Origin of the sequence: Caballeronia sp. GACF4 (assembly GCF_023631025.1) — a bacterium.
Taxonomy (GTDB): domain Bacteria; phylum Pseudomonadota; class Gammaproteobacteria; order Burkholderiales; family Burkholderiaceae; genus Caballeronia.
In genome coordinates this window covers 114,444-163,940 of the sequence record NZ_JALQDW010000015.1, presented here as the reverse complement: position 1 = coordinate 163,940, position 49,497 = coordinate 114,444, and the positions used below count along the sequence as shown (strand labels likewise).

Here is a 49,497-nt window from a genome sequence, read left to right as displayed (position 1 = left end):
GTCAGGCTCTGATCGAGCAGATAGAGAATGAACGGCAGCGACACGAAAAGCAGCAAGCCGCTGATGCGATGCAGGATGGACACCTTCCCGGCGAGCGGCAAACGATACTTCGCGAGTTGACCAAGCCCGATGTTCCGGAACTCGGGCCTTGGTTTTCTTACGGCTTCAGCCATGCTAGACCCCAACTTGTTATTACACCAATCCGCGATTTTAGCGCCTTTTTATTCCGCGCTGCAGCGAAAACCGGCCTAAAACACTCTTCTAAGGCGTGTAAGAAAAGAGTATCCCCTACGTGCTTGCGCGAAACTTACGCACTGCTTGCCACCCTGCATTTCCCGCCTGCTTTCGGCGCTCAACTCAAGTCGTTCTGATAGTAATACCCGGTCGTGACATACCAGCCGCGCCGCACTTCGACCGGCCGGTCGCCATACGTATAGGAGACGCGTTCGACCGACAGCAGCGGAAAGTCCGGTTTCACATCGAGCAGGCGCGCGACCGCTGGGTCAGCGGCGACGGCGCGGATCTTCTCTGTCGCACGAATCATGCGCGTACCGAACTCCGTCTCGAACATTGCGTAGAGCGGACCCTTGTAATCGGCGAGACGCTCGGCGGTCAGGCCGCGAAAGACCGCGCCGGGCAGCCAGATTTCGTCGAAAACGGTCGTCACGCCATCAAACTGCAACAGGCGCTTGATAAGAACAACGGGGTCGGCCGGTTTCAGATCGAGTTGACGCGCGATCTCGGCGGGCGCGCGCAGCCGCTTGCATTCGAGCAGGCGGCTGACGTGGGGATGAGCGTCGCCGTCGTCGGGCAACAAGCGCAGGAAGCGGAACTGGACGCGGTCTTCATTGTGCGTCGCAACAAACGTGCCCTTGCCTTGGCGGCGCACGAGCAGATTGTCGGCGGCGAGTTCGTCGATGGCCTTGCGGACAGTGCCCTGGCTGACTTTATAGCGCGCGGCGAGTTCGACCTCGCTCGGGATGATTTCGCCGGGCTTCCATTCACCCGTTTCGAGCCCCTGCGTGATGAGCGATTTGATTTGCTGATATAGCGGACTGAACGTAGGCGACGACGTACTCGCGGCAGCCTCAGCCGCGCTCGCGCTGCCGTTCGGGTTCGTCGTGCTCGCCGGGTTCGAATTCATGCCGCGCATTTCAACACAAAGCCGCGCCGTGCGTCCAGAGCTTTCCCTGAGAATCCTATGTCTTATATAAGACATAAGATAGTGTTGACTTTGCTTGTGACGAACCCTACACTCCTTGTCGAGCAAGGGTTTGCGGGTTGTCGTAACACCGGAAACCGAGCTGACCGGCGCGTTTGTCCTGGCGGTTTTCGCCAGATGCCGTCAGTTCTTCGGCCGCGCGACATACCGCCAGGCACGCCCTTTCGCTTTCGCCTTACGCCGATCGACCACTCGATTCGCGCGCCGCTGCCTGCCTATCGCCTCGCAACGTCAAGCGCCGTCTCGTATGGGCGCGTTGCCGTTGGACCCAAGCGAATTTCGCGTCCTTAAAGAAACCTCCCGCAAGCAACTCGCTCGAACGAGAGATTCATGGCATGACAGTCACGCCGCGCCCGTCGGTGCACCGCTCGCCTTGGCGCCCATACAGGCGCGAAGCCGCATCGGCAGGATATCGGCCGGGCGTTCCCACGCTTCGCGGGCGGCATGGCAGGCATGTCTTTCATCAACGCTTTGCGTAACGCGCATAAAATGGCGCTTTCCCTAGCGTTCCACGCACCGTCCAGGAGAGTTATCAATGGCTAAGTCCGCAAAGCGCGTTGCCGTCACCGGCGCCGCAGGTCAAATCGGCTACTCGCTGCTGTTCCGTATCGCCAATGGCGATCTGCTCGGCAAAGACCAGCCCGTGATTCTTCAGTTGCTCGATTTGCCGCAAGCGCAAGGCGCAGTCAAGGGCGTCGTGATGGAACTGGAAGACTGCGCGTTCCCGCTGCTCGCAGGCGTGGTCGTCACGGACGACCCCAAAGTCGCGTTCAAGGACGCCGACGTCGCGCTGCTGGTCGGTGCGCGTCCGCGCTCGAAAGGCATGGAGCGTAAGGACCTCTTGTCGGCCAACGCCGAAATCTTCACGGTTCAGGGCAAGGCGCTCAACGAAGTCGCAAGCCGCGACGTCAAGGTTCTCGTGGTCGGCAACCCGGCCAACACGAACGCCTATATCGCGATGAAGTCGGCGCCGGATCTGCCGAAGAAGAACTTCACCGCCATGCTGCGCCTGGACCACAACCGCGCGCTGTCGCAACTGGCGGCCAAGTCGGGCAAGCCGGTCGCATCGATCGAAAAACTGGCTGTGTGGGGCAACCACTCGCCGACCATGTACCCCGACTTCCGCTTCGCCACGGCCGCCGGCGACGACCTGACGAAGCTCATCAACGACGACGAATGGAACCGCAACACGTTCATCCCGACGGTCGGCAAGCGCGGTGCGGCGATCATCGAAGCGCGCGGTCTGTCGTCGGCGGCATCGGCGGCTAACGCTGCAATCGACCACGTGCGCGACTGGGTGCTCGGCACCAATGGCAAGTGGGTCACCATGGGCATTCCGTCGGACGGCTCGTACGGCATTCCGGAAGACATCATCTACGGCGTGCCGGTCACGTGCGAAAACGGCGAGTACAAACGCGTCGAAGGTCTGGAAATCGACGCGTTCTCGCGCGAAAAAATGAACGGCACGCTGAACGAACTGCTAGAAGAGCGCGACGGCGTGGCGCATTTGCTGGGCAAGTAATTTTAAGTATCGCGGGGAAGCCGGGAGGCTTCCCGCTGGCGCGAATGCATCCGATGCATCGCGCCTGATTCGAACGCGTTTGGAGCTTGCCGTGCTTTCACGGAAGCAGCCCGAGCGCGGCCGAATCAGAAGCATTGAGCAAGATCGACATCCTTTTCCCCCAATTGGACCCGACGCCGACGATGCGCGCTCTTACCCCCGCCGAAGTGCTGTTTGACGGCGACCCGCAGCCTGCTGTCCTGCCGCCCTGCGATCACTACGCAGGCAGCGAAAAGCTGATGAAGAAGTCGCTCGCGTTGCAGGCGCAACTCGGGCCGGTCTTCGACATCACGCTCGATTGCGAGGACGGTGCGGAAGTAGGCCGCGAGGCGGAGCATGCGGAACTCGTCGCGTCGTTCGTCGGCGGCGAGGAAGACCGCTTCGGGCGCGTGGGCGTGCGCATTCACGACTTCAATCACCGCGCGTGGCGCGACGACGTGCGCATCATCCTGCGTCACGCGAGGAAAGCGCCTGCCTTCGTCATGCTGCCGAAAATCCGCAGCGTCTTCGACGCCGCCGAGATGGTGGCTTTCGTCGAGGCATCGCGTTGCGAGTTCGGCATCGAGAAACCGGTGCCTTGTCATCTGCTGATCGAAACACATGGCGCGCTTCGCGAAGCCTTCGAGCTCGCGGCGCTGCCCGGCGTCGAATCGCTGAGCTTCGGTCTGATGGACTTCGTTTCGGCGCACAACGGCGCCATTCCAGATACCGCCATGCGCTCGCCCGGCCAGTTCGAACATCCGCTCGTGCGGCGCGCGAAGCTGGAAATCGCGGCGGCGTGTCACGCACACGGCAAGGTGCCTTCCCACAACGTATCGACGGAAGTGCGCGACATGGGCATCGTGGCGAACGACGCCGGGCGCGCGCGCAACGAGTTCGGCTATACGCGCATGTGGAGCATTCATCCGGAGCAAATACGGCCTGTCGTCGAAGCCTTCTCGCCACGTGCCGATGAAATCGCGCTCGCCGCCGAGATACTGCTTGGCGCACAACGCGCGCAGTGGGGCCCAACGCGTCACCGCGATACCTTGCACGATCGCGCGAGCTATCGCTATTACTGGTCGGTGCTGCGGCGCGCCGAGGCCACCGGCCAGGCAATGCCAAGCGATTACGCGTCGCTCTTCGCCACGCCGGCGCAAGGCGGCAACGCATGACAGAGCATTTGCAGCACGCGCGCGAGCGGTTACGCAGCGCGCGTTTCAAGAAGAAGTAACGCACGCCCTGAGCGTTGAAAGGAGACTTGAAGCAATGAGCGATACCGTATCGACCGACGCACCCGCCGCAGCGGGCGCATTCAAGCCAAAGAAATCCGTCGCGCTTTCGGGCGTGACCGCTGGCAACACCGCGTTGTGCACAGTCGGCAAGACCGGCAACGACCTGCACTATCGCGGCTACGACATTCTCGATGTCGCGACCACCAGCGAGTTCGAGGAGATCGCGTATCTGCTCGTGCATGGCAAGCTGCCGAACGTCGCCGAGTTGAAGGCGTACAAGACAAAACTCAAGGCTTTGCGCGGCTTGCCCGCAAACCTCAAGGCCGCGCTCGAATGGATTCCGGCGTCCGCGCACCCCATGGACGTCATGCGCACCGGCGTATCCATGCTCGGCACCATCCTGCCCGAAAAAGACGATCACAACGTTCCCGGCGCGAAGGATATCGCCGACAAACTGATGGCCTCGCTCGGTTCGATGCTGCTCTACTGGTATCACTACTCGCACAACGGCAAGCGCATCGAAGTCGAAACTGACGACGACTCCATCGGCGGACACTTTCTGCATTTGCTGCATGGCGTGGAGCCCTCGAAATCGTGGGTCGAAGCCATGCACGTATCGCTCAATCTTTACGCTGAACATGAGTTCAATGCATCCACGTTCACGACTCGCGTGATCGCGGGCACGGGCTCGGACATGTATTCGGCGATCGTGGGTGGCATTGGCGCATTGCGCGGCCCGAAACATGGCGGCGCCAATGAAGTCGCGTTCGAAATTCAATCGCGCTATCAGACGCCCGACGAAGCCGAGTCCGATATTCGCGCACGCGTCGAGAAGAAGGAAGTGGTGATCGGCTTCGGTCATCCGGTCTATACCATCTCCGATCCGCGTAACAAGGTCATCAAGGAAGTCGCGAAGAAGCTCTCGAAGGAAGCGGGCGACAACAAGCTCTTCAGCATCGCCGAACGGCTCGAATCCGTGATGGCCGACGCGAAGAAAATGTTCCCCAACCTCGACTGGTTCAGCGCGGTTTCGTATCACATGATGGGCGTGCCCACGGCCATGTTCACGCCGCTCTTCGTCATCTCGCGCACGGCGGGATGGAGCGCGCACATCATCGAGCAACGCATCGACAACAAAATCATCCGGCCGAGTGCGAACTACACGGGTCCCGATAATTTGAAGTTCACGCCACTAAATAAGCGAAAATAGCGGACTGCGCGATCGAATTTCGCGAGGACGAAATTCACTCCGCGCGGCAACCGTTACCAACCTCCATGTTTTGAAAGGTTTTTCGATGAATAAACTCCTGATCGCTGCAATCGTCGGCACACTGGCTACCACCAGCGTGTTCGTCAGTGCCGACGCCTTCGCCGCGACGACCACCACGGACTCGAAGGCGGCAAAGGCCAAACGCCCGGCTCCGGCACGTCGACTCATCAAGCGCTCACCCAAGGCCGAAGCGGCCGCGGCAGCGAAGACCGACCCGATTCCCGAAGGCGCCGTCAAGTGGACCTGTAAGGAAGGCGCGTCTTTCTATCTGAAAGGCGACATGAAGCGTGACACCATCGTCACCGTGAATTGGGCCAAGAAGGACTACAAGCTGCCCCGTCAGGACACCACGACCGGCGCCGATCGTTTCCACGATGCGGCAACGGGCATGGATCTCGTCGTGATCCCGTCGAAGGCAATGCTGTTCTCCGACAAAGATTCGTCGCGCCTGGCCGACGAGTGCATGACCGCCGAAATGGCTGCGGGCGCAACCGCTCCCACGCAGTCGGAAGCGTTGTTCAAGAAGGCCGAATAACAAAGTCTGCAATCAAACAGGAATCCTCGATGTCCGCACCGATCTCGAACGTCCGGCCAGAGCCGGATCAGGTACTCGTCGACATAGTCGACTACGTTCTCAACTATCGCGTCGAGAGCACGCTTGCGCTGGAAACCGCGCGCAACTGCCTGATCGACACCCTCGGCTGCGGACTCGAAGCCCTCTCGTACCCTGCCTGCACCAAGCTGATGGGACCGATCGTGCCCGGCACGATCGTCCCCAACGGCGCGAAGGTGCCTGGCACCCAGTTTCAGCTCGACCCGGTTCAGGCCGCCTTCAACATCGGCGCCATGATCCGCTGGCTCGACTTCAACGACACATGGCTCGCCGCCGAATGGGGCCATCCGTCGGACAACCTGGGCGGCATTCTCGCCAGCGCCGACTGGCTGTCGCGTAACGCAATCGCCACCGGCAAGAAGCCGCTCGCCATGAAAGACGTGCTGATCGCCATGGTCAAGGCGCACGAAATTCAAGGCTGTATCGCGCTGGAAAACTCGTTCAACAAGGTCGGGCTCGATCACGTGCTGCTGGTCAAGCTCGCGTCCACGGCGGTCGTCGGTCAGTTGATCGGCCTCTCGCGCGACGAACTCATCAACGCGGTGTCGCTCGCTTTCGTCGATGGTCATTCGCTGCGTACATATCGCCATGCGCCGAACACGGGTTCGCGCAAGTCGTGGGCCGCGGGCGACGCGACCTCGCGCGCCGTGCGTCTCGCGCTGATCGCGAAGACCGGCGAAATGGGCTATCCGTCGGTCTTGACCACGAAGACCTGGGGCTTCTACGACGTGCTCTTCAAGGGCAACGACTTCAAGTTCCAGCGCCCGTACGGCTCGTATGTCATGGAGAACGTGCTCTTTAAGATTTCGTTCCCGGCCGAATTCCATTCGCAAACCGCCGTCGAAGCCGCCATGACGCTGCACGGCAAGCTGAAGGAAGCGGGCAAGAGTGTCGAAGATATCGCGAAGATCACCATTCGCACGCACGAAGCGGCTATCCGCATCATCGACAAGAAGGGACCGCTCAACAATCCGGCCGACCGCGATCACTGCATTCAGTACATGATCGCCGTGCCGCTCATCCACGGCCGTCTCACCGCCGCCGATTACGAAGATTCGATCGCGCAGGACCCGCGCATCGACACCTTGCGCGCGAAGATGGAATGCGTGGAAGACCCGCAATACACAACCGATTACCACGACCCTGAGAAGCGCTCGATTGCGAACGCGCTCACCGTCGAGTTCACGGACGGTTCGAAGCTCGATGAAATCGCGGTGGAATATCCGATCGGTCACAAGCGCCGCCGCGAGGACGGCATTCCGCTGCTCGTCGAGAAGTTCAAGACCAATCTCGCGCGCCGGTTCCCGCAAAAACAGCAACAGGCGATCCTCGCGGTATCGCTCGATCAGGCAAAGCTCGAAGCCATGCCGGTCAATGAATACGTCGATTTGTATGTGATCTAGCGCCTGGAGCCGGTGCGCGCGTGCCGGCGCGTCAAACCAGGCACGACCCGGTTTCAGATTCAGGAAACGTTGCATCAAACCCAGATCAGCCCAAGGAAAATAACCATGGCCCACAATCTTCACAATACGCTCAAGGAATTCGACAGTGGTTCCGGCAAAGGCAAGTTCTACTCGCTGCCGCAACTCGGCGAAGCCCTGAAGGTCAAGATCGAACGTCTGCCGGTGTCTATCCGGCTGGTGCTCGAATCCGTGCTGCGCAATTACGACGGCAAGAAGATTTCCGAAGAGCACATCGAACAACTCGTGAACTGGAAACCGACTGCAGCCCGCGTCGATGAAATCCCGTTCGTCGTCGCGCGCGTCGTGCTGCAGGATTTCACCGGCGTGCCCCTGCTCGCCGACATCGCCGCCATGCGCGGTGTGGCCGAACGCGCGGGCAAGGACCCGAAGGCGATCGAGCCGCTCGTGCCGGTGGATCTCGTCGTCGATCACTCGGTGCAGATCGATCACTTCCGCGAGCCGAACGCGCTCGACCTGAACATGAAGCTGGAGTTTCAGCGCAATAACGAGCGCTACCAGTTCATGAAGTGGGGCATGCAGGCGTTCGACACGTTCAAGGTCGTGCCGCCGGGCGTGGGTATCGTCCACCAGGTGAATCTGGAGTATCTCGCACGCGGCGTGCACAAGAAGACCGAAGGCAACGACACGGTCTACTACCCGGACACGCTCGTCGGCACCGACAGCCACACGACGATGATCAACGGCATCGGCGTGGTGGGCTGGGGCGTGGGCGGCATCGAAGCGGAAGCGGGCATGCTCGGCCAGCCGGTGTATTTCCTCACGCCGGATGTCGTCGGCGTCGAGTTGAAGGGCAAGCTGCGCGAAGGCTGCACGGCAACCGACCTCGTCTTGACCATCACGGAAATGCTGCGCAAGGAGAAGGTCGTCGGCAAGTTCGTCGAGTTCTTCGGCGAAGGCACGGCTTCCATCGCGGTGCCGGACCGCGCGACCATCGGCAACATGGCGCCGGAATACGGCGCCACCATGGGCTTCTTCCCGGTCGATGAAAAAACCATCGACTACTTCAAGGGCACGGGCCGTACCGACGCCGAAATCTCCGCCTTCGAGAACTACTTCAGGGCGCAGAAGCTGTGGGGCGTGCCGAAGGCCGGCGACATCGACTTCACGAAGACGCTGACGCTAGATCTGTCCACCGTCGCGCCGTCGCTGGCGGGTCCGAAGCGCCCGCAAGACCGTATCGAAATCGGCAATGTGAAGAGCACGTTTACCGACCTCTTCTCGAAGCCGGTCGGCGAAAACGGCTTTGCCAAGAAGCCCGCCGATCTGACCGCCGACTACAAGACCGCCGATGGCGTCGACGTGAAGAACGGCGACGTGCTGATCGCCGCGATCACGTCGTGCACGAACACGTCGAACCCGAGCGTGCTGCTGGCCGCCGGTCTGCTGGCCAAGAAAGCGGTCGAGGCCGGTTTGACGGTGGCGCCGCATATCAAGACGTCGCTGGCACCGGGATCGCGTATCGTCACCGAATATCTGACGAAGACCGATCTCCTGCAGTATCTGGACAAGCTTGGCTTTACGCTCGCCGCTTACGGTTGCACGACGTGTATCGGCAATGCGGGCGACCTGACGCCGGAGCTGAACGACGCCATCGTGAAGAACGATATCGTCGCGGCCGCCGTCCTGTCGGGCAACCGCAACTTCGAAGCGCGTATTCACCCGAACATCCGCGCCAACTTCCTGGCTTCGCCGCCGCTGGTGGTCGCTTATGCCATCGCGGGCAACATCACGCGCGACCTCATGACCGAGCCGGTCGGCAAGGGCAAGGACGGGCACGACGTGTATCTCGGCGACATCTGGCCGACGAGCGAGGAAGTGCATTCGCTGCTCAAGTACGCGCTCAACGCCGAAGCCTTCCGCGAGAACTACTCGCAGCTTACGAAGGATGGCGACCTGTGGAGCAAGATCGCGGGCGAAACCGGTCAGGTCTATGACTGGCCGAAGTCGACGTATATCGCGGAGCCGCCGTTCTTCGGCCACGACTTCTCGATGACCCCGGCCGACTCGATTCCCGCCGTGAAGGGCGCACGCGCGCTTGGCATCTTCGGCGACTCGGTCACGACCGACCACATCAGCCCGGCAGGTTCCATCAAGGAAACGTCGCCGGCGGGCGTGTGGCTGAAGGCGAACGGCGTGCAGAAGGCCGACTTCAACAGCTACGGCTCGCGTCGCGGCAACCACGACGTGATGATGCGCGGCACTTTCGCCAACGTGCGTATCAAGAACCTGATGATTCCGCTGAAGGAAGATGGCACGCGCGTGGAAGGCGGCCTGACGATCCATCAACCGAGCGGCGAACAGTTGTCCATCTACGACGCCGCGATGAAGTACATCGGCGACAACACGCAGACCGTGATCTTCGCGGGCGAGGAATACGGCACGGGTTCGTCGCGCGACTGGGCGGCGAAAGGCACGCAACTGCTCGGCGTGAAGGCCGTGGTGGCGCGCAGCTTCGAGCGTATCCATCGTTCGAACCTGGTCGGCATGGGTGTGTTGCCGCTGCAGTTCAAGGGTACGGACAGCGTGCAGACGCTCGGCATCACGGGCGAAGAGACGTACGATATCGAAGGTCTGGGCGACGACTTTAAGCCGCAGCAAGAAGTGACGCTCGTGATCCATCGGAAGGACGGCAAGGAAGATCGCGTGCAGGTGCTGCTGCGTATCGACACGCCGATCGAAGTCGACTACTACAAGCACGGCGGCATTCTGCCGTTCGTGTTGCGCTCGCTGCTGGCGGCGTAAGCGAGTAGTCTGTAGCTTTGCAGGTGACCGCGCTCGAAAGAGCGCGGGAACATTGGACCCGGCCTCGGCCGGGTTTTTTTTCGACTATGCCTTCGAGATCGCCGCACCGGAAGGCGCCGTGCGGCGCGCGAGCCACGCGCGGGCTGCGTCGATCAAGCGCCTCGATGTGGTCGTCGGCGTGGAAACCGACGCCAGCGAAAAAGCGCTTTCGTCCCGCGCGCCGCTTACCCATATCGTCGAGAACGGCTGAAGTTCGACGCACTCGCCCGCATCAAGCCAGAAATCGCCGGCGTCGCCCTCGATGGTCAGCCAGATCTGGCCACGCGTAGCGCGCAGCGTTTGCGGCCGGTCGATAAACCAGCTAGTCGGCGCATCGCGCCCGTCGAGTTCAAAAGTCCTGATTTCACGCATGATGCCGCTCCCTGTCGCTCGATCGCCTGATCGCTTGATGGATGCTGCGAATGTAAAAGCGTGTCGCAGCCGTTAAGCGTATTATTCGGCCAGTGCCGAACATCTAGAATGAACACTTGCGTACAGTTACACAGGAACTGTATAGCCAGGAATACCGAACACTTCTAAGTGAATAATTTTGTCGGTATTCGCTCAGAACAGTTTGGATTGCCGTTTGGCCTAGTTGACGGCGATTTTCGGATGCGTTCGAATACTTCAAATCACTCCGCAAACACTTGATCGCAACTGTTCACTCTGTTAGACCGAACACTTAAAACGATGAACGCACTTCCGCTAAATATCGATGGCGCCACGGGCGTGCCGCTGACCGAGCAGATCGTCAGCCAGATCGAAACCATGATCCGGTCGCGCCGCGTGCTGGCGGGCGCGAAACTGCCGTCGATCCGGCAACTTGCGACCGAACAGAGCATCAGCCGCTTTCCGGTGATCGAAGCGTACGACCGTCTTGCGTCGCGCGGGCTGATTCAGGCGCGTCACGGTTCGGGCTTTTACGTGGCGAATCATGTGGACGAACACGCGCGCGACGCTGGCAATTGCGACCCGCGTCTCGCGGAAGAGGAGTCGAGCCAGATCCTCGCGCAGTTCAACTATCCCGGCGAGACGCTCAAGCTGTCGAGCGGCTTCATTCCCGAGGCATGGCGCGATGTCGATGGCCTCACGCAGGCGGTGCGGCAGGCGTCGCGCGCGGACATCGCAAGCGTGATCGATTACGCCATTCCGCACGGCGACACGAACCTGCGCCAGCAGATCCAGATGCGCCTCAACACGCTCGGCATCAACGCGGATTTGCCCAATGTGATGATCACGAGCGGCGCGAGTCAGGCGCTCGATCTCGTCGTGCGCTACATGCTCAAGCCCGGTGATACGGTATTCGTCGAAGATCCCGGCTACTACAATCTGTTTGGCTTGCTGAAGCTGCAAGGCGTGCGGCTCGTCGGCGTGCCGCGTCTGGCCAACGGGCCGGATGTCGAGATGGCCGAAGCGCTTCTGAAGCAGCACACGCCCAAATTGTTCTTCGTGAACACCGTGTTCCAGAACCCGACGGCGACCAACATCGCGCCGCAAATCGCTTTCAGGCTGCTGCAACTTGCGACGCAGCACGGCTTCACTATCGTGGAAGACGACATTTATGCGGATTTTCAAACCGTGCCGACGCAACGACTCGCATCGCTCGATCAGTTCGACCGCGTGATTTATGTGGGCGGCTTGTCGAAGACGCTGTCGTCGTCGCTGAGAATCGGCTATCTCGCGGCCAATCGCGAGCTCGTGAAGAATCTCGTCGATGTGAAAGTGCTGACGAGCCTCGGCGGCACGCGCTTCGCCGAGAGCGTTGCGGCAAGTCTGCTGGAACGCGGCACGTACAGGAAGTATCTCGAAAGGCTGCGCAAGCGCGTGCGCGATTCGCTTTCTAGCGCGGTGCAGCAGTTGGAGAGCTACGGCTGGGACGTATTCGATCAACCGAGCGGCGGCAATTTCGTCTGGGCGAAGGTGCCGGGTATCGAAGACTCGACGAAGCTCGTGAGTGAAGCGCTGAAGTTCGGCGTGACGCTGGCGCCGGGGAATTACTATCGGCCGAACGGCGAGGCGTGCGCGTGGGTGCGCATCAATTCGGCATACGCAGGCGACCGGCGCGCCGCACGCTTTTTCGAACACATGACGCAGACGGCCAGGGCTTAACGCTCGAAGAACTGCTTGAGCGCGTCGGTGGCGTCCTTGTCCTGGGCCAGGCGTTCGTAAAGACCGGCCGCGCCTTCATAGATGCGATGCTCGGCATGTTTGTCGCCGATAAAGCCCGCGATCTCTTCCATCTCCGCGACCCATCGATACGCCTTGGGCGGCATGCGCGGCACGCTATTCGCAAGCCATTTGGCCAGCTCGGGCTGACTCGCCGATAACTCTTCGAAGAGCGCATCGCCCGCGCCATTGCGAAGCGCGGCGAGCGACATGGCCGCGCCGATCGCGGTCAATCCCTTCGTGATTCCCGCATACGACATCTTGAGCGCCGAAGCCGCGCCGACAGGACCATCGAGCACGTGTACGTCGAGGCCCGCATCGGCGAGTGCGAGCGTACGGTGCGCTTGCGGTCCCGACACATAGAACTTTGGCGCGGATGGCAAACCGATGATCGCGCCATCGACGAACGGAACGTCGAGCGCTTCTGCCACGCGCTTGACCGTCGCCGGACTGACCGCGTTGCAATCGACGTAGAGAGGCTTACGGGCGGCCCGCGCAAGCACGGGCGCCAGACGGTGCGCCGATTCGACCGCCACCGCGGGCGGCACGATCGATAGAATGAAATCGCACTCGGCGAAGCGGTCGGGACTTGCGTCTTCGATCCCCGCCTCGCGCGCGCGAGCGATGCTGGCCTCGCTGCGCCCTTCGAGCGTCGTCAAGACACGCGCGCCCTTCTGCGTCAGCCTGTGGCCGACAGCCGCGCCCATGCTGCCCGTGCCGAGCAAACCCACGACCGTTCGCGTCACCTGCTTCTCCTGTCGATGCGCAAGCGTCGTGATAACGCCCGCGCGTTTCCATCAACGATGCTCGGTCACGAACTTGGTGACGAGATACGCTTCCATCGCCTCGCTGCCGCCTTCCGAACCGTAGCCCGAATCCTTCACACCGCCGAACGGCGTTTCAGGCAAGGCAAGCCCGTGATGGTTGATCGACAGCATGCCGCTTTCGATATCGTCCGATACCGCCGCCGCGGTCGCCGCCGAACTCGTGTACGCATAAGCGGCGAGACCGTAGGGCAAGCGATTCGCTTCGGCGATGACTTCGTCGTACGACTTGAACGAGGCGATAGGCGCAATCGGGCCGAACGGCTCTTCGGTCATGATGCGCGCGCTCATGGGCACGTCCACCAGCACGGTCGGCGCGAAGAAGTAACCTTCGCGGCCCACGCGTTCGCCACCCGTCAGCACCTTTGCGCCGTGCTCGCGGGCATCGGCGACGAGGCGTTCCATGGCTTCGAGACGGCGGCCGTTGGCGAGCGGGCCCATTTGCACGCCGTCGTCGAGACCGTTGCCGACCTTCACCGCGCTCGCCGTCGCGACGAAGTGATGCACGAACTCTTCATACGCCGCTTCTTCGACGAGAAAGCGCGTAGGCGAGATACACACCTGACCGGCGTTGCGGAACTTGGCCGATGCCAGCATCTTCGCCGCGCGCGGCACGTCCGCGTCCTTGAAGACGATAGCGGGCGCATGTCCGCCGAGCTCCATGGTCACGCGCTTCATATGCTCGCCCGCCAGCGATGCGAGCAGCTTGCCCACCGGTGTGGAACCCGTGAACGAAATCTTGCGGATGGCCGGATGCGCGATCAAATATTTCGATACATCCGCCGGCACGCCGAACACGAGATTCAGCACGCCCTTGGGCAAACCCGCATCGGCATAAGCCTGCACGAGCGCCGCGCAACTCGCGGGCGTTTCCTCCGGTCCCTTCAACACGACCGAGCAGCCCGAGGCCAGCGCCGCCGACACCTTGCGCACCGCCTGATTGATCGGGAAGTTCCACGGTGTGAAAGCGGCCACGGGACCGACGGGCTCGCGCGTCACGATCTGGCGCACCGCGTCCGAACGGGACGGAATCACGCGGCCATACGTGCGGCGCCCTTCTTCGGCAAACCATTCGATGATGTCCGCAGCCGACAGCGTCTCGATGCGAGCTTCCCCGAGCGGCTTGCCCTGCTCCATCGACATGATGGCGGCGATCTGCTCCGCGCGGTCGCGGATGTTCTGCGCGGCGCGACGCATCAGCTTGCTGCGCTCGTACGGCGAAACCTTGCGCCATTCCTTGAAGCCACGCGCGGCGGCATCGGCGGCAAGCGAGAGTTCGTCGATGCCCGCGAGCGCCAGACGGCCGATTTCCGCTTCGCTCGCGGGATTGATCACGGCGGTGTCGCGCAAGCCGGCGCGCCATTCGCCATCGATAAAAAGTTGTGTGTTCGGATATGACGGAAGGTCGGAACGCGTATTGCTCATGCATGTTCTCCTGACGAGTGGTTCGCGGCAAACGACGATGTTAACCCGAGCCCGTAAAATCTGCTGACCCGTTCGTCGACGACACGCGGATAGTTGCAGAGCAAATCAATTCGATTCAAAGGAAAGCCGCATGTTCGACCAATGCCTTTACTTCAACACCACGGCGCTTGCACGCACATTGGAGCGCGAGTGGACGAAAGCGTTCAAGCCGTTCGGCCTTACGCCGTCACAAGGCTTCATGCTGCGCGCGATCGTCGAGCATCCCGGCTTGCTGCAGGGCGAGCTTGCCGATGCGCTCGCCATTTCGCGACCCACGGCCACGCGCACGCTGGACGGCTTGCAAAAGCTCGGCTTGGTCGAACGCTGGTCGACCGACAGGGATGGACGCGAGGCATCGATTCATCCGACAGCCGCGGCGCCTGCGCTGATGAAGCGCATTGGCTCGATGAGCTCGGAGGTCACGAAGCGCATGAGGCGCAAACTCGGGTCCGCGCACTTCGACGAGACGGTGTCGAACGTGAGAGACGTGCGCGCGAGTCTGGAATGAAAACGCCCGCTCTGAAGCGGGCGCGGGTCTTACGTTACATCGAAGCTTACATCGGCGGAGCGACGCCGTCCTTTTCCACCACGATACGCTGCGCGGCAAAGTCGCCACCTGCCGGACTCGCCACGACGAACACCTTCTTGCCAGGCTTCAGGTCGTCATGCGAAGCGGGCGCGAAGGTCACGACCGGCACGTTCGGCGGCACGGTGACAGCGTTCGAGCCGCCCTTGTACGACAGCTTGAGATCGCGTCCGCTCGTGCCTTGCACGACCTGATCGACGTTCGCGTTGGTCATCGAGCTTTGCGGGCCGAGGTCCCACGCGTAGTGGCCTTCACCCGTGCCGCGTGCCGCTTCCGGAAACACCAGCACCTCGGTTGCGGTCATCTTGCCGTCGGTGCCCGTGGTCGCGGCCGTGCCGACGAACTGACCCGGCTTGATGTCTTCGAGCTTGATGTTCTTGAGCGCCGTGACCGGCGTGTCGGCCTTCACCGCGACCTTGACCGTGTCGCCGCTACGCCGATGCACCGTCATCGTGTCGCCGGACAGGGACACGATATCGCCGCGAATACGCGTGGGTTTGGCAGCGGGCGTCTGCGCGAAGGCCGCGCTCGTGAGTGCGAGCGCCGCGATGCTGACGCCGAGTTTCATGCGAATCGACATGGATTCTCCTTTGGTATCGATAAGGGTCAAGCGAAGAGACTTCTTCAGGAACCGCCGAACCAGTTATAGCCCTGGTTCTCCCAGTAGCCGCCGGGGTAATCGTTGGTCACGGTGATCGCGACGATATGCTTCGGATTCTTGTAGCCGAGCTTGGTCGGCATGCGCAGCTTCATCGGAAAACCGTATTTGGGCGGCAAGGTCTGACCGTCGTAGCTGAGCGTGAGCAAGGTTTGTGCATGCAGCGCGGTCGGCATGTCGATGCTGGTCGAGTAATTGTCCGCACAGTGAAAGGCCACGTATTTCGCGGTCGTATCCGCGCCTGCATGCAGCAGAAAATTCGCGAAGCGCACGCCGCCCCACTTGCCTATGGCGCTCCATCCTTCAATGCAAATGTGCCGTGTCACCTGGCTCTCTTGCGGCATGGCATGAAGCTCGTCGAGCGTCCAGACCCGCTTGCCTTTGACTAGGCCCCCGACCTGCAGCTTGTAGCTCGAAGCGTCCACTTCGGGCACTTCGTCGATGTCGTAGAACGCGTTGAAGGGAAACGGACGCGTAATCATCGAATCGGGATAAGTCGGCGCGAGTTGCTTGGGATCGAAGAGCAACGCCTGCATGTCGTCGTTGAAGGACGAGATCTTGCGCAGCATCGCGTTGACGGATTTGTCGTCGGTGATGTTGCAGCCGGACAGCATCGCGAGACCGCCGAGCGAAAGAATGCGCTTGCCGAATAAACGGCGCGCGGGGGCCTTTAATTCCTTCGCCGCATCTTTAACGATGAGTTCGGCGTCCGTTCGTGTTTTAAAAAGCTTGAGCGACATGAATCAACGTCCCTTGATCATCAACACGAGCGAACGCGGCACGAGCGCGACCATGGCGACATGCACGACGAAGAACGCCACCAGAAAGCTCATGCCGAGGAAATGCACGACGCGTGCGTTGTCGTAGCCGCCCATCAGCGCGCGTAAAAGCGGGAACTGCACCGACTTCCACACGACGAGGCCCGACAGAATGATGACGACGATATCCACCATGACCGCGAGATACGCGAATTTTTGCACGGCGTTGTAGCGCGTGAGATCGTCGTGACCGAGCTTGCCGCGCACGGCGGCAATGCCATCGGCAATGATGCTTTTGATGCTGAGCGGAAACATGCGCTCGCGCAGACGGCCCGTCGCAACGTTCATCCCGACATAGACGATGAAGTTCGCCACGAGCAGCCACATGGCCGCGAAATGCCATTGCAGCGCACCACCGAGCCAGCCGCCGAGCGTGATGGCCGGATAAAACGTGAACGCTTTGAAGATCGGCGATGCGTTGTAGATTTGCCAGCCGCTCGTCACCATGATGAGTATGGCGAAGGCGTTGACCCAATGTGTGATGCGAAGCCAAAGCGGCTGCACGGAATATCGCGAACTGTTCTGCACGTCTTTCTCACGGAGCAAACACAGGACCGATGGTAGCCAGCCCGCTCTGATCGATCCATGACGCATCGATGACTTTTTTGTCATTTTCGACGGACCGTTCAAGCGCACTGGCAAAATGACGGCAATACAAAGCAAGAATGCCGCGCATGACCATCCTCGTTATAGAAGACGATCGCAAGACCGGAGACTACCTGAAAAAAGGGCTGATCGAGTCCGGGTATCAGGTCGATCTCGTGCGCAACGGCACCGACGGTCTGCATCAGGCGCTGGCGAACTCTTACGAGCTGATCGTGCTCGACGTGATGCTGCCCGGCATCGACGGATGGCAGGTCATGTCGGCGTTGCGCGCGAAACGTGACTTGCCTGTCATCTTTCTCACGGCCCGCGACCACGTCACGGACCGTATCCACGGTCTCGAACTCGGCGCGGACGACTATCTCGTCAAGCCCTTTTCCTTCACCGAACTCGTGCTGCGTATTCGCACGCTCTTGCGTCGCGGCGTGATGCGCGAATCGGACATGTTCCAGATTGCCGATCTCCACGTCGATGTGCTGCGCCGCAAGGTGACGCGCAAGGGCATGGATATCGCGTTGACGAACAAGGAATTCGCGCTGCTGCATCTCTTTTGCAAGCATCAGGGCGAGGCGTTGTCGCGCACGCAGATTGCCTCGGAAGTGTGGGACATGAATTTCGATAGCGACACCAACGTGGTCGATGTCGCCATCAAGCGTCTGCGCGCGAAGATCGACAATCCGTTCGAGCCGAAGCTGATTCATACGGTGCGCAGTATTGGCTATTCGTTTGGGGAAGAGCCTTGAACGACGCCGTCTTGCGCTGGCTGCCGCCGCAGCCGTCGCGCTCGCTTGCCGTAGGTATTGCCGTGTCGTTCGTGCTGATCGTGTGCGTGGTGGTCGGCATGGTCGGCGCATCGCTCTATCACGCGACCAACTCCGCCCTCTCCACGCGTGCGGATTATCAGTTGATCGCCCGTGTCGAACACTATCGCGCGCTGCTGCACGACCTCTACACGATCAAGGAAATCGAAGCGCGGCCGCGGCTTTTCGAAACCATGCTCGGCGACCGGCAGGACGTGATCATCTTCCGGCGTGCGGGCGCGGCGCCGTTCATCGCCGTCAATCCCGAGAACATGCCGCTGCCGCCGCTGCAGACCGTGCCCGTGACACGCGCAGTCGCGCTCGACGATCTCTTCGAAGGCACGCGCGCCGATGGCGTGCGCATGCGCTGGCTCGGCGCGCAGGCGCGTATCGGCGAAAGCGGTGAAGTGGTTGAGATCATGGCCGCGCACGTGATGACGCAGGAAGCGCACGTGTTGTCGGCGTATCTCGTGCGCGTGTGGATCACCATGATCGCCGCCGTGCTCGTTACGATGCTGCTCGCTTACTGGGTCACGAGCCGCGGCCTGATGCCGCTCAGGCTCATGGCGGACAAAGCCGCCGAGATCGCGCCGGACAGCATGTCGGCGAGACTCGACGTCGCGCACGCGCCGCAGGAACTCCAAAGCCTCGCGGCTTCGTTCAACGCCATGCTCGACCGGCTCGAACACGGCTATGCGCGCCTCGTGCAGTTTTCCGCCGATCTCGCGCACGAACTGCGTACGCCGATTGGCGTGTTGATCGGCGAGACGCAGGTAACGCTCGCGCATGAACGCAGCGTGGCGGAGTATCGCACCGTGCTCGAATCGCATCTGGAGGAACTGGAGCGAATCGCGCGCATTGCGCAGAACATTCTGTTTCTGGCGCAGGCGGATCACGAAACGCAACGCATCGAATGCGAGAAGCTCGATATCCGCGACGAACTCGACAACCTCGCCGCTTACTTCGAAGGCATCGCGGAAGAACGGCACATCAGCTTCGATATCGAGGCAAGCGGCCAGATAGTTGCAAACGCAATCATGTGCCGCCGCGCGGTCGGCAACGTGGTCGTCAATGCGGTGCGTTACGCGAGCGCAGGCACGGTCGTGCGCCTGTCAGGTCACGCGGATGCGGACGGCGCATGCATCGTCGTGGGCAATCGCGGCGCGCGTATAGAAGACGCCGAACTGGCGCGTCTCTTCGACCGCTTCTATCGTGGCGATGCGGCTCGTAGCGAGTTCACGGAGTCCAGCGGGCTCGGCCTTTCCATCGTCCAGGCAATCATGCGCATGCATGGCGGCAGCGCGTCGGCGCGTTGCACGCAGAACGGCTGGATCGAATTCGAACTGCGCTTTCCTGCCTCATCCTTGCTCAAGCTATAAAAATTCTTATAGCAAGTATTGTGGAAGAAAGGCTACAGCTTCCCCTCGAAGCGTTTACCGCTAGCTGACATTTCGCTATATTCCACGCGACATAACGATGGTGTTCATCGCGCAACGGTATGTCCGACGAAACCCTTCGGCGTGAACACAACAGCCGCACAAGCGGCGCCGCTTCGCGTGGCAAATCGTCACTCGCGAACAGCAAATAACAAGGAAAGATCGATGAAGCAGAAAATCCTGGCGCTCGCCATCCTCGGGACCTTCGGCATGGCCGCGCATGCGCAAAGCAGCGTCACGCTTTACGGCCTGATCGACGCCGGTATCACCTATGCGAACAAGGTTTCGACCGGACCGAACAGCCACGACAGCCTCGTGAAATACGGCGACGGCGTTGCATCAGGCAGCCGCTGGGGTTTGCGCGGACAGGAAGACCTGGGCGGCGGGCTCAAGGCCATCTTCGTCCTGGAAAGCGGCTTCAATAGCGGCGATGGCACGCTCGGCCAAGGCGGCGCGGAATTCGGCCGGCAAGCCTTCGTCGGTCTGTCGAAGAACGATATCGGCGCGCTGACCTTCGGTCGCCAGTATTCGTTCTCCACCGATGTCATCGGCGGCAATTACACGATGGGTAGCCAAACGCCCGCCGGCAACTATGCGTACCACATCAACGATCTGGATCAGTTGACTTCGAGCCGTATCAACAACTCGGTGAAGTTCAACAGCGCGAGCTTCTATGGCGTAACCTTCGGCGCCATGTACGGCTTCTCCAATTCAACGCAATTCGCAGGCACGCCGACCACCACGGGCGCGGGCGCGACGCAAGGTTCGTCGAGCACGTACAGCTTCGGTTTGAACTACAACCAGGGACCGTTCGGCATCGGCGCGGCGTACACCAACATCCGCTTCCCGAATGGCGCGACGCCTGCATTCAGCACGAACATCGCGAACATCGCCACGGGCGGCCTGCGCGATCTCGAAACCTATGGCGTCGGCGCGCGCTACACGTTCTCCGCGGCCACGGTCTGGGCGAACTGGACGCATACGACGTTCGAACCGCTGGTCGCGGCATCGTCGAAGTTGAACAACTACGAAATCGGCGGCAAGTACAACATCACGCCGGCGTTCAGCGCGGGTCTCGGCTATACGTTCTCAAAGCTCGACGACAACTTCGAAGGCAAATGGCATCAGATCAACGGCGCGGTGGATTACGCGTTGTCCAAGCGCACCGATGTGTATTTGCTCGGCATCTATCAGAAGGCGTCGGGCAGCAACACGGTTGCCGGCCGCAATGTGCCGGTGCAAGCGGAAATCGGCTCGTCGACGGCCTTTATCGGCCAGAGTGCCGGAGCGAACACGCAGTTCGTCACGCGCGTCGGCTTGCGGCATCGGTTCTGACCGGCTTTCGAGCCTGCCTCAAACGAAAAGCCCCGCAAATGCGGGGCTTTTTTATCAAGCAACCGGTGCAGGCACCGCCTGTCGCCGGGCGAGCAAGCCGTGTATCTGCGCGACGACCGCCGCACCCTCGCCGACCGCGGCCGCCACGCGCTTGGTCGAACTCGAGCGGACATCGCCGATGGCGAAAACGCCCTGCACGCTCGTCTCCAGCATCATCACGCCTTGCGTGCGGCCCTCGTGCGCTTCCGGCCCGGTCAGCACGAAACCCTTTTCGTCCGTGTTGACGTTGCAATTGGTCAGCCAGTCCGTGTTCGGGTCCGCGCCCGTGAAGAGAAACAGATGCCGCGATTCGAGCCGCAACGGCCCCTCCGGCGTCTTGCAGACGACGGCGCTCAACATGCGATCGTCGCCTTCGAGCGAGGTAATCTCCGTATGCGTGCGCACCGTCACGTTCGGCAAGGACGCAATGCGCTCGACCAGATAATGCGACATGCTGGCCGCGAGCCCCGCGCCGCGAATCAGCACATCCACGTGCTTTGCGTGCGAAGCGAGATACACGGCCGCCTGTCCCGCCGAGTTACCGCCGCCGACCAGCACCACTTCCGAGTTCTTGCACAGCTTGGCCTCGACCGGCGACGCCCAGTAATACGTGCCATGCCCTTCGTACTTTTCGAGCCCGGCGATGGCCGGCCGCCGATATGCCGCGCCCGATGCAATCACCACCGTCTGCGTCGCCACGCACGTGCCGTTCTCGAGTTCGATCCGAATGGGCGTCGCACCGCAATGCAGCGCCTTGATGCGTGTGGGAATGGCGATATGCGCGCCGAACTTCTGCGCCTGCACGAACGCGCGTCCGGCAAGCGCTTGCCCTGAAATACCGGTCGGAAAACCGAGATAGTTTTCGATACGCGAACTCGCGCCCGCTTGTCCGCCCGGCGCGCGACAGTCGAACACGGCAACCGATAATCCCTCCGACGCCGCATACACCGCCGTGGCGAGCCCGGCCGGTCCCGCGCCGACGATCGCGACATCGTAGACATGGCTCGGATCGAATTCCGGCAGCCAGCCGAGTTGCGTCGCCACCTGGTTCTCGGTCGGCGCGCGCAATACGGTGCCGTCCGGACAGATCACCAGCGGAAAGTCGGCTTTCGAAGCCGAGATGCGTTCGAGAAGCGCGATGGCATCGGGATCGGTACACGCGTCGATTACCGTGTGCGGATGGCCGTTGCGCCGCAAGAAACCTTGCAGCGAAACCAGACGCCCATCGTCGGACTGGCCGAGCAGCACCGGTCCGCTGCCTTTTTCGATCAAGCCGACGCGCCGCAGAATCAGCGCCCGCATGATGCGCTCGCCCAGTTCCGCTTCCGCGACGAGCAGCGCGCGCAGACGCTCGGGCGGGATCACCACGCCTTCGACATCCTCGGCGGCCATGCCATCGACGAGACACGGCTTGCCCGAAAGCTGCGCCACTTCCGCCAGAAAATTGCCCGGACCATGCTCGACAACCAGATGCACGCGGTCGAGCGCATCGCGCCGCGTCACGCGCACCGAACCGCTCAGCACGATCACCATGCCGCGCCCGAGATCGCCCGTGCGAAAGAGCCACTCGCCCTTGCGCCAGCGCGCCGCGCTGCCGAAGCGGCTCATGCGTTCGATCTCGTTCGCCGTGAGGATGGGGAACATCTGATGCATGCGCGAATTCAGCGGCGAATATGGCGCGTTTTCATCCGCTGCCGCAGGCTCGACGACGGTCGTCGACGGAACGACGTTCGGATCTTCCGACGACGGCACGCGCGCGCTCCATGCCACGACATTGAGCATATCCGCGCCGTGCTCGTTGTTCGGGGTTGTACTCATGCGCGATCTCCGTGTGGAAAACCAGCTTTATGCAAGGATGCGGAGCCCGTGGATGCCGCCGTCGCGGAAGACGCCGCAGCCGATGCGCCCGACGCCTGTTTCACGGGCCACGGGCACATTGCCGCCATCTCGGCGACTTCTTCCGGCGTGGCCGCGACGATCTGGCCGAACTCGGTCAGCTTCGCGACATCGAAGCCGGCGAGACGCCAGGCATCGAGCCCGCCCGTGAGCGGCACGACATCGTTGAAGCCCGCGTTGCGCATGGTCTTCGCCATCCACGCAGCGGACACTTCATTCGGGCACGAACAGTAGATGACGATCTTGCGCGACTTGTCGTAGTTTTCAATGATCTTCGCCAGCTCGCGTTCATCGGCGAACACGGAGCCGGGAATCGTGAACGGATCGAGCATGCGCTTTTCCGGCGAGCGGATATCGAAGATCACCGGCACGGGTTCGTCGCGCATCATCGTGTAAAGCGTGTCCACGCTGATGCGCGCTTTTTCCAGCGTCGCCATGAGCGCGCGGCGACGCCACCAGCGATACGCCACATACACCGCGAGCAGCACCGCGACGACCATGATGGCCTGCCGGCCGAGCTGCGAAATCATGGCGAAGACCATTTCCAGTTCGGCCGCGAACAGCACGCCGACCGTAAGGCCAACCGTGCCCCACAGCGCAATGCCAAGACCGTCCCAGGTAATGAAGCTGCGCAGCTTCACGCCCATGGCGCCCGCGAGCGGCACGGACACGAGCGACAAACCGGGAATGAACTTCGCCACGAGCAGAATGCGCACGCCCCACCGGCCGAAGAAGCGCTCGGTTTTCTTGACGCAGGTATCGCGCGACAGCGAGAGCTTGCAGATGGTCTTGAGCGTGCGGTCGCCGTATTTGCGGCCGCCTTGGAACCAGACGAGATCGCCGATCACGCCGCCCGCGACCGCCACGCACAGAACACCGATAAGCGGTGGCCAGAACGCCGCGCCATTCACCGCCATTAGCGCGATGGACGCGCCGACGACGATCATCGTTGGCATGGCGGGCACGGGCAGCCCGAGCGCCGCGCCCATCACATTGACGAATACGATCAACGGGCCGAATCGATCGACGAGCTGGTGAAGCAACATGGGATTCTCCGCGCAAGGGGCAGCCTGACGAGACGACGGGTTTTGCGCGTGGCGGCAGCGCGGATCGGCGCTGGAATGAGAAACGAGCAGGCTACCGCTCGTGGTTCACTGCGGTGCACGCGGCGCCGGACCGGCGTTCGTCACATTTAAGGGAGGAGTGTAGCGCGGAAAGGGGATACAAGCTTGCATCGTGCAACCTTTGAGGCGGTTGCCGGGTGCGCTGCGGGTTGGCTCGCGCGGACGCCGTGAAAACACGGCGTCCTGCCTCATTTAACCGCGTTGATCGGCGATATACGCGCGAATCACATCGGCGAAAGACTTGTCGCCCGTGAGCCCGAGTTCTTCAGCGCGCGCTGGATTCCACGCGCCCGGCCAGCTTCCCACGATCTTCTCGATGCGCGGCTCCGGCTCGAAGTCGATGCGCGCCACGACTTCATCGCCCGCGACTTCACGCAGCGCCGCGACCATCTCGTTCACGCTCACCGAAAGCCCCGGCAGATTGATCACCGGCCGAAGACCCAGCTTCGCGCGCTCGATCTCGCATCCGGCGATGAGCGCGTCCACCGCGCTTTTCGGCGAGAGCAGCCAGACGCGCGTGTCGCCATCGACGGGACATACCGAGCGCTCGCCATTGAGCGGCTCGCGGATGATGCCGCTCGCAAACGACGACGCCGCCGCGTTCGGTTTGCCCGGCCGCACGCTGATGGTCGGCAGGCGCAGCACGCGGCCATCGACGAAGCCGCGCCGTGAGAAATCGGACAGCAGCAATTCCGCGATGGCCTTCTGCGTTCCATACGACGATTGCGGGTTGAGCGCGGTGTCGTCCTGCACGACCTCCGGCAGCGTTCCGCCATACACCGCGACCGAACTCGTGAACACGACGCGTGGCACGTGACCCCGCGCGCGGCACACTTCGAGCAGCGCGCGCGAGGCATCGAGATTGATCTTCATGCCGAGGTCGAAGTCGGCTTCCGCCTGGCCGCTCACGATGGCCGCGAGATGAAAGATGGCTTCCGTCTTCGTATCGATGTAGCGCTCGAGCGTGGCCTTGTCCGAGATGTCGCCGGTTTCGGCTTTGACGCGGTTGTCGTCGAGAAGCGCGGCATCGCTCGGGCGCGCGACATCGAGCAATACGAGCTCGGTGACCGGCTTGCCGTCGAGTTCGCCTTTTTCCAGCAGACGTTTGGCGAGCTTTTGCCCGAGGAAGCCTGCGCCTCCCGTGATCAGAACCTTCATGTCGTCTCCTTTTTTATAGGTAAGGCTTGAGCCAGCCGAGGCCCGCGGACGTACCCGCTTTCGGGCGATACTCGCAGCCAATGTAGCCTTCGTAGCCCAGCGAATCGATGAGATCGAACAGATACGGGTAGTTGAGTTCGCCCAGATCCGGCTCGTGTCGATCCGGCACGCCCGCAATCTGAATATGGCCGATGCCCGCGTTCCCGCGTTTCATGTCGCGCTTGAGTTTGACCGCGACATCGCCTTCCACGATCTGACAGTGATAGATGTCGAATTGCACTTGCAGATTCGGCGCGCCGATTTCATCGCAGATAGCCTGTGCTTCGTCCTGACGATTGAGGAAGAAGCCGGGAATGTCGCGCGTGTTGATCGGCTCGATCACGACATCCACGTTCGCCGATTCCGCCTGCTTCGCCGCATACGCGAGATTTTTCAGGTAGATCGCCTTGCGCTCCTCGCGCGACTCGCCGGGCTTGATGAGTCCCGCCATGAAGTGCAGTTTCTTGTTGCCGAGCGCGGCGGTGTATTCGAGCGCCTTGTCCACGCTCTTCTTGAATTCGTCCTCGCGGCCCGGCAAGGACGCGATGCCGCGTTCGCCCGCGGCCCAGTCGCCCGGCGGCGCGTTGAAAAGCGCTTGCGTGAGGTTGTTGTCCTGCAATCGGGCTTTGATGTCCGATGCCGAAAAGTCATAGGGAAACAGGAATTCGGCCGCCTTGAAGCCGTCTTTCGCGGCTGCGCCGAAGCGGTCGAGGAACTCGTGTTCCGGGTACATCATCGTGAGGTTGGCTGCAAAGCGGGGCATTGCGGTTGTCTCCTTTTCAATGCGTTCGATTCCGGGTCTTGACCACTAAAGTCAGCGCGTTACTTGCTCTTGGTTGCGGTCGCCGAGTGCCGCTGCGGCGTCGTTACCGCGCGCGGCCTTCGCAACGTCGCACGGCTCTCACCAACGCGCGCCGAACGTCGTGCGCAAATCCTCGAGCGCGCTGTCGGGCAACGGCGCAGGCCTCGGCATCGTCGATAAGTAAAGCTGCGCCGTCTCCTCCAGTTCCTCCAGCGCATACGACGCATGCGCCACCGACTTTTCCCACACCACCGGTCCGAGCCGCTCAAGCAAGACCGCGCGCACCGTCGATGCCAGCGCCGCCACTTCTTCCGCCACGGCCGGATCGCCCGGACGTCGATAGCGAATCAGCGGCACATGGCCGACTTTCATGACGTAGTACGGCGTGATCGGCGGCAACACGTCCTCGTTTTTCCAGACGCCCGCGAGCGTCAGCGCGACGAGATGCGTCGAATGCGTATGCACGACGCCGTGCGCATCCGCATTGTTCTCGTAGATGCGCCGATGCAGCGCCAGCGTCTTGGATGGCCGTCCGCCCGACACATGTTTGCCTTCCAGATCCACCTTCGCGATATCCGCCGGATCGAGCCGGCCGAGGCACGCGTCGGTCGGCGTGATGAGCCAGCCATCGTCGAGACGCGCGCTGATATTGCCCGCGCTGCCCACGGTATAGCGACGTTCGTACAGGCTCGCGCCCGTCACGCAGATTTCCTCGCGGATACGGTTTTCGTTCGACGACATCACGCCACCCCGTCCAGCGCCTTCAAGGCCTTCGCGAAGAAATCCGGCGTGCCGAAGTTGCCCGACTTGAGCGCAAGCGCGAGCGGCGCATCGTCTGCATTGGCGCCGATGGATTGCGTCGCGGGCACACCCGGATCGATCTGCGGCCCGATACGCAACGAACGCACGTCGAGCGCCTGCACGACCGCGCCCGATGTCTCGCCGCCCGCGACCACGAACTTGCGCACGCCTGCGTCGCGCAGTTGCCGCGCAATCGCGGCGAGCGCGTCTTCAACCAGCTGTCCCGCCTTCTCCACGCCCAGTTCCTTCTGCACGGCCTTTACGTCATCCGGCGAAGACGTTGCGTAGATGAGCACGGTTTCATCGCCATGACTGCGCGCGAATTCCAGCGCCTGATCGACGACCGCTTCGCCGCGCGACAGCGCCAGCGGATCGACGCGAAAACTCGGCTTCGACGCGCGCCACTCCGCGACCTGCGCATTCGTGGCCTTCGACGCGCTGCCCGCGAGCACCACCGACCTGCCTTCGATCTTCGGCAGCTCGCCCGCATCTTCCGCATGAGCAAGCAGATTCGCCGCGCGATAATTTTCCGGCAGTCCAAGCGCGATACCCGAGCCGCCCGTGATGAGCTTGAGGTCACCGAGGGCGTCGCCGAGTACGAAGAGATCGGCGTCGGAAATGGCATCCGCGATAGCCAGGCGCACGCCATCCTTCTTCAGTTCGGCGATGCGCGCGCGTACCGCATCCGCGCCCTTCATGACCGTGTCGTAGCGAATCAGGCCGACCTTCGACTTCGTTTGCCGTTGCAGCACGCGCACGAGGTTGGGATCGGTCATTGGCGTGAGCGGATGGTTCTCCATGCCCGATTCATTCAGCAGCACGTCGCCGACGAAGAGGTTGCCGCGAAAGATCGTGCGGCCGTTCTCGGGAAACGCGGGGCAGGCAATGGTGAAGTCGTCGTTCAGCGCTTCGAGCAAGGCGTCCGCGACCGGGCCGATATTGCCCTTGTCGGTGGAATCGAAGGTCGAGCAATACTTGAAGATGAACTGGCGGCAGCCTTGCGCGCGCAGCCATTCGAGCGCTTCGAGCGACTGACGCACGGCGTCCTCGGCGGGAATCGTGCGCGATTTCAGCGCGACGATCAACGCGTCGGCTTCGATCTTCGTCCCGGCTGCCGGAACGCCGATGCTTTGCACCGTGCGCATGCCGCCGCGCACGAGCATGTTGGCGAGATCGGTCGCGCCGGTGAAATCGTCTGCGATGCAGCCAAGCAAGGCCTGCGCCATTATTTCGCTCCCTTCGGGACTTCGATGCCCGGAAAAATTTTGATGACTGCGGAATCGTCCTCGCCGCCGTGTCCGGCAGTCGAGGCCATCATGAACATCTGATGCGCGGCCGCCGAAAGCGGCAGCGGAAACTTCGACGTGCGGGCCGTATCGAGCACGAGGCCCAGGTCCTTCACGAAGATATCGACGGCGGATAGCGGCGTGTAGTCGCCCGAGAGAATGTGCGGCACGCGGTTCTCGAACATCCACGAATTGCCCGCGCTGTGCGTGATGACGTCGTAGAGCGCGTCCGGGTCCACGCCTTCGCGCAGGCCGAGCGCCATGGCTTCGGCGGCGGCGGCGATATGCACGCCCGCCAGCAACTGGTTGATGATCTTTACCTTCGAGCCCGCGCCGTGCTCCTCCGACAGCCGATACACCTTGCCCGCGATGGCATCGAGCACGTCTTCGCAGGCGGCGTAGGCATCGGCGGGGCCGGAGGTCATCATCGTCATTTCGCCGGATGCCGCCTTGGCGGCGCCGCCCGATACCGGCGAGTCCAGCATCAGCACGCCGGTTGCCGCGACGCGCTTGCCGAGCTCCACCGTGAAACCCGGCGCAACCGTCGCGCAGGCGAGCACGACGCTGCCCGGTTTCATCGCCGGGACCGCGCCGTTATCGCCGAATAGAACGGCTTCGGTTTGCGCGGCGTTCACGACCAGCGTGACGACGACCTCGCACTTGCCGCCCATTTCGGCCGGCGACGCGCATGCAATGCCGCCTTCGGCCGCGAACGAATCGAGCGCTTGCTGGCGGACATCGCATGCATGCACGGCGAAGCCCGCGCGCAATAGCGAGCGCGCGACGCCCAGACCCATTGCACCCAGCCCGATGACTCCCACGTTTCTTGACATAGCGTTCTCTTGATTTTCGATGAAGCGGTTAGCAAAGGCCCGCTTCCGCCAGTCGGCGCGCGGCGTTGTAGAGATGTGTCTGAGCGGCGTTGCGCGCGGCCATGGGGTCGCCGGCGCGAATGGCCTCGGCGATGGCGGCGTGTTCCTCGCGCACTTGGCGCGAGAAGTCTTCGCGCAGCGCTTCGTTGCCGCGCGTGACGATGGTTCCGGCTTCGAGGTACTGGCTCAGGAAAGCGAGCGTCTTGAGGAAATAAGGATTGCCCGTGGCGGTCGCGATTTCGCGATGGAACGCCACGTCTTCCGCCACGCCGTTCTGGCCGGCGCGCACGGCTTCGTCGATACGAACGAGCGCGGCGTCGATGGCGGCCATTTGCTCGTCGGTGCGGCGCATCGCGGCTTCGGACGCGACTTCGGCTTCGATCGCCCGGCGCAGCGCGAGGATATGCAGCACGGAGCCCGGCTCGACGGCCTGCGCGTAGTCGATCCGCAACGGCCGAATGCCCGCGCGCTCGACGATGAAGACGCCACTGCCTTGCCGAGGTTCGACCATGCCTTCGTTCTTCAGCCGCGAAATGGCCTCGCGAATCACCGTGCGGCTCACGCCGAACTCCTGCGCGAGCACGGCTTCGGTCGGCAGCTTGCCGGTGGCGGTGAAACTGCCCTTCTCGATCAGCTTTTGCAATTGCTGCGCGACCGTATCGCTCAGGGCGCGGGACGGGATCTTTTCGAACATGCGGATGGACGGCTCTTGTACGGTCATCGGGTCATCATACAAGTTTGCATGGCCGAGATCGTATCAGCTTTAACCCCTAGCCGGGAAGCGGCTACTGCTCCAAAGGATCGTCGATCAGCGCCAGCGCATCGCGTATTTCGGACGCGTCGCCGGGACGGACCAGCCGCGCGACTTCCTTGCCGCCTGTCATGAAAATGAGCGTCGGCCAAAGCTTGACGCGAAACGAGCGGCCGAGCGGTCGGCCGCTGCCGTCCTCGATCTTCATGTGACGGATATCGCGATGATCCTGGAACGCCTGCGCGATCAGCGGCTGCGCGGCGCGGCAGAAACCGCACCAGTCGGTGCCGAATTCGATGACGACGGGCGCCGTCGATGCATCGAGTTCAGCGCGTTCCGGCGCGGTTTTCGCGTATTCGGTGGTCATGGTCATGGCTTCGTCCTGGCTGTCTTGTCCGGTTCGATTTCAGCAGAAAGTGCGCCCGCGTGCTTGAGCCGGCCTTTGCGGAACCGCACTTCTAGCCCGGTTCACTGCCCGATTCCCGTCAGCCCGATCAGCGCTCCGCCCGCCAGCAACCACAGCGGATGCAGTTTCGTCTTGTACGACACGACCGCCACGACAGCGGTGATCGCGACCAGCATCCACGTCTGATCGGATGCCTCGGCGATCAGCAGCGCGCTCGCCGCCACGAGGCCCGCCGTGATCGGCACGAGACCGAGTTGCACATAGCGCCGCCACGGTCGGTCCTTGAACCGCTCCCACGCGTGCAGCGCGGCAATCGTCACGAGCGATGACGGCCCGAACTTCGCGATCGACGTGACTAGCACGCCCGGCCAGCCCGCGACATGCCAGCCGATCAGCGTGACGACCATCATGTTCGGCCCGGGCGCCGCCTGCGCCAGTGCAAAGAGCGCGGAAAAGTCGGCCTTCGTCATCCAGTCGTGTACTTGCACGACCTGCCGCTGCATCTCGGGAAGAATGGTGTTGCCGCCGCCGAACGCGAGCAGCGAGAGCTGGCTGAAGATGGCGGCGAGCGAAAGCAGATTCGCGATCATCGGCGCACCTTCCACGCAATGAGGACCGAGATCGGCGTGAGCACGAGCATCGACGGAAGCAAGGGCGTGCGCAGGAACGCGATGGCCGCGAGCATGACGAGCGCGATGACTGCCGCCTCGGGCTTCTTGCGCAGCGGCCACATGATCTTGATCGCCATCGCGATCAGCAGCCCGGCCGCCGCCGCCGCAAGTCCCGCGAACAGATGCGCGATACGAGGGTCCTGATGCGTGCGCTGATAGATCACGCCCAGCGCGATCACGATCAGCGACGGCCCGCCGATCAGCCCGAGCAGGCCCGCGAACGCGCCGGCCAGGCCACGAAAGCGCATGCCGATAGCCACCGACAGGTTGATCACGTTGCCGCCCGGCAGGAACTGGCAGAGGCCGAGCAGATCGGTGAACTCGTCGGCAGTCAGCCATTTACGGCGCTCGACGATCTCGCGCCGCGCGAGTGGCAACGCGCCGCCGAACGCGGTGAGGCCGAGTGTGAGAAAGCCGGTGAAGATCTGCGAGACGGTGGGCGGCGCGGCGGTGCGGCCGGTGAGAGCGGGATCGGATGACATGAGGCGCGGGCGTGAACGTTCATCGGGAAAGCCGAAAGGGTACAGCGTCCCGATGTGCGCCAGAAGAGGTGTTTATCGTTGTGGGTTGATTGAAAGCGATGCGGTACGCATGGCGGTTCGCCGCTCCGAAGGCGAAGGCGAACGCGGCGGCATCGCCGTCCTCAGCCAGCCAGCCGCGCCCGCCGCGCTTCGTAAGCCTTCAGATTCGCAAACGCGATTGCCAGCACGGAAGCGCCATCCACCGACGTCTTGCGCCGCGCCAGCAAGTCGCCGACGATATGATCCGCTTCGATCCGCGCGCCGTTTTCCAGATCGCGCAGCATCGACGCCGTCATCAGCGAACTGCGGTCCGTGAAGTAACCGCGTGCACGCGTGACGAGCGCCTCGCCCGGCGAATGACCGTTATCGGCCGCGATCCCGCTGCATTCGTCGAAGAGACGACGCAACACATCATCGCCACCCGGCGCGCTCACGATGTCGCCAACGGGCGCGCGCATCAGGCACGTTCCCGTGGCGAGCGTCGCCAGGAAGACCCACTTCTCCCACATCGCCTGCAGAATGTCCTCGCTCACCTGCAGATCGAACCGCGCGTCGCTCAATTGCGCGGCGATTGTGTCGATGCGCGCCGAACGCCCGCCCGCGCGCTCGCCGATGGTCATCGACTGCATCTCGTTCAGATGGAGCACTTCGCCTTCAGTGCCGAGCGTCGCGCCGATCACGCACTGCCCGCCGAGCACTTTTGCCGCGCCGAAGCGCGCATCGAGCACGTCGAGATGGCCCATGCCGTTCAGAAGCGGCAGGATGGCGGTGTCCGGTCCGACCGCGGGCGCGAACGAATCGATGGCGTTGGCCAGGTCATAAGCCTTGCAGCTCAGGATGACGAGATCGAACGGCTTATCGATGTCCTTTGCCAGCACGAGCGGCGGCGCGTCGAAATGGAGATCGCCGGCCGGACTTTTCACCACGAGGCCACTCTCGTGCAGCTTCTGCGCGCGGCGTTCGCGCACCAGAAAGGTCACGTCCCTGCCTGCTTCGAGTAACCGCGCGCCGAAGTATCCGCCGATGGCGCCCGCGCCCACTACCAGAATCCGCATGTCACGCTCCGTGTCGTTGATGGTGCTCGTGTTCGTGATCGGTCTTCACGCCTGCCAGACGCCATAACCCGCTTCGCGCAAGCCGATTGCAAGTTCCACTTCCATGTCGCGTGCGCCCTCGTAGGGCATCGGGTTGTACATCTCATACAGTTGCGGCAAGAGCCGCAAGCCGAAATCGCGCACGAAGCGGTTCGACTGAATGCCCGCCTTGTGCTTGTCGAAGCGCACGTCGGGATCGATTCCCGTCATGCCGACATAGACGAACGGCTTGCCCAACACGTAATCCGGATTCGCACGACGAAAGCGCGCCTCGTTCCAGACTGCGTCCGCCAGCTCGACGACGTAGACCGAATAATGATGCGCTCGCGCGCGCCGGGCCTGCGCCATGAATGAATTGCCTCGCGGCTTGCTCGTTGGGCTGGTCATTCTATGACGGCGCCGCGTGCGCTGCCCGAACGCCCTGCCGAGAGCGCGCTTTCCCTGCCGGATGGCGCTCAAAGTGGTAAATTCGGGTCGGTCTGCGTTCGCGTCAGCGGCCGCGCCGCCGGTAGAATTCCGGCCGCGCCGCAGCGCGTCGCACCGGGCCTTCAGCCGGCCCCGGCGCGAACCGCGCGTGAAGACGATCTCTTCATCCTGCGAACGCCGCATTTATCGATACGTTTCATCCCCGAAGCCTTGCGCCACGAGCCGCGGGCTTCGGCCATCCGGAGATCAAGCAATGAGCAAGCAAGCTATCGGCGTAGTGGGCCTCGCCGTCATGGGCCGCAACCTGGCCTTGAATATCGAGAGCCGCGGCCACGCCGTTTCGGTCTACAACCGCAGCCGCGAAAAAACCGATGAACTGATTGCCGAACATCCCGACAAGAAGCTCGTGCCCGCGTACACGCTCGAAGAGTTCGTGCAGTCGCTCGAAACTCCGCGCCGCATTCTGTTGATGGTCAAGGCCGGTGCCGGCACGGATGCCACCATTGACGCGCTGCGTCCGCTGCTGGACAAGGGCGACATTCTCATCGACGGCGGCAATACGCATTTCACCGATACCATTCGCCGCAATCAGGACCTCGCGAAGTCGGGGCTGCATTTCATCGGCACGGGCGTGTCGGGCGGTGAGGAAGGCGCGCTCAAGGGCCCGTCGATCATGCCGGGCGGCCAGAAGGAAGCCTACGAACTCGTCGCACCGATCCTCACCGAGATCGCCGCGAAGGCGCCGGACGGCGAACCGTGCGTCGCGTACATGGGCCCGGACGGCGCGGGTCACTTCGTGAAGATGGTGCACAACGGCATCGAGTATGGCGACATGCAATTGATCGCCGAAAGCTACGACGTGCTGAAGCGCGTGGCGGGTCTGTCGAACGAAGAACTCGGCAAGGTGTATGTCGAGTGGAATCAGGGCGAGCTGGACAGCTACCTGATCGAAATCACGTCGAAGATTTTCTCGAAGAAAGACGACGAAACCGGCAAGGATCTCGTCGATGTCATTCTGGATCGCGCGGCGCAGAAAGGCACGGGCAAGTGGACGAGCCAGAACGCGCTCGATCTCGGCGCACCGTTGCCGCTGATTACCGAAGCGGTGTTCGCGCGTGTTTTGTCGTCGCTGAAGGATCAGCGCGTGAAGGCGAGCAAGGTCCTCACCGGTCCGTCGCCGAAGTTCGACGGCGACCGTGAAGCATTTATCGAATCGGTCCGGCGTGCGCTGTATCTGAGCAAGATCGTTTCCTACGCGCAGGGCTTTGCGCAGTTGCGCGCGGCATCGGACGAATACGACTGGAACCTGCAGTACGGCACCATCGCCAAGATTTTCCGGGCGGGTTGCATTATCCGCGCGCGCTTCCTGCAGAAGATCACGGACGCATATGAGAAGGACGCGGGGCTAGCCAATTTGCTGCTCGATCCGTATTTCAGCGATATCGCCGCGAAGTACCAGGACGCATTGCGCGATGTTGTCGTGGCGGCGGTGAAGGCGGGCGTGCCGGTGCCGGCGTTTTCATCGGCGGTGGCGTATTTCGACAGCTACCGGTCGGAAACACTGCCGGCGAATCTCGTGCAGGCGCAGCGGGACTTTTTCGGTGCGCATACGTTCGAGCGCACGGATAAACCGGGCAGCTTTCACGCTAACTGGGCTTGAGGGTGCTGGTTTGAGTTGAAGCGGGGCGGCTCTTTTGGAGCCGCTTTTTTTTTGCGCAACGGATTCAATCGAGCCCCACCCAAGCCCCATCCCTCCCACTACTCCTCAACACCGCCTCCACGAACCTCAACCCCGCGACGCCATCCTCGACCGTGGTCAACCAGTCATCCCCCTGCGTCGTCCCGCTAGCGATACACGCCGCCGCATCCGTATAAAGCTGCGCGAAAGCCTCCAGATAGCCTTCCGGATGCCCCGCCGGAACCCGCGTCGCGTGCAGCGCCTCGGCGCTTTGCACGCGTCCGCGCGTGATTCGCTGCGACGCGCCGCCCACCGGCGTGAACCACAATTCGTTCGGCTCCTGCTGATCGAACATCAAACCGGCCTTCGTGCCATAAACGCGCAGGCGCAACGCGTTCTCTTCGCCCGCCGCGACCTGGCTCGCCCACAACATGCCGCGCGCGCCGTTCGCGTAGCGCAGCATCGCTTGCACGTGATCGTCGATACGCCGCCCCGGCACGAACGTCGTCACTTCCGCCGCCAACTCCGACGGCCGCATCCCCGTCACATAGTCGGCAAGCTGATACGCGTGCGTGCCGATATCGCCGAGGCATCCCGCCGGCCCCGCGAGCGCGGGATCGGTGCGCCACACGGCCTGACGGTTCGCCTGCGTTTCCACCGGCAACGAAAGCCAGTCCTGCGCATATTCGACCTGCACCACGCGGATATCGCCGAGCAATCCCTGCCGCACCATGCCGCGCGCATGCCGCACGAGCGGATAGCCCGTGTACGTGTATGTCACCGCGAACACCAGCCCCTTGTCGCGCGCGAGCTTTTGCAGCGCCTCGCCTTCGGCCAGCGATACCGCGAGCGGCTTGTCGCAGATCACGTGGATGCCGGCTTCGAGAAACGCCGTGGCAATGGGCGCATGCAGATGATTCGGCGTGACGATAGCCACCGCTTCCACGCCGTCCGAACGCCCCGCCTCGACTCGCGCCATTTCGCGATAATCGCCATAGCTGCGCGGCAAACCGATTGCCGATGCGCTCGCCGCCGCGCGCTGCGGGTCCGATGACAACGCGCCCGCCACCAACTCATAACGGTCGTCGAGCCGCGCCGCGATCCGGTGCACCGCGCCGATGAACGCGCCCTCGCCGCCGCCTACCATGCCCAGCCGCACGCGCTTCATCGCGTTTCTCCCATGCCGAGCACGCCGCGCAACTGCTCGCGATTCGCGCCGCTGCCCGCGAAGTCGTCGAAGGCGCGTTCGGCCACGCGGATGATGTGATCGCGGATAAACACCGCGCCTTCGCGCGCGCCGTCTTCCGGATGCTTCAACGCGCATTCCCATTCAAGCACGGCCCAGCCTGGGAAATCGTATTGCGCCATCTTCGAGAAGATCGCCTTGAAGTCGATCTGCCCGTCGCCTAACGAGCGAAAGCGCCCGGCGCGCTCGACCCATCCCGAATATCCGCCGTACACGCCTTGGCGGCCATTCGGCCGGAACTCCGCGTCCTTCACATGAAACGCCTTGATGCGCGCGTGATAGATGTCGATGAACGCCAGATAATCGAGTTGCTGCAAAACGAAGTGACTCGGATCGAACAGGATATTCGCGCGCGGATGGTCATCCACCGCCGCGAGAAAGCGCTCGAAGGTCACGCCATCGTGCAGGTCTTCGCCGGGGTGCAGTTCGTAACACACGTCGACGCCCGCGTGCTCGAACTCATCGAGAATCGGTCGCCAGCGCGCGGCAAGTTCCTCGAATGCGGCTTCGACGAGACCCGCCGGACGCTGCGGCCACGGATAGAAATACGGCCACGCGAGCGCGCCCGAAAAGGTCACATGCGCAGCAAGCCCGAGCCGTTTCGATGCCGCCGCCGCGTACTTCAATTGCCCGGTCGCCCATTCGGTGCGCGCGGCCGGATTGCCTCGCACATGGGGCGCGGCGAAGCCATCGAACAAGGTGTCGTAGGCCGGATGCACCGCGACCAGTTGCCCTTGCAGATGCGTCGACAGTTCGGTGATCGCGACGCCCGCATCCTCGACGGTGCGGCGAATGTCGTCGCAATACGCATCGCTGGATGCGGCCTTCTCCAGATCGATGAGACGCGGGTCCGCCGGCACCTGAATGCCCGCGTAGCCGAGTCCTTTCGCCCACGACGCGAGATGCGCGAGCGAGTCGAACGGCACGTCGTCGCCCATGAATTGCGCGAGAAAGATCGCGGGGCCCTTGATGGTCTTCATCTTTCGCCTCGATATTTGAACAACGCGAAGGGCCGGTCGAAACCGGCCCGCCACTCAGAACGGCGAGTTCGGGTAATAGAACTGCTTGGCGTTCTCCTTCGTGATGAGCACCGAGGGAATGATCGTGGTCGGCGGCAGCTTGTCGCCCTTCAGGCGCGCTTCGGCGGTGAGCTTGATCGCGTCGTAGATGAACTTCGGCGAGTACGAGACGTCGGCCTTTACGAGCTTGTCGCCATCCATGATGCGCTTGACCGCTTCCTTCGATCCCGCGCCGCCGAACACTTCCTTGATATCGGTGCGCTTTGCCTGCTCGATCGCCTTCAGTACGCCGATCATCATGTCGTCGTCGGCGGCCCACACGGCGTCGATGTGCTTGAAGCGCGTGAGATAGTCCTGCATAGTCTTGAAGGCGTCGTCGCGATTCCAGTTGGCGTATTTCGCATCGAGAATCTTCATGTCCGGATGCTGCTTGATCACGCCTTCGAACGCGGCCCAGCGTTCGTTGTCGAGGGTCGTCGGAATGCCGCGCAACGCGACGATATCGCCCTTGTTGTCCAGCGTCTTCGCGAGATACTCGGCAGGTAGCTTGCCGAACGCGGTGTTGTCGCCGGCGACGTACGCGTCCTGCGCGCTGGTGTCGGTCAAGCCGCGATCCACGACCGTCACGTATACGCCTTTCTTCTTCACCTGCGCGACCGGCTGCGTGAGCGACGCCGATTCGAACGGGAAAATCACGAGCGCATTGATCTTGTTGACCGTCACGAGATCCTGCAACTGGTTGGCCTGTTCGGGCGCGCCGGCCGCCGTCTTCACGATCACTTTGAGGTCGGGATGCGCCTTCTCCAGTTCCTTCTTCGCTTCGTTGGCCCACCAGACGATACCGCCCGTGAAGCCGTGCGTCGCGGTCGGAATGGCGACGCCGAGCACGACTTTATCGGCAGCGGATACGGACGTGGAAACGGCGAACGCGCTCGCCGTCAAGGTAAGCGCGGCGAGCGCGCGAAGCACGAGTTTCATGACGATGTCTCCTGTGTTTTAGATACTTCTATCGACGTCCACGCTGCAGGAAGGCCACGAAAATGATCACGGCGCCCTGCACCGCCGCATTCAGATACACGCTGATGATGCTCGTCAGGTTCAAGATGTTGTTGATGACCGAAAGCAGAATCGCGCCGATGACCGTGCCGATCACGCGCCCTTCGCCGCCTCTGAGCGCGGTGCCGCCCACCACCACGGCCGCGATGGCTTCGAGCTCCCATAAGAGGCCGGTGGTCGGCGTGGCCGAACCGAGCCGCGGCACGTAGAGCACGGTCGCGACCGCGACGCACAGTCCAAGCAGCACGTAGGTCGCGATCTTCACCTGATCCACGCGAATGGCCGCATAACGCGCAACCTGTTCGTTCGAGCCGATAGCCTGCACGTGACGCCCGAACACCGTGCGATTGAGCACGATAGCGCCGCCCGCCGCGACGATCAGGAACACCCAGATCGGCACGGGCACGCCGAAGAGACTCGCGTAATAGACCGGGCCGTAGAGATCGACGAGCGAATTGTCGAGCGTGAGCGCGCCGCCATCCGCGAGCCATGTCAGAAGCGCGCGAAACACGCCGAGCGTTCCCAGCGTGACGATGAACGGCTCGATGCGCCCCTTGGTCACGAGCAAGCCATGCGCGAGCCCGAACAACGCACCGAGCACGAGCGCCAGCACGATGCCGAGCGCGAGAATCGCGAGCGGCGGCACGGCATGTCCGCGCACGCCCTGCAGCAGCCCGTTCATCATGTAGATCATGCTGCCCGCGATGAGCGCGGCCATTGACCCGACCGACAGATCGATCCCGCCCGAGATGATGACGAAGGTCATCCCCACCGCGATGATGCCGATGAACGATGTGCGCGTGAGCACGTTCATGGCGTTGTCGAAAGTGGCGAAGTCGCCGTTGAGCATGGTTCCGCCGACGCAAAGCGCGATCAGCCCGATCAGCGGCCCGACGCCGAACAGTATGCGTGAGTAGGCGGCGAGGCGGCTTTCCTGCGCGGTGTCTTCAGTGTGTGCCGGTCGCATGCGCGATCAACCTCTCTTCGGTCAGGAGTTCCATGCCGAGCGTCGCGACGAGCTCGCCCGCGCGCATCACCGCGACGCGATGACAAAGCCCGATGAGTTCGATCAGCTCGGAAGAGATCACGATCACCGCGCGGCCTTCGGCGGCCAGGCGATGGATCAGGAAATAGATGTCGCGTTTGGCGCCGACATCGACGCCGCGCGTCGGTTCGTCGAGCACGATCACGCGCGGATCGGGATGCAGGAACTTGGCGAGCGCGAGCTTCTGCTGATTGCCGCCCGAGAGCATGCGCGCGCGGCTCTTCGCATTGCCCGTGCGTATGCCGAAGTCCTTCACGGCGACATCGAGCGCCACGCGTTCCGCGTGCATGTCGACGAGGGGATGCGCGTAGCGTTCCAGCGTCATCATCGTGAGATTGTCTTTCAACGCCATGTCGACATGCAGGCCGCGTCCCTTGCGGTCTTCGCTCAAGTAAGTGATGCCGTGACGCATGGCGTCGCGCGGGCTTTTGAGCTTCACGGTGCCATTTTCAATCGCGATGGTTCCCGCGCTCAGCGGCCGCAAACCCACGAGCGCTTCGAAGAGTTCCGTGCGTCCCGCGCCGACGAGACCCGCGAAGCCGAACACTTCGCCCGCGCGCACCGAGAAGCTCACGCCTTCCGCCCAGCCCGGCACCGACGCTTGATCGACCTTGAAGGCGACGGGCGCATCGGCGGCGAGCGGCGGCTTGTCCGGGAACATGTCAGAGACTTCGCGGCCGACCATCAGGTTCGCCATTTGATGACGCGTGATTTCATCGGTCGGCGAGCGCGCGACGAAGCGGCCATCGCGCATGACGATCACTTCGTCGGTCACGCGCTCCACTTCGTCGAGCTTGTGCGAGATATAGACGATGGTCACGCCCGCTTCCTTCAGCCGTGCCATCAGCGCAAAAAGACGCTGCGTTTCCGAAGGCGTGAGCGTCGCGGTGGGCTCGTCCATGATGAGCAGGCGCGCATTGCGCAGCATCGCCTTGGCAATCTCGACCAACTGCTTTTCCGCGACGATCAAGTCGCGCACGCGCGTGTCCGGATTCTTGTGCAGGCCGACTTCGGTGAGCGCGTCGCGGGCGGCATCGCGCATGGCCGGTTCATCGAGAAAGAAGCCGCGCCGCAACTCGTGCCCGAGAAACATGTTCTGCGTGATGCTGAGATGATCCGCGAGGTTCAGTTCCTGGTGGATCAGCACGATGCCGGCATGTTCCGCTTCACGCGAACTTCTGAAGTCGGCTCGTCTTCCGTCGATCACCATCTCGCCTGCGTTGGCGCGCTCGTAGCCAGCGAGGATTTTCATGAGCGTGGACTTGCCCGCGCCGTTTTCGCCAAGCAAGCCGTGGATGCGTCCCGGCTTCAGATCGAAGCTCACGCCGTGCAGCACGCGCACCGGCCCGAACTGTTTTTCGATTCCCTCGAAGCGCACGGCGAGGCTCATTTTCACGCGCTCCTTCGTTGAATGAGTCGATGCGGCAGCAGCACGCCCGGCACGTCCGCGCGTGGATCGCGCAGGCGCTTGAGCAGCAGTTCCGCCGCCGTTTCACCGAGCGCCTGCATGGGCTGCGAGACAGTGGTAAGCGGCGGATAGACATGTGCGGCCACCGCGATATCGTCGAAGCCCACTACCGCGACATCTTCCGGTACGCGCAAGCCGACGCCGCGCAAACCGTTCATCACGCCGATGGCGAGCGTGTCAGAAACGGCGAAGATCGCGGTCGGTCTTGTGCGCTCGCCAAGCGAGGCAAGCTGCGTGGCCGCGCGTTCGCCGGCGTCGTAATCGAGGCTTTCGAGTTCGACCTGCCACGCCGGATTGGCTTCGATACCCGCGTCCCGAAGCGCATCGCGATAACCGGCCAGCCGCTGGCGTCCGTACAGATAGCCGTGTCCCGAGTTGATGAGCGCGATGCGTTCGTGTCCCTTGCCAAGCAGATACCGCACGACATCGCCCGCTGCAAGATGATTGTCGATGCCCACGTAAGGCACGCCCGCGCCCGGATCGAATTCGCAGCACGCAACCCACGGCAAGGTCGAGGCCTCTTCGGCAAGCGCCTTTTGCACGGCGGCGGGGTCGAGACAGATTGCACCATCGGCACGGCGTCCGCGTAACAGGTCGAAGTAACTGCGTTCGCGCAAGGGGTCGGCGCCGGTATCGCACATCAGCATGAAATAGCCGTTTTGTCGCGCCACGCTGTCGATGCCACGTACGATAGCCGCATAAAACGGATTGCCGAAGTCCGGCACCATGGTGAGCAGCAGACGGCTTTCCGCCGTGCGCAGATTGCGCGCAAGTTCGTTGATGCGATAACCGCTCGCAGCCACGGCCACGCGCACTTTTTCGCGCGTCGTCTCGCGCACGTTCGCATGGCCGTTGAGCACGCGCGATACCGTCGCCACCGACACGCCCGCGCGCTCGGCGACATCCGCTATCGATACTTCCTCGCGTGTACGAACCGTATCCGACATGCTGCGCGCCACCGCGGCGAACGAGATGTAATGGATTACATTATTCGGCGCGAGACGCGCTTAAAGCAACCGGAATCGGCTAGGGATAAACGCTTAAAGCGCGCGTCTGTCGATTTGCTTGCGGCTGGCTCGTCGTAGGGTGTGAGCGGGGAAAGGCCACGCTTGCAACTTATCGAGGAGCATTCCATGCGTTTCATGATGCTGATGATCCCGCGCGGCTACGAAAGCGCGCAACCGGGCACGCTGCCCTCCGCCGAAGCCGTCGCCTCAATGATGAAGTACAACGAAGAACTGCAGAAGGCAGGCGTGTTGCTCGCGCTCGACGGACTGCATCCCCCTTCGATGGGCGCGCGCGTTTCGTTCGAAGGCGGCAAGCCGCGCGTCGTCGACGGCCCTTTCGCCGAAGCCAAGGAAGTGCTGGGCGGTTACTGGATGCTGCAGGTCAAATCGCGCGAAGAGGCCATCGAATGGGCGAAGCGTTGTCCCGCGTCGGACAACGAGGTGATCGAAGTGCGGCAAGTCATGGAGTTCGGCGACTTTCCGCCCGACGTGCAGGAAGCGGCGGCGGGCTTCGATGAAGCGCACAACAAGCCGCGCTCTTGAGCCAGACGCGGAGCATTCGTGCTTTCGCCTCAAGCCGACGCGGTCAGTTCGAATAGCGATTGACGCAAGGCCTTCGCGCGCTTCTCTCCGAACTTCGCTTCGAACTCGGCCTGCGCGATGCGCCATTGCTCGACCGCTTTCTTGAGCGTCTCCTTGCCTTGCGACGTCAGCCGCAGCCCGACTGCACGCGAACTCGCCGCCTGCTGCTCCGCTTCGACGATGCCATCGCGTTGCAAAGGCTTGAGCGCGCGAACGAGCGTGGTGCGGTCCATGACCATGGCGTCGGCGAGATCCGCCATCGACACATCGGGCCGGCGCGCGATAGCCAACATGAGCGTGTATTGCGCGGCCGTGATGCCGGCCACGTTCAGATGCCGCTCGTACAACTGCGAGACATAGCGCGCGGCCTGGCGGATTGCAAAGCAGTTGCAATCGAAGAGAGAAGAGTTCGGATTCGTAGCCATGCCGTTTAGCATATTTGTGCATATGCACTCTGTCAAGGGCCGCGTTTTCATCGACGCGACAGGAGGCTCTCGGGACGCGGCGCGAATCGTCGTGGCGCGACTTGCTTCAAATCCCGCAGTGCCGCATCCCGCTTGGGGATTCGGTCCGCCGACGCTATGCCGAAATCCGCATCCGTCACGCGACTTAACAACAAGACGCGGCGAATTTGGCTCCCTAAATTGCGCATGTCCCGCCTCGTTCACCGTGCGCCGGATGCGCGCGAGGGGAAAGCCCTTCTTGCCGGCGCACTTGTGGCGATGTCCCATTCGATAGTCGAAACAGTCAGTCAGACCAACAAGGAGAGGAAACCATGCGTATCCACACGAGCCTCAAGCTAGTCTGCGCCGCCGTCGCGCTTGCCGCGCTGCCGTTCGCCGCGGCCGCCGAGGACATGACGGTGAAAGTCGGCTTTGCCGCGCCGCTCACCGGCGCAAACGCGGGCTACGGCAAAGATCTCCAGAACGGCGTGCAGCTCGCGCTCGATGAAGCGAACGCCAAAAAGATCAGCATCGGCGGCAAGACGGCGAAGTTCGAAATCGCGGCGGAAGACGATCAGGCCGACCCGCGCATCGGCGTGCAGGCCGCGCAGAAGCTCGTGGATGACGGCGTGGCCGTGGTCGTCGGACACTTCAACTCGGGCACGACGCTGCCTGCATCGCCGATCTACAACACCGCCGGCATTCCGCTGATCGACCCCGCGGCGACTAACCCGACCATTACCACGCGTGGCCTGGAAAACGTCTTCACGGTCATTTCGAGCGATGCGCAGAACGCGGGCAACGCCGGCGCCTACGCGGTGACGACGACGAAGGCGAAGAAGATCGGCATCATCGACGACCGCACGGCCTTCGGTCAGGGCGAAGCCGACGAGTTCGAGAAAGCGGTGAAAGCGAAAGGCGGCACGATCGTCGCGCGCGAATTCAGCGACAACCAGACGGTCGACTTCAGCGCGCAGCTCACGCGTCTGAAGGCGGCCAACGCCGATCTGATTTTCTTCGGCGGACTGGATCGGCAAGCGGCAGCCGTGGTCAAGCGCATGAAGCAGCTCGGCATGACCGCGCAGTTCGTGGGCGGCGGCGGCGTGATGGATGCCGACTTCCTCAAGCTCGCCGGCGACGCGGCCGAAGGCGCGCAGGCGTGGGAATACGGCAGCCCGCTCGACAAGCTGCCGCAAGGCAAGGCGTTCAGCGACAAGTTCCAGAAACGCTTCGGGGTGGCGATTCTCTCGTATGCGCCGTTCGGCTACGACGCCGCTTGGGCCGCGATCAACGCAATGGAGAAGGCCGGTTCCGCCGATCCCAAGGTGTATCGGCCGGCGTTGAAGAAGATTTCCTTCGATGGCATCACCGGCCCGATCGCATTCGATGACAACGGCGCGTTGAAGAACGCGTCATCGACGCTCTATCAGGTGAAGAACGGCCAGTGGGACACCGTGGTGACGAAGCACGGCATGTAAGCGTTGCACGTGCTCAGGCTTGCACGGCGTTCGTGTAAGCCTGGAGCGTCTCACGCGTCTGTGCCGCCTCCCCTTCCAGCCATTTCGCGAACTGCTGCAAGGTCGGCGACGGCGCGGGCCGCTCGGGGTAGACGAGGTAGTACGCCGCGCCGCTCGGCACACACAGCGAAAACGGCGCGATCACCCGTTTCGCGCGCAAGTCGTCCTCGATCAGCGACAAGTCGCCGATGGTTACGCCGAGACCCTGCATCGCCGATGTGATGGCGAGATCGAGCGTGTCGAAATGCTGCGCCTTCATCGAAGGAAGGCCGGCGTAACCATAAGCGCCGAGCCACAAGAGCCAGTCGCGCCGGTCGCGTGTGGGATGCAAAAGCGTCTTGCCGGCCAGATCGTCGGGCGTCGGCGCGCGGTCCCGCCGAACCTTGAACTGCTCGGGCGCACAGACGGGCGTCAACACTTCATCGAACAGATAGTGCGAGCTGACACCCTTCTGCGCTGGCGCCGGCGCGCCAAACACGATGGCTGCATCGAACTGTTCAGCGTTGAACTCGACACTGTGCGACACGGCTGCTGTCACTTCGATCACCAGTTCCGGACGCTCGTTCTGCAGACGAATGACACGCGGCAAGACCCAGCGCATGGCGCAGGTCGGACACTTCAGACGCAGTGTTCCGGACTGTGCGCCACCTTTCGCGAGCGCATCGGCGATCTGTTCGAAAGCCTGCTGCAACGGCGCAATGAGCAACGCGCCATGATGCGTGAGCGCGAGGCCGCGCGCCTGCCGCACGAAGAGCGCATAGCCGAGATGCGCCTCCAGTCCGGCAATCTGGCGGCTCACCGCGCCTTGCGTCACGTTCAACACATCGGCGGCGCGCGTGAAATTGAGCTTGCGCGCGACCACGAGGAAGGTCTTCAGCACGTCCAGGGATGGCAAGGGTTTCATGTGGTCGTTCGCGGGTTTGTCTACGTAGCCATGAATTCGAAGCATGGCTAGTATGACAAAGTTTCGATTGTTCCGGCTTTATTGCCGCGGTTCAATCGACGAACTGCAATACCGGAGACATTTGCCGTGCAAAGCGCCTGCATCCCCGAGTCGAAGCTGCCGAGCGTCGGCACGACTATTTTCACCGTGATCGGCCAGCTTGCCGACGAACATCACGCGCTCAATCTTTCTCAAGGCGCGCCGAACTTCGCATGCGATCCGCGCCTGATCGAAGGCGTCGAGCGAGCCATGCGAGCAGGACATAACCAGTATTCGCCGATGTCGGGCGTGCTGGCGCTGCGTGAAGCCATCGCCGACAAGACGCACAAGCTGTATGGCGCGCAGTACGATCCGGGCACGGAAGTGACGGTTGTGGCGAGCGCGAGCGAGGGGCTTTACGCGACCATCAGCGCGCTCGTGCATCCCGGCGACGAGGTAATTTACTTCGAGCCGTCGTTCGACAGTTACGCGCCGATCGTGCAGCTTCAGGGTGCGACGCCTATCGCCATCCAGCTATCGGCGGAGAATTTTCAGATCGACTGGGACGAAGTCGCGGCGGCCATCACGCCGAAAACGCGCATGATCCTCGTCAACACGCCGCACAATCCGACCGGCAGCGCCTTCGCCGATGAAGACATCGCGCGTCTCACGGCGCTCACGCGCGACACGAAGATCATCGTGCTGTCGGACGAAGTCTACGAGCACGTAGTGTTCGACGGCGCGCCGCATCATGGCATGGCGCGCTACCCGGAACTGGCCGAGCGCAGCGTGATCGTGTCGTCGTTCGGCAAGTCGTATCACGTGACGGGCTGGCGCGTCGGCTACTGTCTCGCGCCCGCCGCGTTGACTGCCGAGATCCGCAAGATTCACCAGTTCATGACGTTTTCCGCCGATACGCCGATGCAAATGGCTTTCGCCGAAGCGCTCGCCGACGAATCGAGCTATCTCAACCTCGGACCGTTCTATCAGCACAAGCGCGATTTGCTGGCGACATCGCTCGCGGGATCGCGCTTCGAGTTGCTGCCGAGCGCGGGCAGTTTCTTCATGCTCGCACGCTACAGCGCGATTTCGGATGAAAGCGACAGCGACTTCGTGCTGCGCCTCATTCGCGAGGCGCGCGTGGCGACCATTCCGTTGTCCGCGTTTTATACCGACGGCACCGACAACCGCGTGATCCGGCTTTCGTTCGCGAAGGACGACGACACGCTGATCGAAGGCGCGCGCCGCCTTTGCTCCATCTAAAAACATTCGAGACACGACACGATGAAGATCAAATACGCCGCCACCGCCCTATTCCTTGCCTGCTCGTTCGCGAGCGGCGCGGCGTTCGCCGCCGATACCTTGCGTTTCGGGCTCGAAGCGCAGTACCCGCCGTTCGAGTCGAAGGCGTCGACGGGCGAACTGCAAGGACTCGATATCGATGTCGGCAACGCCGTGTGCGTGGCGGCGCAGATGAGCTGCAAGTGGGTCGAGACCTCTTTCGACGGGTTGATTCCCGCGCTGCAGGGCCGCAAGTTCGACGCCATCAATTCGGCGATGAACGCGACCGACCAGCGCCGTCAGGCCATCGACTTCACGACGGTGGTGTATCGCGTGCCGACGCAACTCATCGCGAAAACGGGCAGTGGACTCGAACCGACGCCCGCGTCGCTAAAGGGCAAGAGCGTGGGCGTGTTGCAGGGTTCGATCCAGGAGACCTTTGCCAAGGCGCATTGGGAAAACGAAGGCGTGAAGGTCGTGCCGTATCAGGATCAGAACCAGGTCTACACGGACCTCAAGTCCGGCCGCCTCGATGCCACGCTGGTGCTCGCGCCTGCAGGACAAACCGGCTTTCTGTCGAAGCCCGACGGCAACGGCTTTGCGTTCGTCGGCGCGCCGGTGCGGGACGACAAGATTCTCGGCAGCGGCATTGCGTACGGCGTGCGCAAGGGCGACGATGCGCTGAAGAGCAAACTCAACGCGGCCATCGCGAAGGTGAAGGCCGACGGCACGATCGACAAGTTCGCGAAGAAGTATTTGGGGGAAATCGATATTTCGGCGAAGTGAGGGATGAGCGGGCGTTCAGCAACTTTCCCACGGCACAGGCACACTGGCGGCTTGATTCACCACCCGCGGCGAGTTGAAGCGCCGCGGCGCCCTCACAGGAAAAGCATTGAGCACGCCGCCTCGAACGAACCCCGCCGCCCCTGGACAACCGGCCGCGCCCGCACCACTGCAAGGCGGGCAACTGGTGCTCGCCACTTTCGCCGTGGCGCTCGCTACGTTCATGAACGTGTTGGATTCGTCGATCGCCAACGTCGCGATTCCGACCATCTCCGGCAATCTCGGCGTCTCGGTCAACGAAGGCACCTGGGTCATTACGGTGTTCGCCGCGTCGAACGCGGTTTCCATTCCGCTGACCGGCTGGCTCACGCAGCGACTCGGGCAAATTCATCTGTTCGTCGGCGCGATCCTCATGTTCGTGCTCTCCTCGTGGTTGTGCGGTCTTGCGCCCAATCTGCCCGTGCTGCTTTTCGCGCGCGTCTTGCAGGGCGCGGTGGCCGGGCCGCTGATTCCGCTCTCGCAAGCCATTCTGCTCGGCTCGTATCCGAAAGAGAAATCGTCGATGGCGCTCTCGCTCTGGGCGATGACCGCGACCGTCGGCCCGATCGCCGGTCCCGCGCTCGGCGGCTGGATCACGGATAGTTATTCTTGGTCGTGGATCTTCTATATCAACATCCCGGTCGGCATTTTCGCGGCGGGCGTGACGTGGATCATCTACCGCAACCGCGAGTCGCCGAGCCGCAAGGCGCCTATCGATATCGTCGGGCTCGGGCTGCTGATCGCGTGGGTCGCGTCCTTGCAGATCATGCTCGACAAGGGACGCGATCTCGACTGGTTCCAGTCGCCGGTCATCGTCATTCTCGCGATAACGGCAGCCATTTCATTCGCGTTTTTCGTCGTGTGGGAGCTGACGGCGGAGAATCCGGTCGTCGATTTGCGGCTCTTCGCGGGACGCAATTTCTTCGGCGGCACGGTGGCCATTTCGGTCGCTTATGGCGTGTTTTTCGGCAATCTCGTGTTGTTGCCGCAATGGATGCAGCAGTATTTGAACTACCGTTCCGTCGACGCGGGTCTCGTCACCGCGCCGCTCGGCATCTTCGCCGTGATTCTCGCGCCGGTAATGGGCAAGGTGCTGCCGCGCAGCGACGCACGCGTGATCGCGACCATGGCGTTCGTCGGCTTTGCGTTCGTATTCTGGCTGCGCTCGAAGTATGTGATCGAGATCGATACCTGGCATCTCGTGCTGCCGACGCTCCTGCAGGGCATTCCGATGGCGATGTTCTTCGTGCCGCTCACGGCCATCGTGCTGTCGGGCTTGCCGCCATCGAAAATACCGGCGGCGGCAGGCTTGTCGAATTTCGCGCGGGTGTTTTGCGGCGCGGTGGGGACATCGCTTGCGGGCAACGAGTGGGATCATCGGATCGCGCTGCATCACGAGCGGCTGACGGAGCAGGCGAATATTTATAACCCGGCGTTCTTGCAGTCGCTCGGCATGTCGCAATCGACGCTGAATATCGGTGAAGCCCAGGCGCGTGGGATGTTCAACTTCACCGTCAACACTCAAGCCGCGATGATGGGGCTCAACGATATCTTCCTCATTTCAGCGGTCATCTTCATTCTGATCATTCCGCTGATCTGGATTACGAAGGTGGCGAAGGGTGGCGGCGGTGGGGCGGCGGCGGGGGCGCATTAGGTGGTGGCTCGCGGGCTGAGAAAGCCCGCGCATTGGGAAGTCAGCCGGGGTAGAACTCTGGCTCGAGTGCCTGGATCATTGGCCAAGCACACAATTCCGGAAATACGTCGATATCGATTCCCGTCTCCGCCTGCGCCAGATTTTTAGCCTTGGACCAAATAAGGTCGATCCAATCCGCGTCATCGAACTTACCTTCAAGGCTCGGTGCTTCTCGCAATACATACATTACGTCCTTGCGCTGCGTGCGGATCGTAAATCGCCAGCTTGTGCTGCGCCTCTCCGGCTGACACTGCCACTTCAACAAATGCGCTAGCAGCACCGACATGCGGCTTGCCAATTCTCGTTGCTCGCACTTGCCCACGTCTTCGATTTCCTCTGCGATATGCTCGATATCGATGGCCGAGAGCTTTCCTTCACGCAGCAGCGCGGCCTGTTCCTTGGCCCATGCCACCACGTCTTGCTCGTAACTCGTTCCCATCGGCTGACTCCCGTTCTTCAGCGGTTATCCGGTTCGAACGGACGTTGAAATAATAAACAATACTTGCAGCAGGCAAAGGTCGTCCATACGGCCAACGCTCACTTCAACCCTTCAACCCCAACTCCACCCGCTCCCCCGCGCCCTTATCCTTGATCCCGTCCGCGTTCAGCTTGGGCGCGACGACAAAAATCCGGCTGCTGTCGATCTTCCCGTCGAAGTACTCCTTCACCGCCTGCGCGCGGCGCTGCGCCAGATCGCGCAACGCGCCTTCATCGACCGGTGCGTTTTCAGTCAGCGCGCTCTTCATGTCCTCGTCCGGCACCGACTTCGTCAAACCGATGAAGTTCCTCGGCTTCTTGAAATCCGCCGACTTATAAACCTTCGTCAGATACTTGTCGTAATCCGCATCCGATACCTTCACCGACTGCCAGTCCACATTCTCGCCGCCATCCGACATGTCGCGGACCTTCGCGCGTTTGATTTGGCCATCCAGCCAAGCGCTGCGTAACGCGGGTTCATCGACTTTCGGATCGACTCGCCCCGTCACATCCAGCCTGA

49 protein-coding genes (1 of these 49 cut by a window edge) are annotated in these 49,497 nt (G+C 62.4%); 17 read left to right on the top strand and 32 right to left on the bottom strand.

The annotated features are described in order from the left end of the window. Both NCR40_RS14705 and NCR40_RS14700 read right to left on the bottom strand, forming a co-directional pair. Positions 1–173 (bottom strand): succinate dehydrogenase, cytochrome b556 subunit (locus NCR40_RS14705; protein ID WP_502800985.1); only part of this gene is annotated, 173 nt, incomplete at its 3' end. A gap of 179 nt (positions 174–352) precedes the next feature. Beyond that, positions 353–1,144, bottom strand: a complete 792-nt coding sequence (locus tag NCR40_RS14700) for a GntR family transcriptional regulator (RefSeq protein WP_244829106.1) — start codon at positions 1,142–1,144, stop codon at positions 353–355. Between the two features lie 613 nt (positions 1,145–1,757). Here NCR40_RS14700 and NCR40_RS14695 point away from each other — a divergent pair. The 6 genes from NCR40_RS14695 to acnA all read left to right on the top strand — a co-directional run bounded on the left by NCR40_RS14695 (position 1,758) and on the right by acnA (position 10,106). Further along, entirely contained in the window at positions 1,758–2,744 is a 987-nt protein-coding gene (locus tag NCR40_RS14695) for a malate dehydrogenase (protein WP_250509814.1), read from the top strand. Between the two features lie 182 nt (positions 2,745–2,926). Further along, the gene (locus tag NCR40_RS14690; protein ID WP_250509813.1) at positions 2,927–3,937 is read left to right on the top strand and encodes an HpcH/HpaI aldolase/citrate lyase family protein; all 1,011 of its coding nucleotides are present in this window, start codon (positions 2,927–2,929) and stop codon (positions 3,935–3,937) included. A 94-nt stretch (positions 3,938–4,031) separates the two neighbouring features. After that, a complete protein-coding gene (gene prpC, locus NCR40_RS14685) occupies positions 4,032–5,207 on the top strand; it encodes a bifunctional 2-methylcitrate synthase/citrate synthase (protein WP_250466472.1) in 1,176 nt (391 codons plus the stop codon). 85 nt (positions 5,208–5,292) lie between these two features. Further along, complete coding sequence (locus NCR40_RS14680) at positions 5,293–5,802, top strand: hypothetical protein (protein ID WP_244829743.1); 510 nt, start codon at positions 5,293–5,295, stop codon at positions 5,800–5,802. A 29-nt stretch (positions 5,803–5,831) separates the two neighbouring features. Continuing rightward, the gene (locus tag NCR40_RS14675; RefSeq protein ID WP_250509812.1) at positions 5,832–7,283 is read left to right on the top strand and encodes a bifunctional 2-methylcitrate dehydratase/aconitate hydratase; all 1,452 of its coding nucleotides are present in this window, start codon (positions 5,832–5,834) and stop codon (positions 7,281–7,283) included. A 105-nt stretch (positions 7,284–7,388) separates the two neighbouring features. After that, a complete protein-coding gene (acnA, locus tag NCR40_RS14670; RefSeq protein ID WP_244829101.1) occupies positions 7,389–10,106 on the top strand; it encodes an aconitate hydratase AcnA in 2,718 nt (905 codons plus the stop codon). Positions 10,107–10,190: 84 nt separating this feature from the next. On the opposite strand, the gene NCR40_RS14665 is transcribed toward acnA, so the two are convergent. After that, positions 10,191–10,517, bottom strand: coding sequence for a DUF2917 domain-containing protein (locus NCR40_RS14665; RefSeq protein WP_250493085.1), 327 nt, complete (start codon positions 10,515–10,517; stop codon positions 10,191–10,193). 318 nt (positions 10,518–10,835) lie between these two features. Between NCR40_RS14665 and NCR40_RS14660 the strand changes: the two genes are divergently transcribed. After that, a complete protein-coding gene (locus NCR40_RS14660) occupies positions 10,836–12,254 on the top strand; it encodes an aminotransferase-like domain-containing protein (RefSeq protein WP_250509811.1) in 1,419 nt (472 codons plus the stop codon). Here the strand turns inward: NCR40_RS14660 and NCR40_RS14655 are convergent. Further along, positions 12,251–13,057, bottom strand: coding sequence for an NAD(P)-dependent oxidoreductase (locus NCR40_RS14655; protein WP_250509810.1), 807 nt, complete (start codon positions 13,055–13,057; stop codon positions 12,251–12,253). The two genes, NCR40_RS14660 and NCR40_RS14655, sit on opposite strands and share 4 nt — an antisense overlap. Positions 13,058–13,108: 51 nt before the next feature. After that, the gene (locus NCR40_RS14650; RefSeq protein WP_250509809.1) at positions 13,109–14,560 is read right to left on the bottom strand and encodes an NAD-dependent succinate-semialdehyde dehydrogenase; all 1,452 of its coding nucleotides are present in this window, start codon (positions 14,558–14,560) and stop codon (positions 13,109–13,111) included. Between the two features lie 130 nt (positions 14,561–14,690). Here NCR40_RS14650 and NCR40_RS14645 point away from each other — a divergent pair, with 130 nt between their 5' ends. Then, the gene (locus NCR40_RS14645; protein ID WP_244829096.1) at positions 14,691–15,107 is read left to right on the top strand and encodes a MarR family winged helix-turn-helix transcriptional regulator; all 417 of its coding nucleotides are present in this window, start codon (positions 14,691–14,693) and stop codon (positions 15,105–15,107) included. Between the two features lie 46 nt (positions 15,108–15,153). On the opposite strand, the gene NCR40_RS14640 is transcribed toward NCR40_RS14645, so the two are convergent. The 4 genes from NCR40_RS14640 to NCR40_RS14625 form a co-directional block, all read right to left on the bottom strand. Then, positions 15,154–15,765: a hypothetical protein gene (locus tag NCR40_RS14640; protein ID WP_244829095.1), complete on the bottom strand. Its 612-nt coding sequence runs from the start codon at positions 15,763–15,765 to the stop codon at positions 15,154–15,156. Between the two features lie 44 nt (positions 15,766–15,809). Next, complete coding sequence (locus tag NCR40_RS14635; protein WP_244829094.1) at positions 15,810–16,583, bottom strand: molybdopterin-dependent oxidoreductase; 774 nt, start codon at positions 16,581–16,583, stop codon at positions 15,810–15,812. A gap of 3 nt (positions 16,584–16,586) precedes the next feature. Next, positions 16,587–17,108 (bottom strand): cytochrome b/b6 domain-containing protein, encoded by a 522-nt coding sequence (locus tag NCR40_RS14630; RefSeq protein WP_250466476.1) that lies wholly within the window; start codon positions 17,106–17,108, stop codon positions 16,587–16,589. An 88-nt stretch (positions 17,109–17,196) separates the two neighbouring features. Then, entirely contained in the window at positions 17,197–17,337 is a 141-nt protein-coding gene (locus tag NCR40_RS14625) for a hypothetical protein (RefSeq protein WP_244829093.1), read from the bottom strand. Here NCR40_RS14625 and NCR40_RS14620 point away from each other — a divergent pair. The 3 genes from NCR40_RS14620 (at position 17,336) to NCR40_RS14610 (ending at position 20,835) form a co-directional block, all read left to right on the top strand. Continuing rightward, positions 17,336–18,007 (top strand): heavy metal response regulator transcription factor, encoded by a 672-nt coding sequence (locus NCR40_RS14620; protein ID WP_250466465.1) that lies wholly within the window; start codon positions 17,336–17,338, stop codon positions 18,005–18,007. The two genes, NCR40_RS14625 and NCR40_RS14620, sit on opposite strands and share 2 nt — an antisense overlap. Continuing rightward, the gene (locus tag NCR40_RS14615) at positions 18,004–19,443 is read left to right on the top strand and encodes a heavy metal sensor histidine kinase (RefSeq protein ID WP_250509808.1); all 1,440 of its coding nucleotides are present in this window, start codon (positions 18,004–18,006) and stop codon (positions 19,441–19,443) included. The genes NCR40_RS14620 and NCR40_RS14615 overlap by 4 nt, the downstream gene beginning before the upstream one ends. 222 nt (positions 19,444–19,665) lie before the next feature. Further along, positions 19,666–20,835 (top strand): porin, encoded by a 1,170-nt coding sequence (locus NCR40_RS14610; RefSeq protein ID WP_250509807.1) that lies wholly within the window; start codon positions 19,666–19,668, stop codon positions 20,833–20,835. 54 nt (positions 20,836–20,889) lie between these two features. Here the strand turns inward: NCR40_RS14610 and NCR40_RS14605 are convergent, their stop codons facing one another. The 13 genes from NCR40_RS14605 to NCR40_RS14545 form a co-directional block, all read right to left on the bottom strand. Then, complete coding sequence (locus NCR40_RS14605) at positions 20,890–22,692, bottom strand: FAD-dependent oxidoreductase (protein ID WP_250509806.1); 1,803 nt, start codon at positions 22,690–22,692, stop codon at positions 20,890–20,892. Beyond that, positions 22,689–23,813 (bottom strand): DedA family protein/thiosulfate sulfurtransferase GlpE, encoded by a 1,125-nt coding sequence (locus NCR40_RS14600; protein ID WP_502800377.1) that lies wholly within the window; start codon positions 23,811–23,813, stop codon positions 22,689–22,691. Before NCR40_RS14600 ends, NCR40_RS14605 begins: the two co-directional genes overlap by 4 nt. A gap of 273 nt (positions 23,814–24,086) precedes the next feature. Then, positions 24,087–25,052 (bottom strand): D-erythronate dehydrogenase, encoded by a 966-nt coding sequence (gene denD, locus NCR40_RS14595; RefSeq protein WP_250493077.1) that lies wholly within the window; start codon positions 25,050–25,052, stop codon positions 24,087–24,089. Positions 25,053–25,065: 13 nt separating this feature from the next. Further along, entirely contained in the window at positions 25,066–25,854 is a 789-nt protein-coding gene (otnI, locus tag NCR40_RS14590; protein WP_250509805.1) for a 2-oxo-tetronate isomerase, read from the bottom strand. Positions 25,855–25,992: 138 nt separating this feature from the next. Then, positions 25,993–26,634, bottom strand: a complete 642-nt coding sequence (gene otnC, locus NCR40_RS14585) for a 3-oxo-tetronate 4-phosphate decarboxylase (RefSeq protein ID WP_244829741.1) — start codon at positions 26,632–26,634, stop codon at positions 25,993–25,995. Beyond that, on the bottom strand, positions 26,634–27,920 hold the full coding sequence (gene otnK, locus NCR40_RS14580) for a 3-oxo-tetronate kinase (RefSeq protein ID WP_250509804.1): 1,287 nt from the start codon (positions 27,918–27,920) through the stop codon (positions 26,634–26,636). The genes otnC and otnK overlap by 1 nt, the downstream gene beginning before the upstream one ends. Continuing rightward, complete coding sequence (gene ltnD, locus NCR40_RS14575) at positions 27,920–28,813, bottom strand: L-threonate dehydrogenase (protein WP_250509803.1); 894 nt, start codon at positions 28,811–28,813, stop codon at positions 27,920–27,922. The genes otnK and ltnD overlap by 1 nt, the downstream gene beginning before the upstream one ends. A gap of 28 nt (positions 28,814–28,841) precedes the next feature. Further along, positions 28,842–29,546 carry a FadR/GntR family transcriptional regulator gene (locus NCR40_RS14570; protein WP_244829740.1) on the bottom strand — a complete coding sequence of 235 codons (705 nt, stop codon included), beginning with the start codon at positions 29,544–29,546 and terminating at the stop codon, positions 28,842–28,844. Between the two features lie 91 nt (positions 29,547–29,637). Beyond that, positions 29,638–29,976, bottom strand: coding sequence for a thioredoxin family protein (locus tag NCR40_RS14565; protein WP_250466457.1), 339 nt, complete (start codon positions 29,974–29,976; stop codon positions 29,638–29,640). A 95-nt stretch (positions 29,977–30,071) separates the two neighbouring features. Further along, positions 30,072–30,599, bottom strand: coding sequence for a chromate transporter (locus tag NCR40_RS14560; protein ID WP_250493072.1), 528 nt, complete (start codon positions 30,597–30,599; stop codon positions 30,072–30,074). Then, positions 30,596–31,162 carry a chromate transporter gene (locus NCR40_RS14555; RefSeq protein ID WP_244829081.1) on the bottom strand — a complete coding sequence of 189 codons (567 nt, stop codon included), beginning with the start codon at positions 31,160–31,162 and terminating at the stop codon, positions 30,596–30,598. The genes NCR40_RS14560 and NCR40_RS14555 overlap by 4 nt, the downstream gene beginning before the upstream one ends. A 161-nt stretch (positions 31,163–31,323) precedes the next feature. Continuing rightward, positions 31,324–32,256, bottom strand: a complete 933-nt coding sequence (panE, locus tag NCR40_RS14550; RefSeq protein WP_250509802.1) for a 2-dehydropantoate 2-reductase — start codon at positions 32,254–32,256, stop codon at positions 31,324–31,326. Positions 32,257–32,301: 45 nt separating this feature from the next. Then, positions 32,302–32,643 (bottom strand): hypothetical protein, encoded by a 342-nt coding sequence (locus NCR40_RS14545; protein ID WP_250509801.1) that lies wholly within the window; start codon positions 32,641–32,643, stop codon positions 32,302–32,304. A 331-nt stretch (positions 32,644–32,974) separates the two neighbouring features. Here NCR40_RS14545 and gnd point away from each other — a divergent pair, with 331 nt between their 5' ends. Next, positions 32,975–34,381: an NADP-dependent phosphogluconate dehydrogenase gene (gene gnd / locus NCR40_RS14540; protein WP_244829078.1), complete on the top strand. Its 1,407-nt coding sequence runs from the start codon at positions 32,975–32,977 to the stop codon at positions 34,379–34,381. A gap of 64 nt (positions 34,382–34,445) precedes the next feature. On the opposite strand, the gene NCR40_RS14535 is transcribed toward gnd, so the two are convergent. Genes NCR40_RS14535 through NCR40_RS14510 form a run of 6 tightly spaced genes read right to left on the bottom strand, consistent with a single transcriptional unit; the run spans position 34,446 to position 41,180 of the window. Further along, positions 34,446–35,567: a Gfo/Idh/MocA family protein gene (locus NCR40_RS14535; RefSeq protein WP_250509800.1), complete on the bottom strand. Its 1,122-nt coding sequence runs from the start codon at positions 35,565–35,567 to the stop codon at positions 34,446–34,448. Further along, positions 35,564–36,625, bottom strand: coding sequence for a sugar phosphate isomerase/epimerase family protein (locus tag NCR40_RS14530; protein ID WP_244829074.1), 1,062 nt, complete (start codon positions 36,623–36,625; stop codon positions 35,564–35,566). Before NCR40_RS14530 ends, NCR40_RS14535 begins: the two co-directional genes overlap by 4 nt. Positions 36,626–36,679: 54 nt before the next feature. Beyond that, a complete protein-coding gene (locus NCR40_RS14525; protein WP_244829073.1) occupies positions 36,680–37,642 on the bottom strand; it encodes a substrate-binding domain-containing protein in 963 nt (320 codons plus the stop codon). Positions 37,643–37,670: 28 nt separating this feature from the next. Beyond that, positions 37,671–38,687 (bottom strand): ABC transporter permease, encoded by a 1,017-nt coding sequence (locus tag NCR40_RS14520; protein ID WP_244829072.1) that lies wholly within the window; start codon positions 38,685–38,687, stop codon positions 37,671–37,673. Further along, entirely contained in the window at positions 38,668–40,155 is a 1,488-nt protein-coding gene (locus tag NCR40_RS14515; RefSeq protein WP_244829071.1) for a sugar ABC transporter ATP-binding protein, read from the bottom strand. Before NCR40_RS14515 ends, NCR40_RS14520 begins: the two co-directional genes overlap by 20 nt. Positions 40,156–40,157: 2 nt before the next feature. Next, positions 40,158–41,180, bottom strand: a complete 1,023-nt coding sequence (locus NCR40_RS14510) for a LacI family DNA-binding transcriptional regulator (protein ID WP_244829070.1) — start codon at positions 41,178–41,180, stop codon at positions 40,158–40,160. Positions 41,181–41,366: 186 nt separating this feature from the next. Here NCR40_RS14510 and NCR40_RS14505 point away from each other — a divergent pair, with 186 nt between their 5' ends. Continuing rightward, positions 41,367–41,783: a YciI family protein gene (locus NCR40_RS14505; RefSeq protein ID WP_244829069.1), complete on the top strand. Its 417-nt coding sequence runs from the start codon at positions 41,367–41,369 to the stop codon at positions 41,781–41,783. Positions 41,784–41,812: 29 nt separating this feature from the next. Here the strand turns inward: NCR40_RS14505 and NCR40_RS14500 are convergent, their stop codons facing one another. After that, the gene (locus NCR40_RS14500; protein WP_250509799.1) at positions 41,813–42,247 is read right to left on the bottom strand and encodes a MarR family winged helix-turn-helix transcriptional regulator; all 435 of its coding nucleotides are present in this window, start codon (positions 42,245–42,247) and stop codon (positions 41,813–41,815) included. A gap of 350 nt (positions 42,248–42,597) precedes the next feature. On the opposite strand from NCR40_RS14500, the gene NCR40_RS14495 reads away from it, so the two are divergent. Continuing rightward, on the top strand, positions 42,598–43,743 hold the full coding sequence (locus NCR40_RS14495; RefSeq protein ID WP_244829067.1) for a branched-chain amino acid ABC transporter substrate-binding protein: 1,146 nt from the start codon (positions 42,598–42,600) through the stop codon (positions 43,741–43,743). A gap of 13 nt (positions 43,744–43,756) precedes the next feature. On the opposite strand, the gene NCR40_RS14490 is transcribed toward NCR40_RS14495, so the two are convergent. After that, complete coding sequence (locus tag NCR40_RS14490; RefSeq protein WP_250509798.1) at positions 43,757–44,686, bottom strand: LysR substrate-binding domain-containing protein; 930 nt, start codon at positions 44,684–44,686, stop codon at positions 43,757–43,759. Between the two features lie 126 nt (positions 44,687–44,812). Here NCR40_RS14490 and NCR40_RS14485 point away from each other — a divergent pair, with 126 nt between their 5' ends. From NCR40_RS14485 to NCR40_RS14475, 3 genes are all read left to right on the top strand, one after another. Beyond that, positions 44,813–45,967 (top strand): methionine aminotransferase, encoded by a 1,155-nt coding sequence (locus NCR40_RS14485; protein WP_250509797.1) that lies wholly within the window; start codon positions 44,813–44,815, stop codon positions 45,965–45,967. Positions 45,968–45,988: 21 nt separating this feature from the next. Further along, positions 45,989–46,771, top strand: a complete 783-nt coding sequence (locus NCR40_RS14480) for an ABC transporter substrate-binding protein (RefSeq protein WP_244829064.1) — start codon at positions 45,989–45,991, stop codon at positions 46,769–46,771. Between the two features lie 106 nt (positions 46,772–46,877). Next, positions 46,878–48,461, top strand: a complete 1,584-nt coding sequence (locus tag NCR40_RS14475; RefSeq protein WP_244829063.1) for a DHA2 family efflux MFS transporter permease subunit — start codon at positions 46,878–46,880, stop codon at positions 48,459–48,461. A gap of 40 nt (positions 48,462–48,501) precedes the next feature. Here NCR40_RS14475 and NCR40_RS14470 read toward each other — a convergent pair whose 3' ends face one another. Further along, positions 48,502–48,939: a DUF29 domain-containing protein gene (locus NCR40_RS14470; protein WP_250509796.1), complete on the bottom strand. Its 438-nt coding sequence runs from the start codon at positions 48,937–48,939 to the stop codon at positions 48,502–48,504. Positions 48,940–49,042: 103 nt separating this feature from the next. Further along, positions 49,043–49,497: the final stretch of a DUF748 domain-containing protein gene (locus NCR40_RS14465; protein WP_250509795.1), read on the bottom strand. 3,250 nt of this gene lie beyond the right edge of the window; only the last 455 of its 3,705 coding nucleotides appear in the window; its start codon lies beyond the right edge, outside the window — the gene reads right to left on this strand; its stop codon occupies positions 49,043–49,045.

Bases quoted from the DNA above. Each gene is read 5' to 3' on its own strand.
- NCR40_RS14625 (WP_244829093.1), bottom strand. From the start codon at position 17,337: ATGCGCGGCATTCTTGCTTTGTATTGCCGTCATTTTGCCAGTGCGCTT.
- NCR40_RS14700 (WP_244829106.1), bottom strand. From the start codon at position 1,144: ATGAATTCGAACCCGGCGAGCACGACGAACCCGAACGGCAGCGCGAGC.
- NCR40_RS14525 (WP_244829073.1), bottom strand. From the start codon at position 37,642: ATGAAACTCGTGCTTCGCGCGCTCGCCGCGCTTACCTTGACGGCGAGC.
- NCR40_RS14515 (WP_244829071.1), bottom strand. From the start codon at position 40,155: ATGAGCCTCGCCGTGCGCTTCGAGGGAATCGAAAAACAGTTCGGGCCG.
- otnK (WP_250509804.1), bottom strand. From the start codon at position 27,920: ATGGCGCAGGCCTTGCTTGGCTGCATCGCAGACGATTTCACCGGCGCG.
- NCR40_RS14690 (WP_250509813.1), top strand. From the start codon at position 2,927: ATGCGCGCTCTTACCCCCGCCGAAGTGCTGTTTGACGGCGACCCGCAG.
- NCR40_RS14480 (WP_244829064.1), top strand. From the start codon at position 45,989: ATGAAGATCAAATACGCCGCCACCGCCCTATTCCTTGCCTGCTCGTTC.
- NCR40_RS14565 (WP_250466457.1), bottom strand. From the start codon at position 29,976: ATGACCATGACCACCGAATACGCGAAAACCGCGCCGGAACGCGCTGAA.
- NCR40_RS14535 (WP_250509800.1), bottom strand. From the start codon at position 35,567: ATGAAGCGCGTGCGGCTGGGCATGGTAGGCGGCGGCGAGGGCGCGTTC.
- otnI (WP_250509805.1), bottom strand. From the start codon at position 25,854: ATGCCCCGCTTTGCAGCCAACCTCACGATGATGTACCCGGAACACGAG.
- NCR40_RS14660 (WP_250509811.1), top strand. From the start codon at position 10,836: ATGAACGCACTTCCGCTAAATATCGATGGCGCCACGGGCGTGCCGCTG.
- panE (WP_250509802.1), bottom strand. From the start codon at position 32,256: ATGCGGATTCTGGTAGTGGGCGCGGGCGCCATCGGCGGATACTTCGGC.
- NCR40_RS14650 (WP_250509809.1), bottom strand. From the start codon at position 14,560: ATGAGCAATACGCGTTCCGACCTTCCGTCATATCCGAACACACAACTT.
- acnA (WP_244829101.1), top strand. From the start codon at position 7,389: ATGGCCCACAATCTTCACAATACGCTCAAGGAATTCGACAGTGGTTCC.
- gnd (WP_244829078.1), top strand. From the start codon at position 32,975: ATGAGCAAGCAAGCTATCGGCGTAGTGGGCCTCGCCGTCATGGGCCGC.
- denD (WP_250493077.1), bottom strand. From the start codon at position 25,052: ATGAAGGTTCTGATCACGGGAGGCGCAGGCTTCCTCGGGCAAAAGCTC.
- NCR40_RS14470 (WP_250509796.1), bottom strand. From the start codon at position 48,939: ATGGGAACGAGTTACGAGCAAGACGTGGTGGCATGGGCCAAGGAACAG.
- NCR40_RS14545 (WP_250509801.1), bottom strand. From the start codon at position 32,643: ATGGCGCAGGCCCGGCGCGCGCGAGCGCATCATTATTCGGTCTACGTC.
- NCR40_RS14570 (WP_244829740.1), bottom strand. From the start codon at position 29,546: ATGTTCGAAAAGATCCCGTCCCGCGCCCTGAGCGATACGGTCGCGCAG.
- NCR40_RS14560 (WP_250493072.1), bottom strand. From the start codon at position 30,599: ATGATCGCGAATCTGCTTTCGCTCGCCGCCATCTTCAGCCAGCTCTCG.
- NCR40_RS14645 (WP_244829096.1), top strand. From the start codon at position 14,691: ATGTTCGACCAATGCCTTTACTTCAACACCACGGCGCTTGCACGCACA.
- NCR40_RS14630 (WP_250466476.1), bottom strand. From the start codon at position 17,108: ATGGTGACGAGCGGCTGGCAAATCTACAACGCATCGCCGATCTTCAAA.
- NCR40_RS14505 (WP_244829069.1), top strand. From the start codon at position 41,367: ATGCGTTTCATGATGCTGATGATCCCGCGCGGCTACGAAAGCGCGCAA.
- NCR40_RS14530 (WP_244829074.1), bottom strand. From the start codon at position 36,625: ATGAAGACCATCAAGGGCCCCGCGATCTTTCTCGCGCAATTCATGGGC.
- otnC (WP_244829741.1), bottom strand. From the start codon at position 26,634: ATGTCGTCGAACGAAAACCGTATCCGCGAGGAAATCTGCGTGACGGGC.
- NCR40_RS14635 (WP_244829094.1), bottom strand. From the start codon at position 16,583: ATGTCGCTCAAGCTTTTTAAAACACGAACGGACGCCGAACTCATCGTT.
- NCR40_RS14495 (WP_244829067.1), top strand. From the start codon at position 42,598: ATGCGTATCCACACGAGCCTCAAGCTAGTCTGCGCCGCCGTCGCGCTT.
- NCR40_RS14695 (WP_250509814.1), top strand. From the start codon at position 1,758: ATGGCTAAGTCCGCAAAGCGCGTTGCCGTCACCGGCGCCGCAGGTCAA.
- ltnD (WP_250509803.1), bottom strand. From the start codon at position 28,813: ATGTCAAGAAACGTGGGAGTCATCGGGCTGGGTGCAATGGGTCTGGGC.
- NCR40_RS14510 (WP_244829070.1), bottom strand. From the start codon at position 41,180: ATGTCGGATACGGTTCGTACACGCGAGGAAGTATCGATAGCGGATGTC.
- NCR40_RS14605 (WP_250509806.1), bottom strand. From the start codon at position 22,692: ATGAGTACAACCCCGAACAACGAGCACGGCGCGGATATGCTCAATGTC.
- prpC (WP_250466472.1), top strand. From the start codon at position 4,032: ATGAGCGATACCGTATCGACCGACGCACCCGCCGCAGCGGGCGCATTC.
- NCR40_RS14555 (WP_244829081.1), bottom strand. From the start codon at position 31,162: ATGTCATCCGATCCCGCTCTCACCGGCCGCACCGCCGCGCCGCCCACC.
- NCR40_RS14610 (WP_250509807.1), top strand. From the start codon at position 19,666: ATGAAGCAGAAAATCCTGGCGCTCGCCATCCTCGGGACCTTCGGCATG.
- NCR40_RS14680 (WP_244829743.1), top strand. From the start codon at position 5,293: ATGAATAAACTCCTGATCGCTGCAATCGTCGGCACACTGGCTACCACC.
- NCR40_RS14490 (WP_250509798.1), bottom strand. From the start codon at position 44,686: ATGAAACCCTTGCCATCCCTGGACGTGCTGAAGACCTTCCTCGTGGTC.
- NCR40_RS14665 (WP_250493085.1), bottom strand. From the start codon at position 10,517: ATGCGTGAAATCAGGACTTTTGAACTCGACGGGCGCGATGCGCCGACT.
- NCR40_RS14640 (WP_244829095.1), bottom strand. From the start codon at position 15,765: ATGTCGATTCGCATGAAACTCGGCGTCAGCATCGCGGCGCTCGCACTC.
- NCR40_RS14675 (WP_250509812.1), top strand. From the start codon at position 5,832: ATGTCCGCACCGATCTCGAACGTCCGGCCAGAGCCGGATCAGGTACTC.
- NCR40_RS14500 (WP_250509799.1), bottom strand. From the start codon at position 42,247: ATGGCTACGAATCCGAACTCTTCTCTCTTCGATTGCAACTGCTTTGCA.
- NCR40_RS14520 (WP_244829072.1), bottom strand. From the start codon at position 38,687: ATGCGACCGGCACACACTGAAGACACCGCGCAGGAAAGCCGCCTCGCC.
- NCR40_RS14620 (WP_250466465.1), top strand. From the start codon at position 17,336: ATGACCATCCTCGTTATAGAAGACGATCGCAAGACCGGAGACTACCTG.